The sequence below is a fragment of the Melioribacteraceae bacterium 4301-Me genome (assembly GCA_041538185.1).
In the GTDB taxonomy this organism is placed as follows: domain Bacteria; phylum Bacteroidota; class Ignavibacteria; order Ignavibacteriales; family Melioribacteraceae; genus Pyranulibacter; species Pyranulibacter aquaticus.
On sequence record JBGORM010000002.1, the window covers coordinates 519,045 to 576,715 of the forward strand.

Below are 57,671 nucleotides of genomic sequence, written 5' to 3' on the forward strand. Positions count from 1 at the left end.
GGACTTAATCTACATTTTAGTTTTATTTAACAGTAGTTTTTGTTCTACTATTATTCGTTAAACAGCAGAATTTATGATGCTTATAAATGAGTCAGCCTTAAGGCATGCCCCGCCAACGAGAGCACCGTCGATATCAGGCATAGACATTAATTGTTTTGAATTTTCTGGCTTCACACTTCCGCCGTATTGAATGATTAATTTTTCAGCAGTCAAGCTATCATACATTGCAGAGATTTGTTTTCTAATATAATTATGAATCTCTTGTGCTTGCTCTGGTGTTGCATTTTTGCCAGTTCCAATTGCCCACACAGGTTCATAAGCAATTATTATATTTTTTATATCTTCGTTGGAAACTTGGTAGAGTCCTTTTTTTAATTGATCATCTACAACTTCAAAGGCTTCGCCTCTTTCGCGCTGTTCTAAAGTTTCACCAATACAAAAAATTGGCTTTAGTCCTGCTTGAATGGCAGATTTAATTTTCTTGTTTATTAATTCATCTGTCTCACCAAAAATAGTTCTTCTTTCAGAGTGACCCAAAATAACGAATTCACATCCAACGCTTAATAACATACCAGCCGATATTTCTCCAGTATAAGCACCGTTTTTTTCGTAATACATATTTTGTGCGCCCAGCTTGATAGTTGTATTTTTTATTAAGGCATATGCAGTTTCTAAAGAAGTAAAAGGCGGACAAATAATTACATCTACGTTAGTATTATTTTCATTAATTCCCTTTTTAATTGCTGATATTAGATTAATTGATTCATTTAGATCGTTGTTCATTTTCCAATTGCCGGCAACAATTTTTTTACGCATAGATTATCCTTTAGTTTCTTATGAGTTTATATTTTTATACAAGGAAAAAACTAACTTACAGCTTCAACTCTTCTTACTCCAGGCACTTCGCGTATAAGAGCTCTTTCAACTCCAGCGCGGAGAGTCATTTGAGACATAGGGCAATCTGTACAAGCACCAGTTAATCTAACTTCAACAATTCCATCATCATCAACTTTTACAAGTTCTACATCCCCACCATCAGCTTTTAAGTATGGCCTAATTGTTTCAAGGGCTTGTTTTACTTTTTTCTCAAGTGCATCGTTCATTGCGGTTCCCTTTAATTATCCTGATCTATTAGAATTTCTACCTTTGATAAAGCAGAATTTATATTGTTTATGCTGATTTGCGCTGCTAAATTTTTACTAATGTTCATAATTATTTCTGATTCTTTAGCTTGCGGCATATCAACAACAATTGGTTTTCCTTTATCGCTACCCTCTCGTATTCTTGGGTCGATTGGTATGCTGCCTAATAAAGGTACTCCCATTTCTTTGGCTAATCTTTCACCCCCACCCTGACCAAATATATCATATCTTTTACCGGTATCTGGCGCAATGAAGTAGCTCATATTTTCTATTACACCTAATACTGGGACGTTCACTCTCATAAACATTTTAATGGCTTTCCTAACATCTATTAATGATACATCTTGTGGAGTAGTTACCACTACAGCTCCGCTTAAAGGAATAGTTTGAACAAGTGTTAATTGTATATCTCCTGTTCCAGGGGGCAAATCAAATAATAGGTAATCTAATTCTTCCCAAAGGACGTCGGACATAAACTGTTTTATTGCTCCACTTGCCATTGGACCTCGCCAAATTACCGGTGCGTCATCATCAATTAAAAAGCCGATTGACATTAATTTTATCCCATAATTTTCTAATGGGACCATCTTTGCAGTCTTGGTATCCTGGTATATCTTTGGCTTTTGTTGTATACCAAGCATCATAGGAATACTAGGACCATAAATATCAGCATCTATTAATCCTACTTTTGCACCTTGCTTTGCCAGAGCTAAAGCGAGATTTGCTGCTACAGTACTTTTGCCTACTCCTCCCTTACCACTTGCAACTGCTATTGTATTTTTTACACCGGGTAAGATACTGTTTTTTACTGATGCTGAACTTGCTCTTACTTTTGATGTCATTTCTACTTGGATATCTTTAACAGCAGGATAATTTTTCTTAATGATATTTATGCAATCTTCCTTTATCTTATCTTTTAAAGGGCAAGCCGGTGTGGTAAGTTCAACTGTAAAAGAAACACTGCTGTCATCAACTTTTAAGTTCTTTACCATATTTAATGTTACAATATCTTTGCGAAGATCCGGGTCAATTACTTGTCTTAGCAAGTTTAAAATCCCTTCCGAAGAAATATTAGCCATTTTTAATCTCCTTTCTTATATACAAAATTAGAAAAATAATTGTCCTTTTTCATAGGTAAAACTTAATTCTTAGTGAGTTTATTTTGTTTTTATTTTTAGGCAAATCAATATCACAGTAAGATTTTATAAAGTTTTTTAATGTATAATGATATTTAGGTATTTCCTCTCTAATTGCTTATTAAAGTTGTCGTGAAATTTACAAAAGCTTTTCATTGTGTAAATTAAAGTTTTACTACAATTATTAGATGCTGCTTATACCAAAAAGATAAACTGTTATTGGGAATAATTTTTTAGTAAAGACAGCTTCAAAATATTTCTAAATAATATTGACATATTTTTTAAGTATGCTTAAATTTGTAGTCAAAAAATAGAGATAAATGCCGACAATATCAAAAGAAAATTATTTGAAAGCCATTTATCAAAGTATAGCACTTGGTGAAACAGCTACTACTTCTAAGCTATCGCGTGAGTTGAATGTTTCAGATGCAGCTATAAGTGACATGGCTAAGAAACTTTCTAAGGAAGGGTTAATTTCCTATGAAAAATACAAAGGAGTGGTGTTAACGAAAGAAGGTCAAAAAATTGCTTTAAAAGTAATTAGGAGGCACAGACTTTGGGAATTATTTTTAACGAAAGTACTGGGTATACCTTGGGGCGAAGTTCACAATGAAGCTGAAAGATTAGAGCATCATTCTTCAGAAGAACTTATTAATAAAATAGATGAGTACTTGGGGTATCCAACTTTCGACCCACACGGTGACCCAATTCCCAAAAGCAATGGTGATTTACCGTCTATGCCTAAATTCTTTCCTTTGACTAAGACAAAAGTTGGTACAACTTATAAAGTGGTAAGAGTTGATGATAAAAATACAGAGCTTATTAAATATTTCTCTAAGATTGGACTGGCTATAAATGGGAAGATAAAAATATTAGAACGACTATCTTTTGATAATTCTATAAATATCGAGATGAACAATAAATTTTTTACTTTCAGCGAAAAGGTAGCTTCAAGCATTTATGTAAATGAATTTATTAACGAGAAAGAAAAATGAATCCATTGATATCACTTATAATAGGATTATCAGTATTGCTAATTTTTGGGTTTATAGTCTGGCCTGATACTGGTCTTATTGCAAGAAAAAGAAAATTAAAAATCGATGCTAAAAGAGTATTAATAGAAGATGCTCTTAAGCATTTGTATGATTGTGAGTATAAGAATACCATTTGCACTCTTAATAGTATTTCAGATACTTTAGCTATTTCTTATGAGAAGGCTGTTGAACTTGTTAATATGCTCGGCGATATGAAACTTGTCAACGTACTGGAGAATTCGCTTCAGTTAACCCAAGAAGGCAGATCGTATGCTTTAAGAATAATAAGGATACATAGATTGTGGGAAAAATATTTAGCCGATCACACAGGTTTAGATTCAACCGAATGGCATAAAGAAGCTGAACTTAAAGAGCACTCTATAACCGATTCGCAGCTGAATGATTTAGCAGCTCAATTGGGTAATCCTTTGAGAGATCCTCATGGTGACCCTATTCCATCACGTGATTTGACTATGCCAGAAAAAAAAGGCATCCCAATATCCATGTTGAAAAAGGGAGAGTTTGCAACAATAGTTCATCTTGAAGATGAACCAAGAGAAGTTTACTCTCAACTTGTAGCTATAGGTTTATACCCTGGTATGCAGGTAAGGATGTTAGAGCAAAATGCGTTAAGAATTGTTTTTGAAGCTGATGGCGAAGAGTGTGTAATAGCGCCAGTATTTGCATCAAACATTACTGTATTGCCAATAGAACAAAAGGAAAACATTAAAGAGTCATTTAATACATTATCATCACTTAAACAGGGTCAATCTGCAACAATCGTTGGGATATCGAATGCGATTAGAGGCATGCAGCGTCGCCGTTTGCTTGATTTTGGCTTGGTGCCTGGAACTAAAATTACCGCGTTGTTGAACAGCTACGGAAAAGACCCAGTAGCTTATGAGGTACGTAGTACTATAATAGCATTAAGAAAAAGCCAAACTGATTTTATTTATGTAAAAGATATTAGAGAGGAGAAATAAAATGTTCGACCAAAGCGTATGTGAAACTTGTCCAGCTCATAATGTGAATAACCTTGTGAAGCTTGGAATCGATATGAAAGATTTCGATTATGTTATTGCTTTGTGTGGCAACCCTAATACTGGTAAAAGTACGGTTTTTAATGCTTTGACAGGACTTAAACAACATACAGGCAATTGGCCTGGTAAAACAGTTACACGTGCTGAGGGAGGATTCAAATACGGGAATAAAAAATATAAAATTGTAGATTTACCAGGCACTTATTCTCTATTATCTACAAGTGTAGATGAAGAAATTGCGCGAGATTTTATTTTATTTGGTCAACCTGATGTTACTGTAGTTGTGGCTGACTCAACAAGATTGGAGAGAAATCTTAATCTCGTACTTCAAGTTCTTGAAATTACAGATAGAGCAGTGCTGTGTTTAAACTTGATTGATGAAGCTGAAAGACATAATATTAAAATAGATAGTAGAAACCTCTCTAAAGAATTGGGAATCCCTGTAGTACCAACCGCTGCAAGACAAAAGTTAGGTATTCCAGAACTTCTTCAAGCCATTGACGAGGTAGCTACAGGGAAATATGTATGCCGTCCTTACAGAACCACAAGTGAATTTAGAAATGTTTCCCATGCTGTAAATGAGCTTCAAAAGATGCTCTCAAAGGAATTTCCAAATTTACCTAACACACGGTGGATAGCGCTCAGATTGTTAGAAGGTGATCAAAAAATTATTGATGCCCTTAAAAATGGAGAACTGCAAAATCTAACTCAACTTAGTTCTAAAGAGGGAAAAAATGAATGGATTAATAAATAATTCTAAAGAATTAATATTAGCTACTGCTAACAAAATTCGTTGGGAAATTGGTGAAAACTTACACGATGTAATTACTGAGGCTATTTATAAGGACGCAGAAAAAATTGCCTCAAAGGTGATTACTAAAAACCAATCTAAACGTAAACTTGATTGGGATACTCGAATTGATAAACTTGTTACAAGCAGAATTTTTGGCTTACCAATTATGATGCTTTTACTTGCAATTGTTTTTTATATTACTATAGTTGGAGCTAATTATCCTTCAGATTTAATTTCTGATGTGTTAATTGGTAAAATTTATCCGTGGCTTAAGTTAGTTGCTCTAAAATTTTCAGTTCCTCATTGGATTTCTGGAATGTTTATAGATGGAGCTTATTTGGCTATGGCTTGGGTTGTTAGTGTTATGTTACCACCAATGGCTATTTTTTTCCCATTGTTTACGCTTTTGGAAGATTTTGGTTACTTGCCAAGAGTTGCATTTAACTTAGATGGTATTTACAAAAAGATAGGTGCACACGGTAAACAGGCATTAACAATGAGCATGGGTTTTGGGTGCAACGCCGCAGGTGTAATTGCTACAAGAATTATTGATAGCCCACGTGAAAGATTAATAGCAATAATTACAAATAATTTTTCTCTTTGCAATGGCCGCTGGCCCACACAAATATTAATTGCAACTATTTTTATTGGCGGCGCAGTCCCGGCTTACTTGGCAGGTATAGTGTCTGCAGCTGCAGTAGTCTTTGTTGCATTATTAGGAGTAATTTTTAGCTTTGTAGTTTCATGGGGTTTGTCTAAAACTATTCTTAAAGGCGAAGCCTCTACCTTTTCACTTGAACTGCCGCCATATAGACCCCCGCGTATTCTTCAAACTCTTTATACTTCTTTAATTGATAGAACAATATTTGTTCTATGGCGCGCAGTAGTTTTTGCATTTCCTGCAGGTATAGTTATTTGGCTTGTTGCTAATGTTAAGTTTAGCGGGATTAGTATTGCAGAATACTTTATTGATTGGGTAAATCCATTTGCATTTTTGTTCGGATTAAACGGCGTAATTTTGCTTGCTTACATTATAGCAATACCTGCTAACGAAATTGTTATACCAACTATTTTAATGTTGACTGTATTAATAACAAAATTACATGGACTTGGTGCTGGTGCTGGCGTTATGTTTGAAACAAGTTCTATATCTGATACTGCACTAATATTAAATGCTGGAGGATGGACATTATTAACAGGAATAAATTTGATGCTTTTTAGTCTGCTGCATAATCCATGCTCAACTACAATTTATACTATCTATAAAGAAACAAAAAGTGTTAAATGGGCCGTGATTTCTACTATTCTGCCAATTATATTAGGTTTTACAGTTACTTTTTTTGTTACACAAATCTGGAGATTAATTAATCAATAAAATTTGTAGCCTTGTAAAAATTTTTGTGAACTAATAAACGGGAAATATATGATAGATTCATCAACTAAAAAGATGTGGCAGAAACACTTGCAAGGTGAAATTGATTCAGCTTACTTATACAGAGTGCTTGCAAGTTTAATAGATGATGAAAAGAAAAAAAATATTTATTTACAAATAGCCGAAATAGAAGACAAGCACGTTAATGCATGGAAAAATCAATTTAGTAAATCTGGCATTAAAAATTCACTTACAGAGCCGTCAACCAAGGCAAAGATTTTTGCATGGTACTCAAAAAAATTCAACACTTATTTATTAGAACAGTATATGCTTAAGAATGAGGCTTCAGAAGTAAAAAGTTATTTTGACTTATATAACAATGCATCTGAAATTTCAACAAAAACAATAGCGCTCCAACTTGCAAGAGATTCCGCTGAACATGCTAACAGTCTTATGCAGACTGGCGGTGTTAACGAAGAACCGTGGCACAGCAGTGAATCTGGTGGCCTGTTAAGAAATGTAGTTTATGGTTTTAATGATGGTCTTACTGCAAATTTTGGTCTTATAGCAGGTATGATTGGCGCTGCCGCTCATCCACAAATTATTTTAATTTCTGGAATGGCAGGCATGATTGCAGATGCACTTTCAATGGGCTCTTCAGGCTATTTGGCAGCTGTAAGTGAAAAAGAAGTTTATGATTATGAAAGGAAAATGGAAGCTGAAGAAATAAAGCTAATGCCCGAGTTAGAAACTGAAGAGTTGGCTCTGATTTATGAGGCAAAAGGATTAAACTCTGCAGAAGCTCGTAGACGAGCAGTTGAGGCTATGAAAAATCCACAACAAGTTCTGGAAGATAAAGTAAAAGAAGAACTTGGAATTGTAAAACGATCTTTGAGCCCATTTAAAGAAGGATGGGTTACTGGTGTAGCAACAGCAATTGGTGCCTTTATTCCAGTTTTCCCTTTTTTCTTTTTTTCAGGGGGTCTGGGTATTTGGACTTCGTTCATAATTTCAATGGTTGCTCATTTTGCTGTAGGAGCAGCGAGAAGCTTTTTTACGGGAAGAGGAATTTTTAGAAGCGGCTTTGATATGTTTGTAGTGGGATTCGGTGTAGCTGCAGTCGGTTATATCCTTGGAGAATTGATTCTAAAATTTTTATAAGAAAAAAATTGTCATTGCTTGAAATTAATCAAACAAAGTCATTCTTACTGTTTATCCTGATAATTGAGGCATTGTTTAATCTAATAGTGTATTCTCAGCAAAATGTGCCTCAGTTAAATACGGATAGACCAGATAAAACAGATTCGCCTGTAGCACTAAGTTCTGGATTTGTTCAGCTTGAATCAGGATTTAGTTATGAATTTTCTGAATTGGAGAAAACTAATTATAAGTCAGAAACCTTTTTTATCCCAAGTTCCTTGCTGAGAGTTGGTTTAATAAAGAATTTGGAGTTGAGAATAGCGGGTCTTTATCAGGTAAACAAACCTACAGTGAGTGGACAAAAGTTAAATATTAATGGGTTTTCAGACATTAACATTGGTGCTAAAATTCAGTTCTTAACAGAATCTTACCCCATTCCAGCTTCAGCATTTATTATTGGATTAAAATTGCCAATCGGTAGTCCCGAGTTAAAACCAAATACAGTTGAACCAGAAATAATTTTTGCTATTGCACGTTCTATAGGAAAAAATGCGTCTTCAAGTATAAACATAGGTGTCAATTGGAGTAATAATTTTGATTTGTTAAGTTATGCTTTCAGCTATAGTTTTAACTATAGTTTATTTTCTGATTTGGTATTTTTCGTAGAATATTATGGTAATTGGGTGCATAAGTTCAACCCCTTGCATAATGTAGATGGGGGAATATATTATCTTATCTTACAAAATTTTCAGTTAGATATTTCCGCTGGAGGTAAAGTGAATAGAGATGAGAATTACTGGTTTGTTTCGTCTGGCTTTACTGTACGTCTGCCTAATTAAGTTTTGTTTTCATTGTGGAGTATACTTATAGTCTGTTTTGTCCAATGCCTTATTAACCACTCTTGGTAATTGACATTTTGTTCATAAAATACTTTATGGTTGAACACATATTTCCCGGTAGGGAGTAGAACCCGGGCTTTTTGGTTATCTTCTAAGGCTTTCAATAAAACATTTTCGATGATTATTTTTTTATACTCTGTGTTTTCAATAGGAAAAGCAGCCTCAACCCTTCTATCTAAATTTCTTTGCATAAAGTCAGCACTGCCGGCATAAAGAATTTCTTTGCCGTTATTGTAGAAATAATATAAGCGGTTGTGCTCTAATAAACGTCCAACAATGCTAATTACACGAATATTTTCACTTAGTCCTTGAATTTGAGGAATTAAGCAACATATCCCTCTTACAATAAGTTCTATTTTAACACCTTCTTGAGAAGCTTTATAAAGAGCTGCAATAATTAACGGATCTACAAGGGCATTTAGTTTTAATATTATGTGTGCCTTTTTTCCTTGTCGAGCATATTTAATTTCATTTTCAATAAATTCTATAATTTTTTCTCGGGTATTTATTGGTGAAACAATAAGTTTATTGAATTGTTTTAGTTCAGAGTATCCAGTAAGAAAATTAAATATTTCTGATACATCAGAGCATATTTTTTCATCGGCAGTAAAAATTCCAATATCGGTATATAGTTTTGCTGTTTCTGGGTTGTAGTTTCCCGTACTTATATGTGCATATCTTTGCACACCATCAATTTCTTTTCTAACAACGAGGGTCATTTTTGCGTGAGTTTTTAAGCCGACAAGTCCATATACAACATGGACGCCTGCTTTTTCAAGTTCTTTTGCCCAGTAAATATTATTTTCTTCATCAAAGCGAGCTTTTAGTTCAACTAATACAGCTACTTGTTTTTTTCTTTCAGCAGCTTCAATTAGGTATTTTACAATGGGCGAATCTTGTCCAATTCTGTAAAGAGTTTGTTTAATTGCAAGCACATCAGGGTCTACAGATGCTTCTTTGATAAATTCTATAACGGGTGTAAAAGAATCGTAAGGGTGATGAAGCATAATATCTTTTTTCTTAATGAGAGAAAAAATATTTTCTTCTCTGTCCACTATGTAGGGTATTGATGGGTGGAATGATTTTTCTTTAAGAGAGGGAATTGGCAAGTCGTATAGTTGTATTACATCGCTTAATCCCAAATTACCATCGATGATATGGACATCGTTTCGAGTAATTTCTAAATTTTCTATTAATGTGTCAATCATAAAATCAGGCATAGTGTTTTGGACTTCAAGACGAACGACAGAACCAAATTTTCTTTGTTTGATATTTTCCTCGATTACTTCCAATAAATCATCAGCCTCATCCTCTTGGATTTCTAAGTCTGTATTGCGAGTAATTCTAAATCTATGGGCTTCTAGTATTTTATTGCCTGGGAAAAGTTTGGGAAGATTTTCTTTAATTAAATCGCCCAGCCAAATAAACTTAGCGGTAAAATTTGTATTGCCGTTTCGCTGTTCCAGTTTAACTATGTGATCAATTCTAAGTAAACGTGGTAAGATGGTAGGTACTTTTATTCGTGCAAAATGCTTTTCACCTTTTGAGTTTTCCACGAGAATTGCAAAGCTTAAGCTTAAATTAGAGATGTAGGGGAAGGGCCTGCCGGGGTCAAAAGCTAACGGAGTCAAAACAGGGAAAATTTCTTTAGTAAAATATTGATTTAAAGCTTCTTTTTCCCTTGCTTCAAGTTCATCCATGTTACAAATAAAAATTCTGTTCTCTCTTAATTCCTGCAATATTACTTTATTCCAATACTCATAAATTTCATTAAGCATTGGTTGAACTGTTTTCTCAATTATTTTTAACTGTTCTATTGGTGTTAATCCATCTATAGTTAATTCGAAAATGTTAGCTCTGACTTGTTCTTTAAGTCCGGAGACCCTAATCATGTAAAATTCATCAAGGTTAGAAAAGAAGATAGAAATAAATTTTATTCTATCTAAGAGTGGTAGATTTGTATTAGTAGCTTCTTGAAGAACACGCCTGTTAAATTCTAACCAGCTGGTTTCTCTGTTGAAGAAGTTTTTTGGATTGAAATATTGTGATAAATATTCTTTAGTAAGTTCCATTATTAGAAATCATTTATTATTTACAAAATTAGTTTGCTGTATTAAAATAGCTAATAAACTTGTTTATTAGTCTACGATTATTTTAGCTTACGAGCAGAAACGAAATTATCTATGTCGTAATCAATGTATTTTTCAGGCATAGGCATTCGTCTAATTTTTACATTTGCTTTTGCAAAAAAATGCTCCGCTAATGTATCATGATATTCGGAAAAAATAACAATTTCTTTAATGCCTGCAGTAATTAAGGCCTTTGAACAATTTGTGCAGGGCATGTTTGTAATATAAGCTGTAGCACCTTGCGTGCTGATTCCATGTGAAGAACATTGTAAAATTGCGTTCATTTCTGCGTGTATAGTTCTTACACAATGATTGTCAACAATCATACACCCAACATCTTCACAATGTTCATCGCCGGGTATAGAACCATTGTAGCCGGTAGATAGTATCTGCTTATCTTTAACAAGCACACAGCCGCAATGCATTCTTGGGCATGTAGCTCTTTCAGATACTAACATTGCTAATTTGAGAAAGTATTCATCCCACGATGGTCTTTTTGGTTTCATTTAATATGCTCGTTAAAATTATTAATAAATATAAGTAATTAAAATGAGTCCTCGTATAAAATTACAACATCATCGCTTGCAGGGTGACCAACACAAGTTAAACAATAGCCAAGTTTTATTTCATCTTCAGAGAGTGCAGTTTGTTCAATTAATTTTAATTTGCCTGAGAGTAGTTTTGCACGACAAGTTCCACATTCGCCTATTTGACAGGAGTTTGGTAATTCAAGCCCAAGTGATAAAGCTTTTTGTAAAATTGTCTCGTCAGGTTTAATTTTTATTTTATGTGCTTTGTCCTTAAATATTATAGTGATATCGCGTTCTACCTCTTCGGTTTGATCGGCTTCATTTAGGATAGAAATGGTAAAATTTTCTCTATGTATTTTTTTCTTTGTAATTTTTAATTCAACTAATGCATCTAATACATTTTTCATCATGCCTTCAGGTCCACATAAATAGTATTCAGCTTTTTCTAAAATATCAAAGTTAAATTTTGATAGGTATTCAATAGCTTTTTCTTTTGTTATTCTCCCGGTATCGCCTTTCCAATCGTCAGACGGTTGTGTAAGTGTATGCTTAAGAATAAAATTATTTGGAAATCTTAGTTGCAGCTCCTCAAGTTCTTCTTTGAAGATGATATCTTTTTCTGTTTTATTAGAGTAATATAAATAAACTTGAGGTTTTTCCTTTTCAAGCAGAGCAGTTTTTAAAATAGAGTAGAGCGGAGTTATTCCGCTTCCTGCACCAAACAAAAAAATTTTTTTTCCGTTGCCATTGGTAGAGTAAACAAAATTACCAAGTGGAGGCAATGAGTATAATATATCTCCTTTTTTAATTTCATCTAGTAACTTATGTGAAGCGAAGCCATTTTTTACTTTTTTTATGGTTATGCGGATAGTGGGTAAATCGTATGGTGAGGAAGAAATTGAATAGCCCCTTCTAATTTCTTCGCCGTCTATGTTAAACAAAAGGGTCAAAAATTGACCGGCAAGGAAGTCTACCTTTAAGCCATTTTTTTCAGTTAAAATAAAGCTGACAGTATCATGGGTTTCTCTAATTATGTTTTTTACCTCAAGATGTAGAAGTTTTTCCATTAATAAAAATCTTTATTAAAATTTGAACTTACAAAAATAAAAAACCGTTATGGTGAGGGCAAACCATAACGGCTTTAATAGTGAGATAAGGAGGGTAATTCACTAATTTAAGGGCGCTGATTTTGTTTTTGTCAATAATTGTACCATTATTATAAGAATAAAATATGCTCGTTTCTTTATTTTTTAAAACGCCTTTTATGTCAAAGGAAAATATTACATGAAATAGTTACTTTTTACCGATTGTGTTAATTCTAAGTTTTCTAATGAAAGACTTGCTTTTCGGGTTGATAAGTCATAATCAATTTTAAATAAATCATTCGTCAAACGGGAATAATTATACTAGTCATTTAATCTGAAAAGAGAATTGATAAAAAGAGTTTCACTGTTATTAATGATGGTTAGATTACAGTATAATTTTAAATTGCTCTGAGCAGAATCTTGAAGGTAGTTCCTTCATTTGGGATGGTTTGTTTTACGAAAATCTTGCCGTTATGGTAGTCTTCAATTATTCTTTTGGATAAACTTAATCCTAAGCCCCATCCTCTGCGTTTAGTGCTAAAACCTGGCCTAAAAATATCTTTTTTGTTTTTGTGCTCTATCCCTTTGCCATTGTCTTTTACTTCAATTTCTACGAATTTTTTATTTCCTTTAATTTCCAAATCAATTCTACCTTCTTTATGTTCAATTGCATCAAGTGAATTTTTAATCAAGTTTTCAATGACCCATTCAAATAATTCGGCATTCATCCTAGCTTTTATGTTTTTGTCTCCTGTAAGATTTATGGTTACATTTTTGCCTAATTGCGGTAGTCTTCTCTGAAAATAATTTATAACGTTTTCAATAACCTCATATGGAGAATCTTCAACTAGTTCTGGTTTTGAACCGATCTTTGAAAATCGTTTGGCAATTTTATAAAGTCTTGTTATATCGTTCGAAATTTCCTCTGATGCATCGAGCACTTTATCTGGATTGTTATAGTTCATTTTAAGAATTTCATTCCAGCCCATAAGACTTGAAATAGGGGTTCCCAGTTGGTGAGCTGTTTCTTTTGACATACCAACCCATATATTACTTTGCTCGCTTTTTTTCAGGTAGTTAAATCCTGTATAAGCAATTAGTATGAAAAATATAGCAAATATTATTTGAAGGTAAGGATAGTAACGAAGGCGTTGTACTAAATCAGAATCTCCATAATATATTTTTGAAAGTGTTACATCTTTGTATTTTACATTTATAGGCGGGTGTATTTTTGCCAGTTCTCGAACTTTTTCTTGCAAGAATTTTATTTTTTGTTGTTGAGTAAGTTTAGGGTCAATTTCTATGTTGTTATATCCGCTTCCTTTAATTTCAGAAGTAACTTTTCCTTCTGAATTAGTTAGTATTACAGGGAAATCTATTTTTTGGATAATATTTTGGAAAATAAATGTAATGTCACTGTTTTGAGTTTCCGAGTTTGCAATAAATTCTAGACTTTGGGCATAAAGTTGAACAATTTCTTTTTCCCTTTCTTGTAATCGCTTTATTAAGCCTTGAGTGTAAAACAATGTGCCTGCAGCAATTGCAACCGCAATTATCAAAAGCGAGATTTTAATATTAACGGAGTTATATATTTTTTTCATTTTTTATGCCCGGTGGATTTAGAAAAAGACAAATCTCGTAAATAACAAAAGTATAAAAAGAACGAAAAAGCCGAAAAATTCCACCAATAAGCAGTGCGTGAATTATAATTCAATTGTTTGATCTCTTCTTGCTCCGACAGATATAATACTAATTTCAAAGCCGGCTTGTTGAGAAATGAAGGACAAATAATCTTTAGTCTCCGACGGTAAATCATCGTAATACTTAATGTTGGATATATCAACTTTCCACCCGGGTAATGTTTCGTAAATTGGGGTAACTCTCTCTAAAAGATTGACATTATTCGGATACGATTTTAATCTTTTACCATTAATTTCATAGCCAATGCAGACTTTAATTTCGTCGAGATAACTAAGCACATCAAGTTTTGTAATAGCAGCTCTTTCGATTCCATTAATCATTCTTGAATAATTTACCAAGAAAGCATCGAACCAACCGCAACGTCTTGGTCTACCAGTAGTGGCACCAAATTCATTACCTACTTTTCTAAGTTTATCGCCCTCTTCACCTGTAAGTTCAGTAGGAAAAGGGCCTAATCCTACTCGAGTTGTGTAAGCTTTCACTATTCCAAAGACTGAACTAATTTTAGTAGGTGGAATCCCGGTTCCAGTGCATGCACCGCCAGCAGTAGGATTTGATGAAGTTACAAAAGGATATGTGCCAAAATCAACATCTAACATAGTACCTTGAGCGCCTTCTAACAAGATAGCTTTTTCATTATCGATTGCTTTATTTAAAAAAGTGGGTACATCAGTAATGTATTTGTCTATTAACTTATCGAACTCAATGTATTCTTTAATTATTTCATTAACGTCTAGTTCTTTTTGATTATAAACTTTTTTTAAAATATTATTTTTTTCTTCGATATTAATTTTAATTTTTTCCTCAAGAACTCTACGGTCTAATAAATCAACTATTTTAATTCCTTTACGAGCATATTTATCTATATAGCATGGTCCAATTCCACGACCGGTAGTACCAATTTTAGTTGCACTGCTTTCATTAATTGAGTCCAAAAGTTTATGATAGGGCATAATTAAATGAGCATTTTGACTGATAAATAATCTACCTTCGCTAGAAATCCCGTTTTCCTCTAAAAATTTAATTTCATCCAGCAAAGCTTTTGGGTCAATCACTACGCCGTTACCTATAACACATTGAACATTTTCTCTTAAAATTCCTGATGGAATTAAATGAAGTATAAACTGCTTTTCGCCAATTAAAACTGTATGACCAGCATTAGCCCCGCCTTGATAACGCACAACTATATTGTATCTTTCGCTTAATATGTCAACAATTTTTCCTTTGCCCTCATCGCCCCATTGACTGCCTACTAATACCGTTATGTTCATATCAATCCATAATTTAATTTTAGTTCATTTTTACTCGCTAAATTTCAAAGAAAATTTTTTGTTATCTTCTTAGAGTAGCTGAAAGATAAATGGAGAAGTGTGATAATTTATTTAAAACTTTCCACTGCTTTATCCACTGAATCATAATGTTCGAATATTGTAATTAATTTAGTTATCACGAGTAAGCTTTCAATTTTTTCTGTAGCATTTGCCAGCTTCATATTACCACCGCCGTTTTTCAGTGTAGTATAACCACTAATTAACATTCCTAAGCCAGAACTGTTCATAAACTTTGTTTCTGAAAGATCAATAACTACATTTTTTTTGTTTTGTTTAATGAGATCGTGAAGAAGGTCGCTAAATTCTTGAGCTTCAGGGCCTCCCATTACATTACCTTTTAGCTCAATAACTACAGCATTGTACTTCTCATATGTTTTTATTTTCATAAAGGTCTCCAGATTTTTTTGGTGTTAAAATTTTTGAGAAAGATTTATTTATTAACTCACCGAAAGGTATTGGATATAATCAATAATAAATATTTATATTGGTAATTAAGTTATTGAATATTACAGTAAAAATAAAGCTTTATCTAATGTTTTTAGTTGTTTACTCTTTTGGTCTCAACTTAATATGCACTAATTAGGAACAAACTTCAAAAGGCTACGTCTAATAAATGGATTTTTCAGATAATAAAAAAGTACTTGGTAATAATTCAACAAAACTTTTCGAATTAGATGACTTTGAACTAATTAAACGTTTTATAAATGGTGACCAAAGTGTGTTTAGAGTATTGGTAGGTAAGCACAAGGATAAGGTAAGAAATCTTGTCTATTTAACTATGAGTGATGCAGATTTTGTAGATGATATTTCTCAGGATGTATTTATTAGTGTTTTTCATAAACTCAAAGATTTTCGCTTCGAGTCAAAATTTACAACTTGGCTTTACAGAATTACTGTTAACAAGTGCAAAGATTATTTAAGGAAAAAACAAGTAAGAAGTATTTTTTTGCCAATTGAAGATACTGATACTAAATACGGTGTACGAACAGTTGCAGAAAATATTGATATTCCAGGATTAGTAAGGAAAGCAATTGATAAGTTACCAGAGAAGCTGAAAGTGCCTTTAATTCTTAGAGATATCGAAGGATTTTCTTACAAAGAAATAGCTGACCAGCTGGGCTGTGAAGTGGGTACTATTAAATCGAGGATTTTTAGAGCAAGAGAAACATTGAAAATAATTTTAGAGCCTTTTCAAAAAGAGTTTTTTTAACAATGCTTGAAAATCAAAAAGTAAAAAAATCTATTCCATTTGATTCCTTAAAGCGAACCCTTCCTCTTGTTACTATATTTATTCTTACCGCTGCCTTAATGTTTTACTTTCGTTACCATAAGAAAAACTTTAATAGCTTTATTGAATCTGATAAGAAAAGTTTGATTTCTCTTTATACTGAGAACTTAAAACCACTTTTCTTTAAATCAGAAATTACAAATGAAGACATCTTTAATTTTGCGGTAAGTCGACAATTACCACTTATAAAAGAAAATAACAAAGAATTTATACTTGCTAATAGTGATTCAGCAGGGTATCAAGTTTACGAGCTAAAACATGAGCATCAGATTTCTACTGTTAATAACTATGCTAACTTTAAAAATTACTTTCATTTAAACGATAAAGAAAGCACTGAGCTGGATTCTATTTTGAATTCGTACAAGAGAAATATTTACAAATACGTTTGGCTTAATGATAAAAACACAGTTGCAGTAAATCCATTGTTGCTAACATTACAAAAGGAAATTTTAGGTTCTTTAATTTCTTTTGTTAGTAAAAAGGATAAAAATAAAATTCTGAAATTATCCTCTAAAGAATTTTATGATAAAATACAAACTAATATTCCTAATCTAACTAATTTTTCCCAGTCAGATACAAGTAAAGATTTTATAATTCTAGCGCCCGATACCATGTTAATAGCAAAAGTTAAATTTAATCCCGAAAGTTTTGATACTATTTATAGTCGGTGGGAAGTTAATTTGCAAAAAATTAAAAGCCAGTTAAAGAATTTTCAAAAGGGTGAGACTAGGTTAGCCACACAATTAAAGGACATTAAAATAGATGTTCCAGATTTAATAATTGCTGAATTATTCCCAAACAAGGCTGATAAATCTGTAAAATCTAGCATTGATAAATTGAGATTCAAAATACCTAAAACGCAAAATCAATTTATGCAAGATTCTCTAATTGATAGTTTAAGAGAAATCATTTTTTTAGCTTCTAAACTTTCATTGAATAATTTACAGAACGAACCTTTTCAGGTATTTAAGGGCGATAAAATTCAGAAAAGAATAATACCATCTAGAGTAAAGGAAGTGGAGAAAGTTGAACTTGGCAATATTGATAAAATAGTTAATGAGGTTGTTAAAGAATTTTCTAAGGGTGATAAAGCTGACTGGGAAAAATTTGGTCAAAAAATTGACTCTCTTACTAAAAATATTTCAGAAAAAGAAAAAAATTCTGTAAATAAGAAAATAAATAAGTAAAAACATATTTTATGATTGGTATTCTTAGTGTTTAATTGTATGGGTGAGTTTAACATTGAATTTTAGTTTTAGTATGATTGTCACAAAATTATTAATAAGTCATGCAAATGAATTTTTACAAAATAACACGAACAAGAAAATTAGAATACACAATTCTATTTTCTATTTTGCTTTTTTTGTTTGATGTTATTTTTTCTTCGCACGATTCAATTATTATCCACATTGCTCACGAAATTATTGTCTTTTTGGTTATTACTTCTCTTTACATTTATCTAAAAGATTTCTTAGCCATTAGAACAAATTCACCTTTTACTTTAGTGGTTAATTCATTAATACTGGCAGCATTAATATTTTTTATTCTTACTCTAACCAACACTTTCTTTAATTATTCTGAAATTAATAGTAATAAAATTAGTTTTCCTGGTTCTTTTTCCTTGCTCTTGATTATCTTTATTCTTATTGGAGCTGCTACATTTATTTTTTCAGGTTTTCGTGAGTTATTTTACTTTCGTCAGAAGAAAAATCTGCAGATGTACTTTAACACAATGCTTGTTTTTTTAGCATTAGCATATTTTTCTAATTTGCTAATAAAATTTGATGACACTTTTGATTATCCAAAAGATGCTTTTTTTGTTGTATCTATAATATTAATTTCTATTAACTCGCTTAGAGTTGCATGGATTGCATTTTTAAGTAAAAAACAAAAAATATATTTGCTCATTATATCAATAATACTCACAACTTTATTTGGGGTAAATTTTGGGCTTTTGATAGATAGTAATGCTGTAAAGTCGGTTATTTATAACTTCTCGCCTGGTCTTTTCTCAATTTTTATTTTAACTATGATTTATGGGATGATTTACTCCAGTGTAATATTCTTTACTACACTTTTTCATTTACCAACGGCTGAAGAGTTTGATAGAAAAGCAGAAGAGGTAAGTTCATTATTTGATTTAACCAAACTTATTACTCAAGTTTTTGACTTAAGTGAATTAGCTGATACTATAACTGCGCTGACAACAAAAGTTTGCAACTCGGATTTTGCTTGGCTTGTTACTGCTAAAAATGAAAAATTTGTTTTAAATTCAGTTAACAATATAGAATATAACGACGCTGAAAAAGTCACAGAGTTTTTGTTAGACGAATATTCTTATGATATTGTAAATGTATTAACAATAAAGAAAAGTACTATAAAAATAAGGGATAAAGATGAAAGCAAGACTCTAAGTTTTGGCGCAATAGCCATAGCCCCATTACGAGTTCATGGAAAATTAAATGGCTATTTATTCACAGCAAGAAAGCATGAATATAATTTTGATGAAGAAGATATAAAAGCAGTAGGAGCGTTTGCCGATTATGCTTCAGTAGCTGTTGAAAATGCAAAGCATATAAAAGAATCATTGGAAAAAGAAAGACTGGAAAAGGAACTTGATGTTGCAAGGGAGATTCAATATAAAATATTACCGCGCAAGATTCCTAATTTTAAAAACTTGACAATTTCAACAGTATTTGTCCCGGCTTTTGAGGTGGGAGGCGACTATTACGATTTTTTCGAACTGAATGATGATTGTCTGGGATTCGTTGTTGCAGATGTATCTGGTAAAGGTATTTCAGCTGCTTTTATTATGTCAGAATTAAAAGGTATTTTTGAATCGTTAGCAAATATAATCGTTACACCTAAAAAACTATTGACAAAAGCCAATGAACTATTGAAAAATACCTTAGATAAAAAAAATTTTGTAACTGCCATTTATGGGATTATTGACTTTAAAAAAGAACAACTTAAATTTGCAAGAGCAGGTCATACCCCCGTTCTTTATTTTTCTGAAAATAAACTTACAAAGTTGAAACCACAGGGTATAGGCTTGGGTTTGGATTATGGACATAGTTTTGAAAATACATTATCTGAAGTAACGATAGAGTTAAAAGATAATGATATTATAACGTTTTATTCTGATGGTATTCCTGAAGCAAAAAATTCAAAATTAGAAGATTTTGGGTATGATAGATTTGTTGAAATATTACGTGAAAACTGTAATGAAAGTCCGGATTATATTTCAAGCGAATTGATGAAACAAATTAGTATGTTCTCTAAAGATAAATCTCAGCACGATGATATTACTTTAGTCCTATTTAAATGGAAATCAAATAACAAATTAAATGGAGATAGTTAATGGCGGATTTTATAGTCAACTTAAGAGGAGTTGGCAACGTGAGCGTAATTGACCTTAAAGGTTACTTGGATGCTCATACCGCACCCGAACTGGAAAATATTTTTAATAAACTTGTTGACGAAAAGAAATTTCAAGTTGTTGTGAACTTTCATGATCTCCAGTATATAAGTAGCGCCGGCTTGGGTGTATTTATGGCTTATGTTGAAACAATGCGGAACAATAGGGGAGATATAAAATTCTCCAATATGAAAGAAAATGTTTACAACATTTTTGATTTGCTCGGCTTTCCTGTTCTTTATGAATTTTATAAAGATGAAAGGGAAGCTATCAATAAGTTTAATGAACAGGAAAAATCTTGAACATTAATAACAAAAATTTTATAAGAAACTTAGTTGTAAAAAGTACAACTGAAAATCTTTCGTTAGTTAGAAAGTTCACGAAAGATGCTGCATTGTATTGCGGTTTTGACGAAGATACTGCTTCTAAAATTGTTCTTGCAGTCGATGAGGCTTGTACTAACATAATTAAACATGCTTATAAATATTCCCCTCAAGGTGAAATTTTTATTTCCATTAACTTTGTTTCCCCTAAATTTACCGTTACAATTACTGATAAAGGCAATCATTTTAATCCTGAACTTGTTCCGGTGCCAAATATTAAAGAATATTATAAACTAAAAAAAGTTGGCGGCTTGGGTATTTTTTTAATGAAAAAGTTAATGGACGAAGTTAGCTACTCTTCAATTGAAAACACTAATAAAGTTGTTTTGACTAAATATTTGTCTTAACCAAATGAATAATACCGATAAATCTCTTGCTCTGAGAAATTTAACAGCTTTAGTAGATTTTAGTAATCTTATTAATTCGAGTTTGGATTTAAACTTCATATTAAATAATTTGTTATTGACCTGCCTCACTAAATTTCAAACGAGTAAAGCCTTAATTGCTATTGCAGATGAAAATGGTCAACTAATAGTTCATGCTTACAAAGGCATTCCCAAAGTAGAAATAGATAAGTTCCCCAAGTTATACGCTGATACATATTATGAAAACAATGAATTTAAAAATTTTGCTGCAAGAAACAGTTTTTTAATTCATAGAGCTTTTAATTCCGCTGCTAAAACAAAAGGGGTAATTTTACTGGGTGCAAGGTTAATAAAAAAAGATTATTCTGAGGATGATATTGATTTTTTAGATACACTGCTAAATGTAGGTGTTACTGCTATTGAAAATTCAATAATTATGCGGCAATTAAAACAACTTAACCGTGCTTTGGGTGCTAAGGTAAATCAATTAAGCTCTTTGTTTGATTTAAGTAAAGAGTTTAGCGGGATACTCGATATAAAAAAAATTGGCAAGGTTTTAGTGTTTTCTGTAATAGGACAAATGCTGGTTGCAAAATATGCTGTTGTTACTCACTATAATGGAGTGTTACAATTAATAGAAAATAATTTTGATGAAACTGAATTAAAGAAAGTTTTACAAGATGTATTCATAGAGGAAATTAAGGAACCTCTTAACAAAGATGAAATTGCCGAGAAATTTCTATCATTAAGAAAATTGGGCGCTGAATTGATTGTCCCAATGAAAATTAAAAACATAACAAAAGGACTTATTTTATTAGGCAAAAGAAAAAATGAACTTGGGTATACACGCTCTGATGTTGAATTTATTTCTTCTATAGGAAGCCTTGCTATAATTTCTATTGATAATGCAATGCTGTTTCAAGAAACACTCGAAAAGGAAAGATTGGAAAAGGATATCGAAATTGCACGTAATATTCAAAAAAACTTATTTCCTAAGACTATCCCATCGTTTTCAAATATTAAACTATCAGCTTATAATTCTCCTGCTAGAACGGTAGGCGGTGATTATTATGATATAATAAAATTAGATGAAGAAAGATTGTTAGTTGCAATTGCTGATGTTTCCGGGAAAGGTGTTCCAGCTGCATTAATTATGGCAAACTTACAGGCGTTCTTAAAATCAATATGTAAGCAAGAATTTTTTCTTCCGCAAGCAACGAATGTTTTAAATGACTTAGTCTCTGAAAATACAATGATGGGGAATTTTATAACTTTCTTTTGGGCAGTTTTCAACAATAATACTAAAGAGTTAATTTATGTTAATGCGGGTCATAACCCACCTCTTCTTATTAGAAATGGGCAAATTACTAAACTTAAAAAGGGAGGAATGATATTAGGTTTTCTTCCCACATCAACACCTTATTTATACGAAGTTGTACAAATGCAAACTAATGATACTTTAGTTCTTTTTACTGATGGAGTTACCGAAGCTATGAACTCACAAGGTCAAGAATTTACCGACGAAAGGTTAGAGGAATTGCTTAAAAATGTCTATGTTAACAACGCCAATGAAATTCTTGAGTCAATTAAAACCGAATTAAAAAAATTTACGAATAATGCTGAACAGTCCGATGATATAACATGTATAGTAATCAAAATTCAATAATATGCTTAAAACAATAAAAGATATTGTAATTAAAAATAGAAGAAATTCTGTAATTCTTTTAACAACACTTTTGGTAATTGTAGGTCTTATAAATTTCTATTTTATTTTTGAGGTAACTACACAATCTAACGATGAATGCCTGTGGGTACAAAAGAAAATTAATAAAGACAGTACAGAAGTTTTTATTGATAAAGTAAAAGAAGGTGGGGTAACCTGGATTGCTGGAATAAGAAATGGGGATAGACTCATTAAAATTAATGGAGTAACAATTGATAATCTTATTACAGCCACGAAAGTGTTGGATAGTGTTCCCAAAGGAGATTATGCTACATACCTTATTGGCAGGAATAACACTACATTTGAAACTAAAGTTTTGGTAAAAAAACTTATTAATCTTTTTGGATTTAGCTATGCTTTATTAGGATTTATATGGATAATTGTTGGCTTTATAGTTGTAATGGCAAAATTAGATGGTAAAACGCAAAATGCTTTTTATAACATTGGTTTTTTTGCTACACTTTTTGCACTAAGTAATTTGTTTTACAGAGGACCTTCCGTACAAAATCCTATTTTTTCAAACATTTTTGTTTTCAGTATTGTTGTTATTGCTTTTTTAATTGGGGCTACTTACTTGCCGTTTCAAATAGTCAAATTTTTTAATCTCTTCCCTGTAAGAAATAAAATTAATGATAAAAAATGGTATAAGAATACTTTAAAATATGCACCGCTGACAATTTTAGGTTTATCATTCGTTATTTTTTTTGTTGTATTCTTCCTTAAATTAAATTTCCTTAAACCTGAATATGTTGTTATTGTAGGGAATAACCTCTTCTTAATACTTAATGTTGGAGGCTATATTATAGGATTAGTGCTTTTATTTATAAGTTATTCGAGGATGGATACTAAACAAGAAAGGAATTCTATTTTTGTAATTTTGATAGCCTACGTTGTTGGTGTTGCTGCATTGCTGTTTACTTATACCTTAGCAGGTGTTATTGCTGGAACTATATTTAACAACCCAATTTATTTTACTCCTATTATTTTAATTTCACTTCTACCTGTAGCTTTTGGCTATTCGATATTTAAATATTCATTAATGGATGTTAGTGATGTTTTAAAAAACGCAATCTTTTATGGAACAGCAACTTTATCTATTGCCGCAGTTTATTTCTTGTTAATTTATGTAATTGGACAAGGTGTTAGTTCTGCAATTGGAACGGAATATCAAGGACTTATAGCCGGGTTAATTTTTATAATATTTGCAATTATTTTCCAGTCGGCTAAGGACAAATTTCAAAATTTGATTACAATTAAGTTCTATCCAGAACAGTTTGCTTTTCACAACATACTTTTGAAATTTAGCAACGATATTACTACTGTTGTCGGCTTTGATAATATTTTAGACACCACAGAAGAAATTTTTGTCAATTTACTCAAGCTTAAACACTTTGGTATATTTTTGAAAAATGAAAAGAAACAAGTGTTTGAATTGGTACGCAGTGAGGGTATCTTTTTGTCGAACATGAAGTTACATAATAATCAACACAAACTAGACAATTATTTTCAGAATAAAGCTGCTACAAACAAAAAGTTGGTTATTTATCGTGAAGAGTTTAAGGAACTATTTGGAGAAGAAGCTGATTTACTTATAGAAGAGCATATATATACTATAATTCCCCTTTTAATTAAATCAAGGTTGATTGGGTTGCTAGTATTTGGTTTGAAATTTTCCGGCTCTCAGTTTGCTGATAAGGAAATTGAACTGTTAAATGCTGCTGCTAATCAAACAGCAATTTCAATAGAAAATGCAAGATTATATGAATCTGAAGCCGAAAAAATTAAATTAGAAAAAGAGTTTGACAACGCAAGAAAAATCCAGGAAAGCTTACTTCCTAAAACTGTTCCACATATTCCAGGAATTGACATTTGTGGGAAAATGATACCTGCAATGCAAATTGGCGGTGATTATTATGATTTTATTCAAGTGAGTCAAAATGAATTTTTTATTGTAATTGCTGATGTTTCCGGTAAAGGATTATCGGCATCATTTTACATGTCTAAAATTCAAACAATGGTGAGATTGTATTGCGCGCAATTAAAGTCGCCAAAAGAAATACTGTGTGAAATTAACAGTCAGCTTTTTAATAATATTGAACGAAATAATTTTATCACACTTAGCTTAGCACTTTTTGATACTGAAAAAAAGAAGATTCAAATTTGTAGGGCCGGCCATACCCCTATGATTTTATTTAGGGAAGGACAACATTTTGTTGTTCAGCCCAGTGGAATAGGACTTGGACTTGAAAAAGGGAATATTTTTGAAGCCACATTAGAAGAAGAGTTAATGGATATGAAAAGGGGAGACCTTTATTGCTTTTTTTCCGATGGTGTAACTGAAAATATGAATAATCAAAAAGAACTTTACGGAATTAAAAACCTGCAGAATATTATTCTACAAAATTACTCATTGAGTTCTGCTGCCATTACAAACCGTGTAATCCAAAACTTGGAAAATTTTAGAGGAACAACAACACAGTTCGACGATATAACACTAATTGTGGTTAAGTATACCTAAAAGACTTGATTAAAAGTGTAAACTTGTTTTCTTGGCATTGGTGCATAAAATATAAATAAACTAAAACTGCACTTTCTTATTTGTTCTGTTAGCATACTCTAAAACAAAAGCACTTGCAACAAAAATTGAAGAATAGGTACCCGTAATAATTCCTATAAATAAAGCAAAAGCAAAACCCTTTAAGACCTCGCCGCCAAAAATCAATAGGACAATTACGCTAATTAAAGTAGTAAAGCCTGTTATTATGGTTCTGCTCATTGTTTTATTTATAGCGTTGTTCATATTTTCTTCTAAGGGAAGTGTTTTGTGAATTTTTAGATTTTCCCTTACTCTATCGAAAACAACTACAGTATCGTTAATTGAATATCCAACTAAAGTCAAAAATGCTGCAACAACGCTTATAGAAATTTCTAAATTGAGACCGGGGAACACACCATAAAGAATTGAAAAAAGACCTAAAGTAATAAGCACATCATGGAATAAAGCGGCTACAGCTCCAATAGCAAATGTGAACTTAAATCGGAAACCTAAATAAATTAGAATAACTATTAATGAAATTAATACTGCCAATAGTGCATCAGTTTTTAGTTCTTGTCCAATTTTCGGGCCCACTTTATCTTCTTTAAGTACATTAAATGGATTATCATGAAATCTTTCACTTAAATTTTCTTTAATCCAATCAGCTATTCCAACTCTTACAATTACTGCAGTGTTAGTGGCTTCTTCAGAAGCTTTGGTTGTTTGAAAGCCAGCTTCGAATAATTTATTGTTCATAAAATTGGCGGTTTCTGGATCCGGGAATGAAAAAGTGATAGAATTAATGGTTGAGTCTGTAACGGTGACTTTTGTGCCTGGTTTAGATTTTTCTATCAGTTCTCTAATTTTTTGAGTTACTTTTGGGAAAATATTAGCAGGTATTTCTTGAATTTCAGTTCTTAACAAGATGCCGGTACTACCGCCAAATGTTTTAACTTCTACGTTACCCAGTCCAATTTTGTCTACTTCTTTTCTTACGTCAGAAATTTGAATTGGTTTCTCGAATTGAATGGCAACTTCGGTGCCTCCCTTAAAGTCGATTCCAAATTGTAATCCACGAAATATAATACTAATAATTCCTAAGAATAGAAGAGTAGCAGAAAGAAAATAGAAAAATTTTCTTTTTGCCATGAAATTAACGTTTAAATTTTCGAATACTCTCATTTATTGAAAATCTCCTGCTTACTTTAATTAACCTACATTAATTTTGTAGCCCTTTGCTACCATGAAATCAAAAATTACTCGTGTTACAACTAATGCTGAAAATAAACTTGCTACTATACCAATCATTAAAGTAAGTGCAAAACCTTGAACAGGTCCGCTCCCAAATTGATAAAGTATAATTCCTGTGAAGAAGGTAGTAATATTTGAATCAAAAATTGCAGAAAAGGAATTTGCAAAACCACTATCTACTGCTGCCTTAGCAGTTTTGCCGGTTGCCAGTTCCTCTCTAATTCTTTCATAAATTAGAACGTTAGCGTCTACGGCCATGCCAATTGTTAAGATAATACCAGCTATGCCGGGTAAGGTTAATGTGGCGCTAAAACCAGCTAGTACCCCTAAGATTAATAAAATAGTGTTGATTAAACCTACTACAGCAACAGAGCCAGCTTTTTTGTAATAAAAGATCATAAAAATTGATACTAATGAGAAGCCTATAACAAAAGAATTAAATCCTTGGCTTATAGAATCCTGTCCAAGTGAAGGCCCAACAGTTCTTTCTTCGATTATATCCACTGGTGCAGGTAGTGCTCCAGCCTTTAATACAATTTCAAGTAGTTTTGCTTCGTCTAAGCTTGATATGCCTGTAATTTGTGAATTGCCGGTAGGAATTTTATTTATAATTGTAGGTGCGGAATAAACTACGCCGTCTAAAACAATAGCGCATCTTTTATTGATATTTGCACCAGTAATTCTTGCCCATTCCCTTGCGCCTTCACTGTTCATTGACATTGTAACTTCCGGTGCTGAAGTATTTGGGTCAATACTTGCTTGAGCATCTACAATTACTCCACCTGTTAATTCTGGTTGTTTATTGACCATATACATTCGATAATACTTTTGTCCATCTTGACCGATTTCTGGTTTTGCATCAAAAAGGAATTCAACGTTGTCAGGCATAACCTTTTTAACTTCTGGTAATTGCAAGTAATCTAATAATTTTTGACGGTCACTTTCTTTAACAAAAGCATCTGCAATTCTTCCTTTTGAATCAATTAGCCTGGCAATGTAAAAGAATGGATGCTCAATTTTAAATTGTTTTTCTGTTAGCTTTGTGTTAGTTGTATCTTTAGCTGATTTTAACGAATCAATTTTTGAACTGTCAGTTAATGCTTTTGCCAGAACTTCATCAATTTTGTTCATTATTGGGATGGCAAAGTCGGCATCTTTTACAAGTTTGAACTCTAATAGTGCTCGCCCTTGCAATAATCTTTTGGCTTCTTCTTCTCTTGCTATTCCTGGCAATTCTACAATTAACCTTCTTGAACCTTGCTTTTGTATATTAGGTTCGGAAACGCCGTACTGATTAACTCTATTACTAATAATTTCCTGAGCTCTTGTAACAGCGTCTGATTCTTGCTGCTGAAGTTTATTTATGATTTGTTGGTCATCTTCTCTTATAGTTCCAAAGTATCTACTTAACCTAATGCCTCTTTGCTGAAGTTTCTTAGCAAGTACAGTAACAATATTTTCGTCAGTGTTCTTCGTCTCATTTTCTGCCTCTTTCAAGACTTTATTGAAAGTTTCGTCTGGATCTTTAGCAAGGCGTTCAAGAAGCTTGGCAGTGTTGACTTCCATTACAAGGTACATACCACCTTGTAAATCTAACCCTAGTTTAATTCTTTTTTCTCTTGCTTTGCGATAAGCTGGGTTATTAGCAAGTATACTATCCTTTTTGTTTGTTAAAATATCTCTTAAAACTGATTTGGAAATTTGAGGGTCTGCGTTTTTTATACTATCACCTATAACAGCAATTTTTTTAGAAACCTCTTTGTTGTTTTGATAATCTTGGTAGGTGGGATATAATAAATATAATGAAAGTGCTGCCGCTGCAATTATAATGATGAATCTAAATCGTAGTTCTTTCATTCGTGAGTACAACCATTATTTAGTTAATTTTATTGTTTATTAGAATGCGAAATATAGATTGTACCCTCTAAAAAGTCAATTAATATTGCTTGAAAACAAGTTGTTTGTTCTATCACCATTATGCTTAATGTTGCATGTTTTTGTTACAAAACTTATTGTAAATAGTGCAGCAGAGATATAACTCAATGCTTGTATAAATAGTTTGTGTTATTCATAATTGTTGCTTATAAGATGTGTATTTTGTGAGTATAATCTTAAAAGGAATAATAGATATGGAGTTAAACTGTTGTCACTAAAATTAAGGCTGTCCCAAACTAACTTTTTAATCTTTATTTTACTTTTATTTTTTTGAGACAGCCCTACTTGCAAGAAACTATTCTCTTACTACCCAAGTTTTAACGGTTGCTGAAACAGAAGGGTGAAGTTTTATATTGACACTGTAAATTCCCAAAGCTTTAATAGGTTCTGCGATTTCAATTTTACGTTTATCAACTTCGTATCCTTTTTCTTTGAGTGAATCTGCAATCATTTGGTTGGTTACCGAGCCAAAGATTTTATCTTCTTCACCGACTTTAACTGGAATGGTAATAGAGATTTTTTCTAATTCAGCTGCTAATTTTTGAGCAGCTTCAAGTTCTTTAGCTTCTCTTTTAAGGATTTGTTTTTTTTCTTCTTCGAAGCTTAAAATGTTTCCTTTTGTTGCTTGATAAGCAATTTGTCTTGGTATCAAAAAGTTTCTTGCGAATCCATCTTTTACTTCTACCACTTCGCCCACTTTTCCAAGTTTGTCGTAATTTTTTCTTAAAATCACTTTCATTAGATACTCCTTATTTTACTGCTTCAGAGACGTAAGGTAAAATAGCTAAGTGACGTGCGCGTTTAATAGCGCGCACCAACTCTCTGTGTTGTTTCGCACTTAGACCTGTAATTCTTCTTGGTATTATTTTACCTTGGTCAGTTAAGAATTTTTGGAGCTGCTTTGAATCCTTGTAATCGATATATCCAGTAATTACTCTTTTTATTTTTTTCACTGTTTTCATTAAAAACCCCTTATTGCTTATCGTTTTTCATAAGGTCGGATTCTTCATCAGTCAAAAATTTATCGAATGAATTATCCTCAAAATTACTGTCATCTTCAACAGCATCAACAGTATCTTCGGCTGTGCCGTTTCCAGATTTATTGAACTTATTAAGGAATTGAATTCTTTTTGCTTTAATTTCTACAATTGTTCTGTTCTTCCCGTCTTCTGTTTTGAAAGTACGGCTTTGCATTTCCCCGTCAATTAAAACAGCGCTACCTTTTTTAAGACGGTCTCGGCAGCTATCTGCTAACTTATTCCAAGCAACAACTCCAACATAGCAAACATCTTCCTGCCATTGATTGCTGCTGTCTTTATACCTTCTGTTAGCAGCAATGTGAAAGTTGACAACAGGTGTGTTATTAGAAGTTTGTCTAAAAACAGGATCCTTTGTTAAGTTTCCTGCTACTATAACACTGTTAATTTCTGGCATCTTCAAATCAGCCATCGTTACCTCCAAGCTACTTTTGTTATTAATCAGTTACGTTTTACAATTAGTTTTTTGTTAATTCAGGTATTAGTTCTTCATCTTCAGCAGTGACTGAAATTTGTTTTTGTTTTTCAATTGCTTCAAGTGCACGCTTATCTAATGTAATAGTTAGGTATCTTACAATGTTTTCGTCCAATCTAAAATTCCTTTCGATAGTGGTTATGGAAGAGGGAATTGTGAGGTGTCTAATTATAAGATAATAACCAGTTTTAGATTTTTTTATTGGATATGCGAGACGTTTGCGTCCCCATTTATCTACATCGATTATTTCACCACCATTAGTAGTTATTAATTCTTGTATTCTTGATATTGTTTGTTCAATCTGCTCATCTTCTAAAGCAGCGTTAATAATAATCACACTTTCATAGTGTCTTTTGTTCATTTTTTATCCTCCCTTTGGACTTTAAGGCCTTCATTAAAATATAAAAATGAAAGCAGGGTTTTATAAAATTTAATGCGCTAAAATATATTTATTTAATCAATGGTGCAATAACTAATGACACAACCGACATTAATTTAATTAAAATATTAAGTGATGGACCTGAAGTATCCTTAAATGGATCACCTACTGTATCTCCAACAACAGCTGCTTTGTGAGCATCAGAGCCTTTAGTATAAGTAAGCCCGCTTGAGGTAAAGCCCGCTTCAATTAATTTTTTTGCATTATCCCAAGCTCCACCTGCATTTGCTTGAAAAATAGCCATTAACACGCCACTTGCGGTGACACCTGCGAGTAATCCTGCTAGCATTTCCTTGCTGATAAAACCAATGATTACAGGTATAACAACTGCCATTACGCCTGGGACAATCATTTTTTTAATAGCTGCCTTTGTTGAAATTTCAACGCATCTTGAAAAGTCGGCTTTAGCTGTTCCTTCTCGTAATCCCTTAATCTCTCTAAATTGCCTTCCAACTTCAATAATCATTTCCTTGGCAGCTTTTCCAACAGCATTTATGGATAAAGAAGAAAAGAGAAATGGCAGCATGGCACCAATAAATAAACCACCCATAATTATTGGTTTTGAAATATCTATTACTGAAATATCTGCTTGGTGCATATATGCACTGAACAAAGCAAGAGCTGTTAAAGCAGCTGAACCAATTGCAAACCCTTTTCCAATTGCAGCTGTAGTATTTCCTACTGCATCAAGTTTATCCGTTCTTTCTCTTACTTCTTTCGGGAGTTCTGACATTTCAGCAATTCCACCTGCGTTATCTGAAATTGGACCATAAGCATCAACAGCTAATTGAATGCCAGTAGTAGATAACATTCCTAAAGCAGCAATTGCAATACCATAAAGGTTAGCAAACTGATAAGCACCAATTATACCAATTGCAATAATAATTATGGGAATTGCGGTGGACATCATTCCCACACCTAATCCGGCTATAATATTTGTTGCAGCTCCGGTGATTGATTGATTCGCAATTGTGTGGACTGGACTATTTTCTGTGCTGGTATAATATTCTGTAAGCATTCCAATTATTACGCCAGCAGCTAAGCCAATTATTGTTGAATAGAAAACTCCTATATTTGAATAAGTGAAGTTATTGTAGATCCATTTATCAGGAAGCATTTTCATAATGATAAAGTATGATGCGATAATCATTAATCCAGCCGCAGTAAATTCACCAAAATTAAGAGCTTTCTGAGGATTTCCTCCTTCTTTAACTTTAACAAAGAAAGCACCAAAAATTGATAACAAAATTCCAGTCCCTGCTAGTATTAACGGTAGAATAACAGCTTCTAGACCAATTTCTGGGACTGACGGGTCGGCAAAGACAGCACCTAAAACCATTGTTCCAATTATTGCTCCCACGTATGATTCAAAAAGGTCAGCTCCCATTCCTGCAACATCACCAACGTTATCACCAACGTTGTCTGCTATTGTTGCAGGATTTCTCGGATCATCTTCTGGTATGCCCTCGTAAACTTTACCAGCTAAGTCAGCCCCTACATCAGCAGCTTTTGTATAAATTCCGCCACCCACTCTTGCAAAAAGAGCAATCGATGAGGCGCCTAAGGAAAAACCTGAAATTACATTTATAATTTTTGACAAATCCCAAGATAAATTTTGATATATAATAAAAAGTACGCTTAAGCCAATTACCCCCAAACCAACTACATTCATTCCCATTATTGAGCCGCCGGAAAAGGCTATTTGAAGTGCTTCACCTAAACCCGTTCTTGCAGCGTTAGCTGTTTTAACATTTGCTCTAGTTGCAGCAATCATTCCTAAAAAGCCTGCAAAAGCCGAGCAAAAAGCCCCAACAATAAATGATACCGCTATTAGCCAAGAAGAATCAGTCCTGCCAAAATTTGATATACCTAATAAGAATGCTACCGAAACAACGAATATAGCTAAAACTTTATATTCGGTTTTGAGGAATGCGATTGCACCTTCTCTAATGTGATTAGAAATTTCTATCATTATTTCGGTGCCAGAATTTTGTTTCTTAATCCAATTGTATTTTAGATATGAGTAAAGTAAAGCAGATAAACCGATTAGAGGAATAATGTAAATTAATGGTGACATAGAAATCTCCTAATTTGCATCGGGTTTGTTTAATGAGTAAATATCTTTTGAATATTTACTGTAGTAGTCTAACATTTTGTTAATGTCTTTTTTAATGAACTCTTCAATAAGTTCAACAGAAAAGGAGATGTATTTTTTTATTAAGTTCAACTCACTATGACTAAATTTACTTAAAACATAATTAGCTAATTTGCTCTCAGAGTAATCATTACCAATTCCAAATCTTAATCTATGAAAGTTATTTGTTTGTAAATGGTAGATAATTGATTTGAGTCCGTTGTGACCGCCATCTGACCCAGATTTTCGTATTCTAATTTTACCAAGTTCGAGATGGATATCATCCACTACCACAAGTAAGTCACTAATCTTTATATTAAAATTTTCAATAACTTCTAAAGCTGCAATACCACTTTGATTAACATAAGTTGTTGGTTTTACTAATAAAAAATTAGCAGCATTTAAATTACCACTTGCAAAATAAAAATTGTTTTTAGATGGTTTAAAAAAAAGCTTATGTTTTTCAGCAAAATAATCTAAAATTATAAAGCCTATATTATGTCTTGTTAATTCATATTTTTTACCTAAGTTACCAATTCCAATAACAGCTTTCAAGAAGTCTATTCTTCCTCTTTTTCTGCTTTGCCTTTACTTATCACTTCAGGTTCCGAAGGTTCAGCTGTTGTTGTTTGTGCAGTTGTTGCAGTCTCAACAGCAGCAGCTCTTGGGATATTAATTGATACTACTATGACTTCAGGAGGATTAAGTACTTTTACATTTTCTATTTGTATGTCCTTAACGTGGATAGAATCACCAATACCCAAGTTAGAAATATCTATTGTGATATGTTCAGGTATATATTTTGGCAGACAAGCCACTAATAGTTTATGCAGCTGGTGTTGAACGACACCACCTTCTTTAATACCTTTTGCTTGTCCCTCTAAGACTACAGGAACTTCAAGCTCTAATTCTTGTCCCACTTGAATACCTAATAAATCAAAATGAATTATCTTGTCAGTTACGGGATCAAAGTCAACATCTTTAAGAATAGACTTAATTTCCTCTCCCTCATCAATTTTAAGATTTACTATGTGAGTCTCTGAGGTGTAAATTAGAGGTTTTAGCGAACCTTCTGAAGCATAGATAGGTATTGGTTCCATTCCTTTGCTATAAAAGATACCAGGCACAAAACCTCTTTTTCGTAATTTATTATTTGCACCTTTTGTAAAAAGCTCTCTTTTTTTTACTGTTAAATTAATTTCAGACATTTTTTATCGCTCTCCTTACTAACTTTTATCAATTTCAAATAAAGAACTAATGGATTCGTTTCTAAATGAACGAATTATTGCTTCTGCTAATAGTTCAGAAGCGGTTCTGACAAAAATTTTTTTTGTATTAATTGATTCTTTAAGAGGTATGCTATCAGTTACATATAATTCTTTAATTTCAGCATTATTTATTTTTTCTATTGCGTTACCCGATAAAAGGGGATGTGTTACAGCGCCGTAAATATCTTTAGCACCATTGGCTTTAAGTGCATTAATTGCGGAGACAAAAGTACCTGCAGTGTCTATCATATCATCTACTATAAGAACGTTTTTATCTTTGACATCGCCAATTATTGTCATTACCTCTGCAACGTTGTGAGTGGGTCTTCGTTTATCAATTAAGACTAAGCTTGCATTAAGTCTTTTTGCATAAGCTCTTGCTAATTTAATACCTCCAATATCAGGCGAAACAACCACTAAGTCTTTTAATTTATCTTTAAATATTACCGTAAAAATAGGAGATGCATACAAATGGTCAAAGGGAATATCAAAAAAACCTTGTATTTGGGCAGCATGTAAATCCATTGTTATAACCCTATCGGCTCCTGCAACTGTTATAAGATTTGCAGTAAGTTTTGCTGAAATTGAGACACGAGGTTGGTCTTTCCTATCCTGTCGTGCATAGCCAAAATAGGGGATAACAGCTGTAACTCTTTTTGCTGAAGCCCTTTTAGCGGCATCAATCATAATAAGTAATTCCATAAGATTTTCAGCCGGGGGATGAGTAGATTGAACAACAAAAACATCCCTTCCACGTATATTTTCAAGGTATTTTACCCAAATTTCACCATCACTAAATCTCTTAAGGTCAGCCTTCCCTAATTCTAATCCTAAGTACTCACAAATTTTTTTTGTTAAAGTTGGGTTAGAACTCCCAGAAAATATTAAAGGTGCGGTTTCCACTTAAAAAGCAAATTTTTTTTATTAAATAGTCGCCAAATATAATTAAAAGCTTAAGGCATGTCAAACTTTGCATCCACTGTTATTTAGTTCTTTTGCTGAATAAATAAAAAATTACAACTATTATTACAAAGAGGGCACTGTAGTAAATCCAAACTGGTGTCTCTTTTAGTTTAAAGGGACGATAAGTAGCTGTAATGTATTTGCCCGTACCAATTTCATCTAAAGTGTATTTCCAAGTCAATTTATTATTTGAAACTGAAGTGGCATTATTGCTTAATATTTGTCCTGGTAAATAATAAATGTATGTTATTGAGAAGTCCTTACTTTCAAAACCAAAGCCAGTTGCAATTGGCTGTATGAACTGAGAGAAAATTTTTGTGTTTTCAGGTCCGTCTTTAATTGATAATTCGGCACCTTTGAACGCACGTGTTTTATTTAAATTTTCAAGACTGCTGAATTCCAATTCGACCTTTGTATGAGCGGTACTGTCGGAATAGTCTTTATAAACTTCTACATTAGTCAATTTCACAAAATCTGAAAGGAATTCTTTTTTTACAGAGTCTTGATTAAAAATTCCTAAGTTCTCTATTAATAATGAGTCCCGCGAATTTTTCCATTTCATCCAATAGTGGATGAACATATTTCCGGAACCATCGACTTTTATTGTTGTTACTTGGGTGTAGTTTAAGCAGCTGGATAAGTAAACACTTATAATAAGGAAAGTGAAAAATAAACTTAGCTTTTTCATAAATGATTATTTTGTGTAATGAAAATATGCGAAAATTTTGACTAATAAATGAGTATAATTATAATTTGTTTTATCATAAGGAGTCTATATTTTTGCAAGTCAAGTTTTTATTGGGAGAATTTTTTATGCCTACTTATGATTATAAATGTACCAGTTGTGGTTATACTTTTGAAGTGTTTCAAAAAATTTCTGATGAACCAATTGGTTTTTGTCCCAAGTGCAATGGAAAAGTAAAAAGACTTATAGGAGCTGGTGCCGGCACAATTTTTAAAGGAAGCGGCTTTTATCAAACAGATTATAAAAATAAATCAAATAAACCCACTGAGGTAAAAAAAACAGAGGGTGATAAACACTCGGGCGACAAAGATAGAAAGTAGCCAAAGTTACTTTTGGTAAGAATTGCTGTGTATTCTTATAAAGTTAATTAAAAATCTAAACCTAACGAAAGATAATATCTGGGTGATGTATAAGAATGCCAGTTAAATGCCCAAGCCACGTCAAATCTCCATAGGAAAAACAAGTAAGCTCTGAATCCAACACCCATTCCAATTAATAAATCTTTGGTAATTAAGTTGCCGGCTTCATCTTTTGTGAATAGCTGTAATTTATTTGTGTTATTCCAAGCTGAGCCAGCATCTACGAAAGCGACGCCAAGTATATTTTGGAAAAATAGTGGTATTGGACCAGTTAAAAGGTATCTGATTAAAGGCATCCTTAATTCGAGGTTTAACAAGGAATATTTTGTACCAATTTGTTGTGCGTAATCGTATCCTCTTAGGGGTAAACCTGGAGTTAAAAAAGCAAAATCAGCTGCTGATCTTACAGGTATATCACCAGTGGCAAAAGAACGATTAATCCAATTTTCTGTGCCACCAATGAAAAATCGTTGAGGATTAGCCCCACCTGAATAGCCACCAGATATTCGAAAAGCAAAACTGTTATCAAACCAAAATCTAAAATAATTGCGATAATCCCATACAAATGAAAAGAAACTTTGAGTTTTGTTAGTAAGACCAGGATTTCCAAATAATGTAAAGTTATAGCGGGTTCCTTCAATTGGAGATGTGTAACCCCATAATACATTATCTTGAATATAACTTATAGCAGGTATTATGTAAGTTGCATTATCAGATGGTACGGCAATATTATCTAGATTTTCAGAAGAAACGCTCAGAACACTAAGACTGCCATCAATTCTATGAAATCGGTCAAAGGGATAGCTTGCTGATATTATTCCGCCAAAATTTGTAAACCTATATAAGTTAGTACCAAAAAACGTATTTAGGTACACAAAACGTGCTGTATGAAAAAGTTCAACACCCCAATTTGTTCTGTTTTTCAAGTAATAGTAGGCTAAGCCGTAATCGCTGTTTTTTATATCTATTTGAAGGCTGGTCACACCTATTAATCTATGATTACCTAATACATCACTAAAGGCTAATTGTGTTGTTCCAAGTAATCCATAAAGTGTGCTGTAACCTGCGTTGGCATAAATTAAGTCGGGTGAAAAATTAATTTTGTATTTGTTTACAAGATAATTACCATCGGAGTCTAATTTTTCTTTAAATAATTCTTTCCTCATTTTTGCTCTAATACTATCCTCTTTGGTAGTTGTACCGAAGACATATTTGCTGTAATCTACATTGGATGAATCTTGGTAGCCGCTGCTTTTTGCGGTATACTGACCTGTAAATATTCTTCTTTTTCTATGTGTCGAAAGTGTATCAGCGGTATTATTATTGGTTGATATAGTTGCAGAATCTTTTTTTTCAGCTGAAGCGAATGAATGTTCTACAATTGGTAATGGATTAATTCCTTTTCTTAATTGTTTCATAAATTCAGTGGTTTGTAATTCCTTTTTGCCAATGTCTATATTAAACGGGTCATTTAGTATGAAAATATTATAGCCAAGTTTATATAGAGCAGTAAAAGTTAGTTTTTTACCGTCATAAGAAATAGAAGGCTGACTAATAGGAGAGATTGAATTAGTAATAGGAATAGCTTTGTTTGCTAATACGCTGCTACTGTCATTTTGTGGGATAATACTTTTCTTATATAAGTTGCTAATGCCGTTATAGTCAGAAACAAAAATTATTTCTTTACCATCTGGTGATACTACGGGATAGACTTCATCACTTAATTCCCAATCTGTTAAACGTGTTATTTTTTTTGTATTGATATCAATTGAATAGAGGTCTAAGTTATGGTAATTAAAATTGTGCATTGCAAAATCGTCGGGTAAGTTAGCGCCGTTTAAGTACTTGCCTCTGTCAGAAGAAAAAATAATTTGCTTGCCATCAGGTGTCCAAGTTGGATTAAAATCACTAAAAATATCATTTGTAATATTAGTTACCTTTTGGGTATTGAAATCGTAGATGTAAATATCGGATTGTGATGAATTTTGTGCATCAAATGCTATTTTAGTTCCATCATGTGACCAGCTAACAGATTCAATTCCATCCATCTTAAAAGGTAGTTCGTAATAATCATCTGTTTCAACATTTATAACAGCAATTGCATCATACCCGCCGCTTTTTAACGATAAAGCAATTCTTTGATTATCGGGTGCCCAAGAAAGTGAAGGATGCAGTATGTTTAATTCTTCAAAGTCATTTGTTTTTCCGCTTGAAACTACTTTTTTTATAATTTTTCCATCTTGACTGTTCATAAGGTAAACGTTAAGATAAATATCCCTATCTGAAATAAAAGCAATTTTATCACCCTGAGGAGATATTGCCGGACTTGTGTTATAAAAACCCCCACTTTCTTTATTATCTGTAAGTCTTTTAGCATATTCATCGGGGTCTGAGTAAACAGCTATTTCAGGCCAGTAAATTTTCTTTAAGCTTTTTTTCCATCTTTCGTTTAATTCCTTTAAGTCGATGCCTATTGATGCTTTAAGGCCAGGTTCAAGTCCGTTTAAATTTTGAATCTTGCCTACCAATTCTCCAATTTTTTGTTGACCGTAAGTATCAGCAATATACTTAAAAACAGATTGACCACCACGATAGCCTAAGTAGCCGTTTAATCTATCAATATCAGGTAATGATTCAGTGCTAATAGCATCTCTAATGAACATATCGGTATTTGTTTCCCAGCCTTGAGAAATGTATTCAGCTATTCCTTCCATAAACCATTGTGGAAGCTGAAGTGTAATTCCTCTAGAAATAATATTTTGTATACTACCGCCATAGAGCATATCTAACATAACAGCATGTACCAGTTCGTGATGTATTACATGCTGAAATTTTTGATATGAGCCTTCGAAAGGGAACACCACTCTATTTTTAAATGGTTCTGTGAATCCACCCGTGCCAGGGTCTATATATTCATCACTAACATTTGTCTCTTGAAAATCATCGTGGGAATTATAGATTATAATTGAAATTCTGTCGGTTATCTTAAAGTTCAGCATATTTTCTATTTGTGTCAACGAAGATTCTGCAACTGCCGCTGCGAACTCTGTTATTTTTTCACCGCCTTTTGAGAAATAAATATCGAAATGTTTTGTTTGTATGTAAAACCATTCTAAGTTTTTGTATTGCACTTTGTTCTGGCCAAATTGAGCTACCACATTGCAAACATTCACAAAGAGCATTAACACAAAGAATATTATTAGCTTTTTCATTTTTATTACCATTGTTTTAAGTTTAGTTTTACACTAATGCAAAATCAATTTCTCTTTTAGTTTCGTTTACTCTAATTAGTTTAACATTAACCTTATCACCTAATCGAATTCTTTTGCCGGTTCTCTTTCCATAAACCGCATAGTTTTTTTCATCGAACACATAGAAGTCATCATTAATATCTTTAAGCCTGACTAATCCTTCTGCTAAAGTATGACTTAATTCAACAAAAATTCCAAAATTTGTTATGCCAGATACAATAGCGTTAAATTCTTCACCAATTTTGTTTTTGAGAAACTCAATTTGCTTCAGTTTAATTGATAATCTTTCTGCTTCTGTAGCAGAGCGTTCTTTTTCAGACGAATGATTGCAAATTTTTTCTAACTCTTCAAGAGAGAAATTCTTCTCTTTGACATTTTCAACGTAATTATAGATTAACTTGTGAACCATTAAGTCCGGGAACCGTCTGATTGGCGATGTAAAATGTGTGTAATATTTAAAACCAAGTCCGTAATGACCAATGTTTTTTGTTGAGTAAATAGCCTTTGCCATAGACCTGATTGCAATTTCATTAATCACACCCTCTTCTTCAGTTCCCTTTACTTGGTCTAACAATATTTGAAACTGTTTTGAATTGTTCACGGCTTTAGGGTCAAATGAGTAGCCTAATGATTTTACAAAACGGGAAAATTCTTCAATCTTTTCTTTATCGGGTTGATCATGAACACGATAAATAAACGGCGAACGATTTTTTTTATCTAAGTTAATATGAGTTGCAATAATCTGATTTGCTAATAGCATAAACTCTTCAATCAAATTGTGGCTTTCTTTTATTTCTTTAATTTTTACATCAATTGGTACACCATTTTTATCTAATTTAAATTCTACCTCAGGAGTATGAAAATTAATACTGCCTTTTTTTATTCTTTTTTGTCTAAGAGTTTTTGCCAATTTGTTTAGAAGGTTAATTTCTTTAGCAAACTCACCTTCGCCCTTGTCGATAATTTCTTGGACCTCATTGTAAGTAAATCTTCTTTTACTATTTATTATTGATTTTTTTATTTGATATGAGACAACCTTTCCTCGTGGAGTAATTTCAGAAATTACTGAGTAAGTAAGACGGTCTTTGCCTGGCAGAAGAGAGCAGATGTTAGTAGATAATTCTTCCGGTAACATTGGGATTACCTTTCCAACAAGATAAACACTAGTGGCTCTTTGCTGTGCTTCTTTAAAAATAGGTGAGTTATATTTTACATAATAACTTACATCTGCAATGTGCACTCCAACCAAAAAATTACCGTTCTCAAGTTTTTTAATTGAAACTGCGTCGTCGAAATCTTTTGCGTCGTCAGGATCAATTGTGAAAATTATTTCATTTCTTAAGTCTAATCTTTTTTCTATCTCAGTTTTTGGTATTATCTCAGTAAGAGTTTTTGATTGGGCAGTTACTTCTTTTGGGAACTTATATTCTAAATCAAATTCTCTTGCTATAGCTGCTATTTCAGCGTCATAAGAACCAGCTTTACCTAATATTTCCAGAACAGTTCCCTCTAAACCAAATTGTTGCGATTTCCATTCTAATTTTCCAACAACAACCTTATCACCAATTTTAGCACCGTTTAAGTTCTTTTTAGAAATATAAATGCTTTTGGGGAGTTTTTCGTCAACCGGTTCAACAAAATAAAAGGATTTTGTTTTTTTTAACGTTCCAATAATTTTTTTATGTGCTCTTTCTATTATGCTTACAATTTGTCCCTCAATATTTTTGCCGTATTGTTTGGTCAACAACTTAACTTCAACTTTATCACCATCCATTGCTGAGTTTAAGTACTTTCCGGGAATAAATATGTCTTTAATGTGATGATTTTTTAGGGTAACGAAACCATAGCCTCGTTCATTAATTATTTTTAGTTTGCCTATTAATCGTTCATCAGTTTTTTTATTAAGCGAATATCGTTTACCCAGTTTCACGATGAATTCTTCCTGCTGAAGTTTATGCAGATAAAATTTTAATTCTGCATACTCGTGGTCATTTTTTAAGTTTAGTTCTTTTGCTAACTCTTTTGCTTTAATTTTAGACTGGGGATGTTTACTAAAAAAAGATTTTATTTTGTTTTTCATTAGAACTCGAATCTATATTTAAATCCTAATTCGTTAATTTTTTCGTCGAATGTATAAGTTTGTCCTATAGGGTCTCTTCTTTCCACTCTTATAAGAAAGTGGGGATTGAAGAGGTATTCAATTTTTAGGTTTGCTTTTGCAAAGTTTTGAAACAGCTCTGTGGTGCCCCCAAAACTGTATCTTAAATTTTGTATTCTGCCTGATAAAGAAAATCTTGTGTATTCGCCCGACTGAGAAAAAGAGATGTTATTTACCAAATCTCCAACAGCTGAATTAACGAAATTAGTCAATACAGAACCAAGAAACGAAGTGGCTGTATTGCCAAGTGTGTTTGTTTGAGCAGCTACTTGACCTTTATCTTGTGCAGTTAAATCATCCTTAAACTTACCTATTAAAATAAATGAAAACGCGTCCGCATAATCATACTGCGGGTCCCTAATGTCGTGCTGAATGTTATTACTGCCCACATAAACTCCAATGCTTTCCGGGTTGTTTGCGAGATTTTTACCTAAATCTTCTAATGTACCTTTTATTTTTATTTTGACAGCAACTTCTTCAGCTGGTGCATTAGGGTCCCTAGGATTTACATAGTCACTTGTATAAGTAGCTATTACATCTAAGTAAGGGTTGTAAATATTACTTTCAAAACGAAGGTAGCCTTTAGCATCGAAAGTTTTAAAAAATTCCAATTTGGAGCCAGGTAGTAATTCAAATGAACCCTGGGCTCGTTTAATCCCGCTTATACTTTGCAGTTCGAGCTCCCCAGCAATTTCTACCGCTAATCTTTGGTTAACAGCCTGCGAGAGTATAAAAATAATTTTTGCTGAGTTTTCCACCTTAACCTTAATATTGTAATCAAATAAACTTTCTGCAGTGCTTACGATTTTTTTGTTTTTTCTAAGAATTTTTTCGGTCTTCAACAAATTTTGAAAGCGTAATAATTCTTTATCAATTTTTGTTGTATCTTCAATAATTCTTACATCAAAGTTAGAGTTATTTTTGTAATAGGTCTCATCGGTGGTGGTATAAACAAGGTCGGTTTGTTTAAGTAAAATGTTGCCTGTAAAATAAGCACGATTATTTAATAGCTGAAATTTCCAGTCTCCGCTTGTTCCAATTAATAAATCTCCATACAGTAAAGGACTGACGGTCTTTGACCTTTGTCCTAGTACAGCTAAAAGTCCTCTTAAACTTACATCTACTTTATCCAAACTAAAACCTTTAAAACGAATTTCGCCAGTTCCATTAATTTCTCCATTATATTTAGAGCCGCCGGAATTAGCAATTTTAAGACTGTCAATAGTTAAGGTTTGTTTATGGAATTTCAATCTTGTTGAAAAAGAATAATCTAAGTAATTAATTAAGGAACGAAAAGACCCATCTTGAATGCCTAATATGCCTGAGTAATCTGGATTGTAGAATGTACCTCCAATTTTAACATCAGCTATTAATTTTCCTTTTTGGCTGATAACATAAGGTATAACGTTTCCGAATGTGCTTATATCAAAGTTTTCTGACTTTATTGAAAGATTTATTTGGTCGGTCTCAGAAAATCTATTTTTAACATTTATAAAACTAAGATTAATGGGGATAGTGCCAATTATACTAAGTTTTGGGTTGTTGTAATTATATGTTGTGTCAATAAACCTAAGGTCGGTTGAAACGGTCTTATCTTTATAAATAAATTGGCCTATTAAATTGCCAAATTTAACATTGCTATATGATATATCCTTTAGCACCAAACGAAGGTCAATTTCAGGCTTTTCAAAATTTCCGTTTAGCGAAGCAGTTAAATTGCCATTAGTCGAAAGTTCATTTTGGTTGCTGTTCATTAAGTAATTATTTAAAATGCTACCGGTTATACTATCTACTGCAAGTGTTAAGTCTTGAAAATTATCGCCAACTATTTTCCCATTGATATTCACAGTAGTAACGCCATTACGTAAAGTAAAATTTTCAAATCTCATGTGGTCGGAGGAAAAAAATATTTTTGGTGTGTTCTTGTTCACCCAGCTTACATTGTTAAAGTCTATTAAAATTTTGTCAAAGTTAATTGATTGTTCAATAGGGGAAATAAGAAGTGTACCTTCAGCAGCTATGTTGTTTGTACTATCTATGTTTGCTGAAACGTTAAAAAACAATTTACTTTGATTGAAGACGAAATCAGCTTCAATTTCTCTTATGTTAGTATTTGAATAAAATCTTTTAGCTGTTAATGAAATAGACCCGAAAATGTTATCGAATGTAGAGAACCTATTGTCTCTCGTAAAATTAAAATCAGCGTCTAAGCCGGATATATAAATAGTTTTTTGTTTGTTAAGAAAAATAAGATAATTTAGGGAGAGCTGTGTATTAATGGAAAAATTATTGTTTAAATTTTCAATTGAACCACTGCCCGAACCCTCTACATCCAATTTATCGTTATTTAAAAGTTTGGCAATAAGTTTAAAATCCTTGAACTTGAAATCGAAATTAAATTTTAAATCTTCTTGAATTGCTGCGGCGTCATTTTGGATACTAACTGTATCTTTAATAGTATCATTTCTTAAATGAATTGGGTTCATCTCCTCAAGTTTTTTTGAAACAATGTTTGATATTGAATTCGCTTCGAATTGCAGCAGTGAAATTGCTTTTTTAGTAGAGAAATTACCGTATATATCGAAATCGAGAAAGTCGGATACAAATTTAATTTGTTTATTAGTTGAATCTGTATTTACAACCAGCCTGATTTTCGAATAGTCAATATTTGTGTTTTCAAAGTAAGATGAATCAATTCCAGCTTCGAATGTGATATTTATCTTATCTGGGTCAAAGCTTCTGCCCTTGGCATTAAAAAAGAAGTTTAGATTGCTTAAGTATCTTGTGTCGTTCAAGTAAGAAGCGAGATTTAAATTTCTTATATCACCAGAAAAATTATATGTTGCCGAGGTATCTTTATCAAATTGCAGATTCCCGTTTATATTCGCAATATTTTTTTCAGATTTGCCACTCAATTTAATGTTTATCATTTTATTTTTAGCTGTCGACGATATTGCAATATAATCAATTTTGTGGGAGTTGATAGATGAATTTTCGGCGAAAAATTCTAAAGTCGAGTTTAGATTTAGTGGGCTTATGCCTTTACCAATAATTTTGCCTTTAGAGTTAATTTTTGATTTAATACCAAGAATTGGCATTAGATTAAAATCTTCCGTTTCAAAGCTGATATTGTATGCAGTCAGTTTATTTTTAAAGTTGAGTTGAGCAGTTGAACTAATTTTTCCCTCAGAAGAATTTGCAGTGAACTTAGTACTGAAGTTTAGCGGTTCACCATTAAATTCAACATTTATATTTTGTAACGTTAGTTCATCAAAACGAGGTAATTTCAATGATGGTAGAAGCAGATTAATATCTTTGTAATCAATATTAGAATTTTTAATTGACGAGGTTAAGAAGAGTTTTTCGGGCTCATTGAGATTTTGGATATTACCGGTCATCTGCACATGAGTATTGCGAAAATCAACTTTTAGGTCTTCTATGTTAAAATTGCCAAACTCACCCTTGGCTTTAAGTTGCAAGTCAACATTTCCTTTTAGTAGCTCTGTGCTTTCAATAAATGACGATAAATCATCAAAACTAAACGGAGATGCTGTAAGATTTATAGAAATAGGATATTTTTGAAAATCTTTTAGTTCTACATTACTAAACAAATTTAGGCTGTCTAACCGCGCTGTAATGAAAATAGAGCTTTTATCGGAGATAACTTTAAGTCTGTTTACCAAAATATATTCATGCGTGAGTGCTATTTGTCCAGACAATTCCTTCACATTGAATTTTTCTAAATTGGGGGAGAATGAGAGTTCTCTTAAATCAACTAAATAATTTGAATTGCTTATATCCAAATATATCTCTGCAGATAAAAAGAGATTTTTTATCTGCAAGTCATCTAAGTTAATTAGCTTATAAATTTTCTTGCTATATTTATTTTGAAATGTTTGTCGTACAAAATTAACATTTCGTAGCTGGAGGTTACTTGCTTGTATAGCAAAATTAAACTGGCTTTTAGTTGTGTCAGCTGCTTTTGATTTTAAAAGCTTATCAAAGTTCCAAGTGCCTGTACTGTCTTGAAGTAAGTTTATATTTGCATCTTCAAGAAGTATTTTTCTGAAGAATATTTTTTTAAGTAATAATTGGAGGGGGCTGGTTTTAATCTCTATTTTTTTAGCGTAAAGTAGAGTGTCCTTGCTTACGGTAACAGAGACCTTTCTTAGGTAAAATGAAGTAAATATAGTACCGTCAATTTTTTCGATGTTGATTTGGCCGTTTAATGAGGAATTAGCAGCAGCAATTATTTTTTCTCTTAGAAATTCACGGAAGGAGTTTGTTTGAGAATAACCTAAGAACAATATTATTAACAGGCAGATAAAAGCAAATAACCCGATAAAGGTGTTAACAATCTTTCTAAATAAACTTCGCTTTGGTTTTTTCTTCTGCTCAATTTTTGACATTACTTCTTAAATTTTTCCAATATCGTGTTTATTATATTAGTAGTTGATTGTTGATGAACAAACTTGATGGTTTCAACTTTACCGCCATTAGCTTCAACAATTTCTTTCCCCACAATTTTATCTTTAGACCAATCAGCTCCTTTCACTAAAATATCCGGTACTAATTTTTCTATAATTTTCAATGGAGTATCTTCTTCAAAGACAATCACATAATCTACTGGTCTTAAATTAGCTAAAACAAAAGTCCTTTCTTTTTGGTTTGTTATAGGTCTATTGCTGCCTTTAATTCTTTTAACTGATTTATCAGAATTTACAGCCACAATTAATACATCGCCGAGTAACTTTGCCTTGCAAAGATAATCTACATGTCCAGCATGTATTAAATCGAATACGCCATTAGTAAATACAACTTTTTTATTTTCTTTTTTTAATTGATTTCTAATTTTGATTAGTTTTTCTATGGTTACAACAATATTTGTCATTTTAATTCCGATTTAACAGCATTAAATAAAGCATCTAATTCAATTGGCACAATACCAACTTCTTGGCATACAATACCAGCTGCAAAATTGGCCAAGTAGGAAGCTTGGTATATATCTGCTCCAGCGGCCAAAGCAACTGTAAGTGTGGAAATAACTGTGTCACCGGCACCGGAAACATCTGCAACTTTCCTTGCTTTAGTGGAAATTTTCCTCTCAGATTTCCCGTTTTCAAATATTGCCAATCCTTTTTCGCCTAATGTTAAAATAACATATTTTGATTTTAGTATTTCAAGAATTCTTTTCCCGGCATTAGTTATGTCTTCATTTGTTACTATTCGTATTCCAAAAGCGTCTTCTGTTTCCTTCCTATTAGGCTTGAAGACTGTAACATTTTTATACTCAAAGAAGTTATCAAATTTGGGGTCGACAGTTATAATAATGTTTTTTTGATTAGCCAATTTAATTACACTTTGTATTAAACTTTTTGTCAGCACGCCTTTGTTATAATCTTCTAAAATAATAGCATCTAAATCATTTATAATGTCTGTTAAGAAGTTCATAATTTTCTTTTCAGTAGCCAATTTTATTGGGTGTGTTTTTTCTTTGTCAATTCTTACGATGTGCTGGTTATCGGCTATAACTCTTGTCTTAGTTGTAGTTGGTCTACCTTTTTCTGTTATTATTGCGTCAGGAATTATATTTTTTTCTTTAAGCAGTTGTTTAAAAATTTTGCCGTCGTTGTCATCACCAATTAATCCAATTGGTATTGGTGTAGCCCCAAGTGATAAGATATTATTTGCTACGTTCATAGCTCCGCCAAAACGAAAGATTTCATTGTCTATTTCTACAATAGGAACTGGAGCTTCAGGTGAAATTCTTTTTACGCCGCCCCAGAAATACCCATCTAACATCATATCTCCAACTACGGCAATTTTTTTCCCAATAAATTTTTTTTTAAGCTGTTCTAGTTTTTTGATTGAAATGTTTAGCATCATTTATCCTTATAATTCCATGTGGCAAATTTATTTTTTAATTCGATTTTTACAAGATTAGATTCAGTTCCAATCCACATATTTGTTCCGTCGAAAAAAAGGCAATTTACCATAGATGGTATTTGTTCGTCTCTTATTGGCATAACTCGATTTGTTAATCTGTTAATTAAAACAATACCTCTTCCAAAAGCTTCTTTAGATGAAGAACCGAATTGATATAACGCTGCCCAGATATAATTACCAGTTCTACATAATGCGTTAACACCATTACCGGGCAGACCGTTGGTAATGTCAAACTTATGCCATTCATTTTTTCTGTTGAATTTATAAATTCCGCCTATGTTAAATTCCGGTCTCTCTTTAGTTAAGAACTCATCAGTGCCAATCCAAATATTGTTCCCTTCGAAAACAATGGAGGAAATAGAAACTTGTTCGCCCTCGCCGTTAAAAAAATTTAGTTTGTTGTCGTAAAATACTCTTGAGCTTGGGTCGCTTAAATCTTTATTTGCATAATACTTATGCAAACCCGCCTCAGTGCCAAACCAAATTAGACTATCGCCGTCAATAGCTATTGTTTTTATTGTGTTAGTTTTCTCGTTGCCATTGATGGTCATATCGTAGTCAAAGAATCGTTTAGTGTTGAGATCATATTTAGAAAGATATTGAAATCTTCCAATCCATAATACATTTCGGTATTTGTCATAAGCAAGTGCGCGAATCCAATTACCTAATTGTCCGCCCAAACCAAATTTTCTTTTTGTCCAATAATTTTTTTGCTTATCGTAAATAAATAAACCATCTGTTGAGCCAGCCCAAACAAATTTATCATTAGCAGCAATAGAATAAAATATATCTTGTTGAATGTTGCTGTTTTCTGTAGAAAAATTTATAAACTTATTAGAGGCAGGTGAATATTTGTAAATTCCTTTGCCATTAGTAGCAATCCAAATTGATTGTTCATCACTGCAAATAGCTGTTACGTTGCTACCCTTCAAAAAAAAATTTATAAAGTCAGCATTTTGAGCAGCTAAATTATAGACAAGCAAAAAGAAAAGAATAAAAGAAGTATGTTTAATCATTGGTAGAAAAGCATTTAATTAATAACTTTCTTTAGCGGTTGGAAATTTTCCATTTTTTACATCATCGATATATTTTTTCACTGCTATATCAATTTCTTCGGCGAGATTAGCATAATATCTTACAAATCTTGGATGGAAATCAACATTGAGCCCAAGCATATCAGGCGTAACAAGAATCTGACCATCGCAAAAAGCTCCAGCACCTATACCAATTGTCGGTATTTTCAGTTTACTTGAAATTGATTTAGCCAGTTTAGCCGGCACTTTTTCCAGCACTACTGCAAAAGCTCCGGCCTGTTCGAGTGCAATTGCGTCTTCGGTGATTGCTTTTGCTTCTTTAACACTTTTTCCGCGCGCCTCATAGCTTCCATAGGAATGAATGCTTTGCGGAAGCAGACCAACGTGACCCATAACAGGAATTCCAACCTCAGTAATTTTTTTAACTGTTTCAGCTATGCGTTTACCACCCTCAAGTTTTACTGCGCTTGCCGGCGTTTCTTTCATTATTCGTCCTGCATTTCTAAATGCCTCATCTGGATTGGTCTGGTATGACATAAACGGCATATCAACTACAATCATTGCCCTTTCAACTCCTTTGGCAACAGCTTTGGTATGATAAATCATTTCATCCATTGTAACAGGTAAGGTCGTATCGTTGCCTTGAAAAACGTTGCTTAGTGAATCCCCGACAAGAATTATATCTATGCCAGCCTTATCCAGAATTTTTGCTGTTATAAAATCATAGGCCGTTAATGCAGTTATTTTTATTTTTTGTTCTTTTAGCAGCTGAAGAGACTTAGTAGTAATTCTTTTAAAATCTTTTTGAATACTCATATTGTACTCTTTATTGTTGTATCAATAAAATCAATTTTGAATTCATTTTCAAATCCTATAATTATGCACTCAGATAATCTTTCGTAGTCGACTCTTTTATTCACTATTGATTCAATTTCTATTGTTTTTTCTGATAATTCTTTTTTCAAGTTTTCTTTTTGTTGTTGATTAAGAGCTAAATAATCAGGTAATTTTTTATGGAAGTCACCGCATAAAATTGACCCATGTTGTAAGACTGTATTTTGCATTTTTCGTTGTGCACTTCCAATTAATTTTCTACCATGGAATTTTACTTCATTTTTTGCTGTTGATGCAAAACAAATTAAACCAGTTGGAGAATTAACCACAGAAGGGAAGTAGGGCTGAGAAGGTTCCAGTTCGGCTTTAGATAAAGCTGGGTTATATAAAGATAATCCTTTTATTAAGGCTATAGAAGTTTTATAGTAAATTTCTTTAGGAGTTAATGAATAACTTAATGGAATTATGACAGAGTATGTTAATTCTTCGGCATGTAAGATTGCGCGACCGCCTGTTGGTCTTTTAACCACATCAATTCCATCTTCTTCAGCTTTGATTAAATTGACATCTGAAAAATTTTGGTTAGCTCCTATCGAAATACAAAAAGGTTTCCAACGATATAATCTAAAATAAGCATCGTCCTCTTTACAATTTAAAGCTAATTGATAGTCGAATTCCATATTAAATTGACCTGTGGAAAAACCGCTTTGTATTAAATGCCAGTTCATTTTCGTATGATACTTCTTGTGCTGTTATCTAAAAATTTTACAATATTTTGTACCAGCGGGTTATCTGAGTATTCATTTCGGAGTTTTTCTTTTGCATCTGAGAACAGCAGTCCTGAATCGTATAGAATCTGATAAGCTTTTTTTAAGGTGTTTATATCCTCGGTGGTAAAGCCTCTTCTTTTTAGACCAACAATGTTAAGTCCCTCATAACGAAGCGGTTCTCTTCCGGCAAGCACATAAGGTGGAACGTCAGATGAAACTTTGTATCCGCCGCCGACCATTGCATGTTGACCAACTTTGCAAAATTGATGCACTGGGGTCGACCCTCCTATAATTGCCCAATCCTCAATGGTTACATGTCCACCTATCTGTACACTGTTTACAATAATACAGTTATTGCCTATGTAACAATCATGTGCAACATGTGCATAAGCCATAATTAAAGTATTTTTTCCAATTGAAGATTTACCTGTTGCGTTAGTACCACGATGTAAAGTAGCAAATTCTCTAATGATAGTGTCATCACCAATGTAAAAGTAAGTCATTTGGTCGCCCTTGAATTTTAGGTCCTGTGGTATGTTTGCAATTGAAGCTCCTTGAAATATTTTCACTCGATTTCCAATTCTGGCGCCATCATAAATTACAGCGTGTGGACCAATCTTGCAATCATTGCCAATTACCACATCATCATAGATTACTGCATATGGTCCTATGGTAACATTTTCACCTAAAATTGCATGGGGACTTACAATTGCGGTAGGGTGAATATCAGTCATTTGTTATTATTGTTTTGTGATTTATTTTCATTGTCAACTACAGCGGCCATAAATTCTGCTTCGGCAACGAGGTTGTTTTCGACAAAAGCACTGCCTTTAATAGAATAATACTTGCTTTTTTTACTTATAATCTCTGCTTCCAAGATAAGCTGATCACCAGGTGTAACGGGTTTTCTAAATTTGGCATTGTTGATGCTCATGAAGTAAACGAGTTTATTTTCTAAATTAAAATAAGTATTAAGCAATAAAATTCCGCCAACTTGCGCCATGGCTTCTAAAATTAAAACGCCAGGCATCACCGGTTGAGTAGGGAAATGCCCCTGGAAAAAAGGTTCATTTATTGTAACAGATTTAATTCCTACAACTTTTTTTTCAAGTTCGAGCTCAACAATTTTGTCCACCATTAAGAACGGATAACGGTGAGGAAGAATTCTCTGAATAGCATTAGCGTCGAATACGACACCTTCTTTTTTTACGAATTGGTATTTTCTTACTAACTTTTTTTGTTGATAAAGTGCTCTTATCTTTTTAGCAAATTCTACGTTGGCTTTGTGACCTGGTCTTGCAGCAAGAACCTGTGCTTTAATAGGCACACCAATTAAAGCTAAGTCGCCAAGCATATCTAATAGTTTGTGACGGGCTGGTTCGTTTTTAAATCGAAGGGGTGTATCATTTAATATACCTGTTGAGCCAACTTTTGGCAGTTCTTTGAGATTTAATTTTTTTTGAAGTTTTTTAAGTCTTTCTTCTTCATAAGAATGGTCAACAATTACAACAGCATTATCTAAAGTGCCGCCTTTTATTAAACCTTTTTCTGCAAGCATCTCTACTTCGCTTAAAAAGCAAAATGTTCTTGCAGGTGCGAAATCTTTAACAAACTCTTTTTCCAGGTCAAATAAACCAGTATGCTGGCTTCCTAAAGCCGGGTTTTGATAGTCGACCATAAGTGTAATTCTGTAGCCGTCTAAAGGCAGAGCTGCAATATCAATTATAGTGTGGTCCTCTTCACTATGGTAAATTACTGTTTGGTCAATATAAAGATAATCTTTTGGTGCATCTTGAGTAACAAAACCAGCTTCTAATAACTTTTCAACGAAAGGCATTGCGCTTCCATCGCCGACTGGTGGTTCAATGCCGTCAAGTTCAATTATGATATTATCTATTTGAAGCCCAACAATTGCAGCGAGAACGTGTTCTACTGTATGAACCTTGGCATCTCCAAGTCCTAAAGTAGTTCCTCTTGATATATCAATTACATAATCTACATTTGCTGGTATTTCAGGTCTGCCGCCCAAGTCTACTCTAACAAATCTAATCCCGTAATTTTCTGGTGCTGGTTTAAAGGTGAGGGTGCATTGTGTACCTGTATGCAAGCCAATCCCAGATATTGAAACAGCTTTACCAATAGTTCGTTGTAGTTCTAACATTAATTTTTTTCCCTTCTTGCTAATTCTGAAATTTTTGCTTCTAAAAATGCAATTTTTTCTTCTAATTTTTTAATCTTTTCGGAATAGAAGGGCAAATTTCTTATATGTGCTTCATATTTTAGTTGAGAGTTTAATTCTTCTATTGGGGTACCTCTGTATTTCCCAGCTTTGGTTATTGATTTTGAAACTCCTGATTGTGCACCAATTAATACGTTATCTGCTATTTCTATGTGGCCCACAAATCCGGCTTGACCTGCAATAACGCATTGATTGCCAATTTTTGTACTTCCAGAAATTCCAACCTGAGCAGAAATTACAGTGTTTTCACCAATCAATACATTATGTGCTACTTGGACTAAGTTGTCAATCTTAGTGCCTCTTTTTATTATTGTTGAACCTAAGGTAGCTCTATCAATTGATACATTCGAGCCAAGTTCAACATCATCTTCTAAAATTACATTGCCAATTTGTGGAACTTTATTATATTTTTTTCCCTCGTCTTGAATATAACCAAAGCCGTCAGACCCAATAACAGTTCCCGAATGAACAATAACATTATTACCCAATATGCAATTTTCTCTTATAGTTACATTTGGGTAGATTATGCAGTTTTCACCAATTTTAACATTTTCCATTAATACACTATTGTGCAGAATAATAGTGTTATCATTTACTATGCAATTTTCGCTTATAACCACATTTTTACCAATTTTTACATTTCTACCAATTTTAGCAGATTTATCGATATAAGCGGATGGGTCGATGCCTGAAATTTTTAATTCCGGCTTGAAGTAAGTAACTATAATTTTTTGAAGGGCAGCGTTAGGGTTATCGACCTCAATATAATTAGTGTTTTTATTTGATTTGTTAAAATCCGGTTTAATTAGAACAGCGCTTGCCTTAGTTGTGGGTAAATATTTTTCATATTTGGATAGGTATAGGAAAGTGAGGTCGCCTTTTTTTGCTTCTTCAATTTTGGCGACGTTAGTTATCTCTAAGTTTGGGTCGCCAATAAGATTGCCGCCGACTAAATCGGCGGCTTCTTTTAATGTTATTTTCATATAATTTCATTTTAATTTTTCAAGAACGAGATTGGTAACATCGTATTGTTCTTTTGCATATAAGAACATTATATCACCACTTCTGTCAAATATAAAGTCGTAGTCGCCTTCTTTGGCTACTTCTTGAATTGCATTAAAAATTCTGTTTTGAATGGGTTTCATTAGTTCTTCTTGTTTCTGGAAAAGTTCACCTTTAACACCAAACTTATCTTGTCTAAATTTATTTATTTGGTCTTCCATATTTACAAGTTCCTTTTCAATTTCTGCTCTTTTTTGTTCGCTTAGGACAAGTTTTCTTCTTTGGTAATCATCATATTTAGTTTTCCAGTCTTTTTCCATTTTATTAAGTTCTTCCTGCCACTCTTTAATAATAGCATCTAATTTTCGTTGTGTGTCTTGAGCATCGGGTAATTGTTTCATTATAGTGTCGGAATCGACATAACCGATTTTTAGTTGTGCTAAGCCTGTTGCAGAACAAAAAATTAATATAAAGATAGTTAAAAATATGGTTTTGGTTTTCATTTTGATCTTTCCAAAAATTTTTTATTTGCCTCTCTTTAGCCTGTCCAGCACTTTGTATGTAATATCATATTGAGGGTCAGCATAAAGAAGTACAACATCACCAGCCTTATCAAAAACAAATTGCATACCCTCTTCTTTAGCAATTTGGTTAATTACATCAAATATTTTCTTTTTTACGGGAGCCATAATTTTATCCTGTTGAGTAAAATATTCTCCATTTGGTTGACTAAACTTCTGGTCCCTAAAATTCTGAATTTTCTGTTCCTTTTCAAGAATTTTCTGTTGAGCTTCTCTTTGTTTTTCAGGTGTCATTGTGTTAGATTGTTTTTGATAGTTGGCAATTTCATTTTGATAATCGGTTGCCATACTGTCTAAAGTTGCCCTCCATTTTGCTACCAGCGCGTCCAAGTCGCTTTTAGCTTTAACTGCTTCTGAGTATTGTGATAAAATTATTTCAGAATCAATATACCCAATTTTTAGCGCTGAATTTGTTTGGGCATAAAAATTTGATACAAATAAAAAAGCGAGAAAAAGCATTATGATTTTTTTCACGATAACCTCTAAAGTTTGTTGTTAAAATCCTTTACCAAATTGAAAATGGAAAATCCATTGTGGTTTTTGACCGTCAACACTAAATCGGTCGAAGCCATAGCCGTAATCAAAACCAAGCAGTCCAATTGGATTAATTAAAATTCTAGCACCAATACCGGCAGACCTTTTCAAATCAAATGGATCTGTCTGTTTCAAATTTAGGAAAACATTACCTGCTTCTGCAAATGCTAATATATATATTGGTATAGGTTCTCTTGCAAGTGAAGCTCTAAGTTCAACTGTTATTTTTTCCATAACTCTGGAACCTATTACATCGCCAGCTGAATTTCTGGGTCCTATGCTTCTATCTTCATATCCTCTCAAAGGTGTTGTTGCAATTATTAGTCCATTACCCCCCATGTAAAAATAGTCGAATGGTTGAATAGGCGTGCCAGCTTCTAATTCTTTTATATATCCTAAGTTAAAACCAGTATAAAGTACAATTTTGTTTGTATTGAACATCGGTTTGTAGAATTCAGTATTAAATAGAATTTTATAATAATTAACATTACCTGGCAAAAAAGGACCGCCTGAAATTTCACTGTTAAGAGAAACCCTGGAGCCTTGAGATGGGAAAACTGGATCATCAATATTTGTACGTGAGATAGTTACTCCTACTGTATATTGTCTGCTAAGCCCTTCAGCGTAATAGTTAGCTCCATCGATTACGTCATTGTATTGGAATCTTCCCTCCCCTTGAACATAAAAATAGTCATCAGGCCATTTTAGTCTTCTTCCAACCTGAAAACTAACACCTGATTGTCGAAGGTCAAAAACATATCTTTGTCTAGTGTCAAACATATTAAAACCGACTGAAGTAGGAGTATCCATAAACCAAGGTTCGGTAAAACCGAGGGAGAAAGTTCTGTAATAGTTCCCAACGCCAAATTGCCAGTTAAAGTTAAGTATTTGTCCTGCCCCCATACTAAATGGATGCTGCAAAGAAAAATTTGTTAAAGTAAATCCAATTGAGCCACTAAAACCAAAAGCGCCGCTGTAACCTACCGAAGCATTTAAGTAATCACTCGATTTTTCCTCAACTTTGTAAGAGATGTTTACTGTACTATCGTTTACTGGGTTGTAATTGACTCCTTTGTAAAGAGCTTCGGCATTAAAATATTGTAAATTGGCAAGTTGTTGAATGCTTCTTATAATCATAGCTCGACTGAAATAATCGCCTGGTACTGTGTATAGTTCTCGTCTAATTACTTTGTCCATAGTTTTGCTGTTGCCGGAGATTTCCACTTTGCCAATTTTGAATCGGTTGTTTTCAGTAATCTTTATATCAATATCTATGGAATCAGGTTCTATACGTGTTTCTTTTGTGTCTATATTGAATAGCAGAAAACCATTATCTTGGTACATAGAGGAAATGTCAGATTGCTTTTCGTTAAAGTGGAGGTTGTTATTAAATTTTTCTAAGTCAAAAACGTCACCTTTTTTGAAATCTAACCTTTCTAAAATCGCTTGGTCTGAATAAACAGTATTACCTTCAATGTTGATGTTTCTTACTTTATATTGAGGACCTTCGTAGACTTTTACAATAATATCAAGTTTAGTTTTGTCTGGAGAATATGCAATACTATCGCCAAGAATTAAAAAGTCGATATAGCCGTTTTTTCTATAAAACTTTTCTAAGAGTTTTTCGTCTTCCTTAAACTTATCCTTGTTGAATTTTGGCTTTGACCAAAATTTCCACCATTTAGGTTCTTGAGTATCGTCGAATTGGCTTTTTAATTTATCATCGTCAAAAGCTTTATTTCCCACAAAAATAATTTTGTTAATTGTAACTTGATTTCCTTCTTTTATGTCATATAGCAAAACTACTCTGTCTTTAATTCTGTCAATAGAATTGATTGAAGTTAAATCTCCTTTTTCATACTCTGTTTCGTAATGGTCGGTACTATCTTTTTCGTTTGTCCATGTAATAATTATTTTCTCGCCGCTTGTATCTGCGTTAGCAAAAACAAATTCTTTAGGTGTAATAACCGCGTTTAAAAAGCCGTCGTCTATGTATAAGTTTTTTATATCATTTTTAATTTTGTAGATATCACTCGGCTTAATTGATTGTCCTCTTACGATTGTAATTTTTTTATTAATATCATCTGTGCTTAGTTCATCGTTGCCACGAATTATTATTTTCTCTAAGCGCGGGTATTCTTTTACTTTTATAAGTAAGAAAATTCCCGTGTCAATTTTTTTGTCGATTAGTATTTGGATATCATCAAAAATGCCAAGCTTCCATAGTCTTTTTATGGCATTAACAGTTTGATCACTTGGTATTTCGATTTCATCACCAACTTTTAGCCCTGAATTTGCAATAATTGTTGAAGGGTCAGTTGATTTATTCCCTTGCACAGAAATGCCTAGAATTCTGTAACTCACCCTTTGTTGTTGGGATAAAATATTAAGGTGAAAAATTAATATTAAAATAAGGCTAAATTTTAACTGCGTGCGAAAAGAATTTTGCGTTGTCAATATTGTTATTCTTCTTTTGTGATAATTGTTCACTTACAAGACCAAATCTTCTTTCTCTTTTTTGAAAATCTTTAACTGCCTGCAGCAGATGTTTGCACCTGAAATCTGGCCATAGTACTTCCGATATGAAAATTTCTGAATAAGCAATTTGCCATAATAAAAAATTGCTAATCCGAAACTCACCACCGCTTCTTATTAACAAGTCGGGATCTGGTAAACCCGCTGTAGAAAGGGAATTCGAAATTATGTTTTCGTCAATATCTTCAGGTTTTAATTTCCCTTCTTTGACTTGCCGAGTTATATTCCTTACAGCTTGAGTTAGTTCCCATCTGCCGCTGTAGCTTAATGCTAAATTCAAAATCATTTTTGTGTTATGGGCTGTTTTAGCTATTGCAAAATTTAATTCGTTTTGAACAACAGCTGGCAAGGAATTTTCATCGCCAATTGAAGTTAATCTGATGTTATTAGAGTTTAGTTCATCAGTTTCATTTTGTAAACTTTTAACTATCAAACGCATTAAAGTCGATACTTCTTCGTTTGGGCGCTTCCAATTTTCAGTTGAAAAGGTGTAAAGGGTTAGAACTTTAACCCCAAGTCCCACGCAAGTTTCAACTGCTTCTCGTACAGAATCAACTCCTCTTTGATGGCCTGCAACTCTTGGCAGCCCTCTTTTTTTTGCCCATCTACCATTCCCATCCATAATAATTGCAATATGTTTGGGAATATTGCCTCTTTGCTTTACCTCTAATATTAACTTTTCGTCTGATTTAGATAACCGACGAGCCAATGCATAACCTTAATTTAATTTTAGACTAGAAAAAATAGTTTCCAATGCTATAAATGTCAAGAAAACCTAAGGTCATATTATTTTCATAATGATTTTAATTGTAGTTAATCCCAAATTTTCCACCAGCTTGCTGGCAGGCCAGACTGCTACCGAGTTAGGAAAATGGGAATCCATCCACGAAGTGGTGGATTCCCACACTTCGTGAAAAGTGAATTAAACAAATTATATGAATAGTAGTAATAACTATGATGATATACCACTAAGTGGTCACTTCTCATGAATTTTTTGGGTTAATTATAAATTCCTTCCTGCGCCAGAACTACAACTCCCATATATAGTTCTACAATACAAACAACGTTAGTGGGTTTTGCAAGTGTAACAAAAAATATTTTTTCAGAAGTTCCTATTTATTTATAACAACAACTTT

At 32.8% G+C, this 57,671-nt stretch carries 50 protein-coding genes (1 of these 50 only partly in view); 14 read left to right on the plus strand and 36 right to left on the minus strand.

Annotation, left to right across the window (positions count from 1 at the left end; genetic code table 11):
* Positions 1 to 57 precede the first annotated feature (57 nt).
* The 3 genes from tpiA to apbC are packed head-to-tail and all read right to left on the minus strand — an operon-like array spanning position 58 to position 2,221.
* Positions 58 to 816 (minus strand): triose-phosphate isomerase, encoded by a 759-nt coding sequence (gene tpiA, locus ABRY23_05660; protein ID MFA3782536.1) that lies wholly within the window; start codon positions 814 to 816, stop codon positions 58 to 60.
* 50 nt (positions 817 to 866) lie between these two features.
* Positions 867 to 1,103: a NifU family protein gene (locus ABRY23_05665; protein MFA3782537.1), complete on the minus strand. Its 237-nt coding sequence runs from the start codon at positions 1,101 to 1,103 to the stop codon at positions 867 to 869.
* 11 nt (positions 1,104 to 1,114) lie between these two features.
* Positions 1,115 to 2,221, minus strand: a complete 1,107-nt coding sequence (apbC, locus tag ABRY23_05670; protein MFA3782538.1) for an iron-sulfur cluster carrier protein ApbC — start codon at positions 2,219 to 2,221, stop codon at positions 1,115 to 1,117.
* A 377-nt stretch (positions 2,222 to 2,598) separates the two neighbouring features.
* Here apbC and ABRY23_05675 point away from each other — a divergent pair, with 377 nt between their 5' ends.
* The 6 genes from ABRY23_05675 (at position 2,599) to ABRY23_05700 (ending at position 8,496) form a co-directional block, all read left to right on the plus strand.
* Complete coding sequence (locus ABRY23_05675; GenBank protein MFA3782539.1) at positions 2,599 to 3,273, plus strand: metal-dependent transcriptional regulator; 675 nt, start codon at positions 2,599 to 2,601, stop codon at positions 3,271 to 3,273.
* Positions 3,270 to 4,295: a FeoA domain-containing protein gene (locus tag ABRY23_05680; protein MFA3782540.1), complete on the plus strand. Its 1,026-nt coding sequence runs from the start codon at positions 3,270 to 3,272 to the stop codon at positions 4,293 to 4,295. The genes ABRY23_05675 and ABRY23_05680 overlap by 4 nt, the downstream gene beginning before the upstream one ends.
* 1 nt (position 4,296) lies before the next feature.
* The gene (locus tag ABRY23_05685; GenBank protein MFA3782541.1) at positions 4,297 to 5,106 is read left to right on the plus strand and encodes a FeoB small GTPase domain-containing protein; all 810 of its coding nucleotides are present in this window, start codon (positions 4,297 to 4,299) and stop codon (positions 5,104 to 5,106) included.
* Positions 5,087 to 6,520 (plus strand): nucleoside recognition domain-containing protein, encoded by a 1,434-nt coding sequence (locus ABRY23_05690; GenBank protein ID MFA3782542.1) that lies wholly within the window; start codon positions 5,087 to 5,089, stop codon positions 6,518 to 6,520. The genes ABRY23_05685 and ABRY23_05690 overlap by 20 nt, the downstream gene beginning before the upstream one ends.
* Positions 6,521 to 6,568: 48 nt before the next feature.
* Complete coding sequence (locus tag ABRY23_05695; GenBank protein MFA3782543.1) at positions 6,569 to 7,678, plus strand: VIT1/CCC1 transporter family protein; 1,110 nt, start codon at positions 6,569 to 6,571, stop codon at positions 7,676 to 7,678.
* Positions 7,679 to 7,749: 71 nt separating this feature from the next.
* On the plus strand, positions 7,750 to 8,496 hold the full coding sequence (locus ABRY23_05700) for a transporter (GenBank protein ID MFA3782544.1): 747 nt from the start codon (positions 7,750 to 7,752) through the stop codon (positions 8,494 to 8,496).
* Here the strand turns inward: ABRY23_05700 and ppk1 are convergent.
* The 6 genes from ppk1 to ABRY23_05730 form a co-directional block, all read right to left on the minus strand.
* The gene (gene ppk1, locus ABRY23_05705; protein ID MFA3782545.1) at positions 8,493 to 10,628 is read right to left on the minus strand and encodes a polyphosphate kinase 1; all 2,136 of its coding nucleotides are present in this window, start codon (positions 10,626 to 10,628) and stop codon (positions 8,493 to 8,495) included. The two genes, ABRY23_05700 and ppk1, sit on opposite strands and share 4 nt — an antisense overlap.
* A gap of 77 nt (positions 10,629 to 10,705) precedes the next feature.
* On the minus strand, positions 10,706 to 11,191 hold the full coding sequence (locus ABRY23_05710; protein MFA3782546.1) for a cytidine/deoxycytidylate deaminase family protein: 486 nt from the start codon (positions 11,189 to 11,191) through the stop codon (positions 10,706 to 10,708).
* 38 nt (positions 11,192 to 11,229) lie between these two features.
* Positions 11,230 to 12,282 (minus strand): 2Fe-2S iron-sulfur cluster-binding protein, encoded by a 1,053-nt coding sequence (locus tag ABRY23_05715; GenBank protein MFA3782547.1) that lies wholly within the window; start codon positions 12,280 to 12,282, stop codon positions 11,230 to 11,232.
* 416 nt (positions 12,283 to 12,698) lie between these two features.
* A complete protein-coding gene (locus ABRY23_05720) occupies positions 12,699 to 13,901 on the minus strand; it encodes a PAS domain-containing sensor histidine kinase (GenBank protein MFA3782548.1) in 1,203 nt (400 codons plus the stop codon).
* A gap of 102 nt (positions 13,902 to 14,003) precedes the next feature.
* Positions 14,004 to 15,272: an adenylosuccinate synthase gene (locus ABRY23_05725; GenBank protein MFA3782549.1), complete on the minus strand. Its 1,269-nt coding sequence runs from the start codon at positions 15,270 to 15,272 to the stop codon at positions 14,004 to 14,006.
* Positions 15,273 to 15,379: 107 nt separating this feature from the next.
* Positions 15,380 to 15,718, minus strand: coding sequence for an STAS domain-containing protein (locus tag ABRY23_05730; protein MFA3782550.1), 339 nt, complete (start codon positions 15,716 to 15,718; stop codon positions 15,380 to 15,382).
* Positions 15,719 to 15,945: 227 nt separating this feature from the next.
* On the opposite strand from ABRY23_05730, the gene ABRY23_05735 reads away from it, so the two are divergent.
* The 7 genes from ABRY23_05735 (at position 15,946) to ABRY23_05765 (ending at position 25,027) form a co-directional block, all read left to right on the plus strand.
* The gene (locus ABRY23_05735) at positions 15,946 to 16,542 is read left to right on the plus strand and encodes an RNA polymerase sigma factor (GenBank protein ID MFA3782551.1); all 597 of its coding nucleotides are present in this window, start codon (positions 15,946 to 15,948) and stop codon (positions 16,540 to 16,542) included.
* A 2-nt stretch (positions 16,543 to 16,544) separates the two neighbouring features.
* Positions 16,545 to 17,807: a hypothetical protein gene (locus tag ABRY23_05740; protein MFA3782552.1), complete on the plus strand. Its 1,263-nt coding sequence runs from the start codon at positions 16,545 to 16,547 to the stop codon at positions 17,805 to 17,807.
* A gap of 107 nt (positions 17,808 to 17,914) precedes the next feature.
* The gene (locus ABRY23_05745) at positions 17,915 to 19,981 is read left to right on the plus strand and encodes a SpoIIE family protein phosphatase (protein MFA3782553.1); all 2,067 of its coding nucleotides are present in this window, start codon (positions 17,915 to 17,917) and stop codon (positions 19,979 to 19,981) included.
* Positions 19,981 to 20,340: an STAS domain-containing protein gene (locus tag ABRY23_05750; protein ID MFA3782554.1), complete on the plus strand. Its 360-nt coding sequence runs from the start codon at positions 19,981 to 19,983 to the stop codon at positions 20,338 to 20,340. The genes ABRY23_05745 and ABRY23_05750 overlap by 1 nt, the downstream gene beginning before the upstream one ends.
* Positions 20,337 to 20,768, plus strand: a complete 432-nt coding sequence (locus ABRY23_05755) for an ATP-binding protein (GenBank protein ID MFA3782555.1) — start codon at positions 20,337 to 20,339, stop codon at positions 20,766 to 20,768. Before ABRY23_05750 ends, ABRY23_05755 begins: the two co-directional genes overlap by 4 nt.
* A gap of 4 nt (positions 20,769 to 20,772) precedes the next feature.
* Positions 20,773 to 22,452: a GAF domain-containing SpoIIE family protein phosphatase gene (locus ABRY23_05760; protein MFA3782556.1), complete on the plus strand. Its 1,680-nt coding sequence runs from the start codon at positions 20,773 to 20,775 to the stop codon at positions 22,450 to 22,452.
* 1 nt (position 22,453) lies between these two features.
* The gene (locus ABRY23_05765; GenBank protein ID MFA3782557.1) at positions 22,454 to 25,027 is read left to right on the plus strand and encodes a SpoIIE family protein phosphatase; all 2,574 of its coding nucleotides are present in this window, start codon (positions 22,454 to 22,456) and stop codon (positions 25,025 to 25,027) included.
* 60 nt (positions 25,028 to 25,087) lie between these two features.
* On the opposite strand, the gene secF is transcribed toward ABRY23_05765, so the two are convergent.
* The 11 genes from secF to ABRY23_05820 form a co-directional block, all read right to left on the minus strand.
* Positions 25,088 to 26,227, minus strand: coding sequence for a protein translocase subunit SecF (gene secF, locus ABRY23_05770; protein MFA3782558.1), 1,140 nt, complete (start codon positions 26,225 to 26,227; stop codon positions 25,088 to 25,090).
* A 27-nt stretch (positions 26,228 to 26,254) separates the two neighbouring features.
* Entirely contained in the window at positions 26,255 to 28,153 is a 1,899-nt protein-coding gene (gene secD, locus ABRY23_05775; GenBank protein ID MFA3782559.1) for a protein translocase subunit SecD, read from the minus strand.
* A 373-nt stretch (positions 28,154 to 28,526) separates the two neighbouring features.
* A complete protein-coding gene (rplI, locus tag ABRY23_05780) occupies positions 28,527 to 28,970 on the minus strand; it encodes a 50S ribosomal protein L9 (GenBank protein MFA3782560.1) in 444 nt (147 codons plus the stop codon).
* A gap of 10 nt (positions 28,971 to 28,980) precedes the next feature.
* Positions 28,981 to 29,193 carry a 30S ribosomal protein S18 gene (gene rpsR, locus ABRY23_05785; protein ID MFA3782561.1) on the minus strand — a complete coding sequence of 71 codons (213 nt, stop codon included), beginning with the start codon at positions 29,191 to 29,193 and terminating at the stop codon, positions 28,981 to 28,983.
* Between the two features lie 10 nt (positions 29,194 to 29,203).
* Complete coding sequence (locus tag ABRY23_05790) at positions 29,204 to 29,680, minus strand: single-stranded DNA-binding protein (GenBank protein MFA3782562.1); 477 nt, start codon at positions 29,678 to 29,680, stop codon at positions 29,204 to 29,206.
* A gap of 46 nt (positions 29,681 to 29,726) precedes the next feature.
* Complete coding sequence (rpsF, locus tag ABRY23_05795) at positions 29,727 to 30,104, minus strand: 30S ribosomal protein S6 (protein MFA3782563.1); 378 nt, start codon at positions 30,102 to 30,104, stop codon at positions 29,727 to 29,729.
* Between the two features lie 88 nt (positions 30,105 to 30,192).
* Positions 30,193 to 32,259: a sodium-translocating pyrophosphatase gene (locus ABRY23_05800; protein ID MFA3782564.1), complete on the minus strand. Its 2,067-nt coding sequence runs from the start codon at positions 32,257 to 32,259 to the stop codon at positions 30,193 to 30,195.
* A gap of 9 nt (positions 32,260 to 32,268) precedes the next feature.
* A complete protein-coding gene (gene pth, locus ABRY23_05805) occupies positions 32,269 to 32,871 on the minus strand; it encodes an aminoacyl-tRNA hydrolase (protein ID MFA3782565.1) in 603 nt (200 codons plus the stop codon).
* Between the two features lie 5 nt (positions 32,872 to 32,876).
* Positions 32,877 to 33,524 carry a 50S ribosomal protein L25 gene (locus tag ABRY23_05810; GenBank protein ID MFA3782566.1) on the minus strand — a complete coding sequence of 216 codons (648 nt, stop codon included), beginning with the start codon at positions 33,522 to 33,524 and terminating at the stop codon, positions 32,877 to 32,879.
* 18 nt (positions 33,525 to 33,542) lie between these two features.
* Positions 33,543 to 34,487: a ribose-phosphate diphosphokinase gene (locus ABRY23_05815; GenBank protein MFA3782567.1), complete on the minus strand. Its 945-nt coding sequence runs from the start codon at positions 34,485 to 34,487 to the stop codon at positions 33,543 to 33,545.
* A gap of 79 nt (positions 34,488 to 34,566) precedes the next feature.
* Positions 34,567 to 35,235 carry a hypothetical protein gene (locus ABRY23_05820; GenBank protein ID MFA3782568.1) on the minus strand — a complete coding sequence of 223 codons (669 nt, stop codon included), beginning with the start codon at positions 35,233 to 35,235 and terminating at the stop codon, positions 34,567 to 34,569.
* 125 nt (positions 35,236 to 35,360) lie between these two features.
* Here ABRY23_05820 and ABRY23_05825 point away from each other — a divergent pair, with 125 nt between their 5' ends.
* Positions 35,361 to 35,612, plus strand: a complete 252-nt coding sequence (locus tag ABRY23_05825) for an FmdB family zinc ribbon protein (GenBank protein ID MFA3782569.1) — start codon at positions 35,361 to 35,363, stop codon at positions 35,610 to 35,612.
* A 47-nt stretch (positions 35,613 to 35,659) separates the two neighbouring features.
* Here the strand turns inward: ABRY23_05825 and ABRY23_05830 are convergent, their stop codons facing one another.
* The 16 genes from ABRY23_05830 to ABRY23_05905 form a co-directional block, all read right to left on the minus strand.
* Positions 35,660 to 38,863 (minus strand): peptidase MA family metallohydrolase, encoded by a 3,204-nt coding sequence (locus ABRY23_05830; GenBank protein MFA3782570.1) that lies wholly within the window; start codon positions 38,861 to 38,863, stop codon positions 35,660 to 35,662.
* A gap of 28 nt (positions 38,864 to 38,891) precedes the next feature.
* Positions 38,892 to 40,982, minus strand: coding sequence for a ribonuclease R (gene rnr / locus ABRY23_05835; GenBank protein ID MFA3782571.1), 2,091 nt, complete (start codon positions 40,980 to 40,982; stop codon positions 38,892 to 38,894).
* Positions 40,982 to 45,469, minus strand: coding sequence for a hypothetical protein (locus ABRY23_05840; protein ID MFA3782572.1), 4,488 nt, complete (start codon positions 45,467 to 45,469; stop codon positions 40,982 to 40,984). The genes rnr and ABRY23_05840 overlap by 1 nt, the downstream gene beginning before the upstream one ends.
* Complete coding sequence (rfaE2, locus tag ABRY23_05845; protein MFA3782573.1) at positions 45,469 to 45,951, minus strand: D-glycero-beta-D-manno-heptose 1-phosphate adenylyltransferase; 483 nt, start codon at positions 45,949 to 45,951, stop codon at positions 45,469 to 45,471. The genes ABRY23_05840 and rfaE2 overlap by 1 nt, the downstream gene beginning before the upstream one ends.
* Entirely contained in the window at positions 45,948 to 46,946 is a 999-nt protein-coding gene (gene rfaE1, locus ABRY23_05850) for a D-glycero-beta-D-manno-heptose-7-phosphate kinase (GenBank protein MFA3782574.1), read from the minus strand. Before rfaE1 ends, rfaE2 begins: the two co-directional genes overlap by 4 nt.
* A complete protein-coding gene (locus tag ABRY23_05855; GenBank protein MFA3782575.1) occupies positions 46,943 to 48,022 on the minus strand; it encodes a hypothetical protein in 1,080 nt (359 codons plus the stop codon). The genes rfaE1 and ABRY23_05855 overlap by 4 nt, the downstream gene beginning before the upstream one ends.
* An 18-nt stretch (positions 48,023 to 48,040) precedes the next feature.
* The gene (gene panB / locus ABRY23_05860) at positions 48,041 to 48,856 is read right to left on the minus strand and encodes a 3-methyl-2-oxobutanoate hydroxymethyltransferase (protein MFA3782576.1); all 816 of its coding nucleotides are present in this window, start codon (positions 48,854 to 48,856) and stop codon (positions 48,041 to 48,043) included.
* On the minus strand, positions 48,853 to 49,602 hold the full coding sequence (locus ABRY23_05865; GenBank protein ID MFA3782577.1) for a biotin/lipoate A/B protein ligase family protein: 750 nt from the start codon (positions 49,600 to 49,602) through the stop codon (positions 48,853 to 48,855). Before ABRY23_05865 ends, panB begins: the two co-directional genes overlap by 4 nt.
* Positions 49,599 to 50,378, minus strand: a complete 780-nt coding sequence (lpxA, locus tag ABRY23_05870) for an acyl-ACP--UDP-N-acetylglucosamine O-acyltransferase (protein ID MFA3782578.1) — start codon at positions 50,376 to 50,378, stop codon at positions 49,599 to 49,601. The genes ABRY23_05865 and lpxA overlap by 4 nt, the downstream gene beginning before the upstream one ends.
* A complete protein-coding gene (locus ABRY23_05875) occupies positions 50,375 to 51,805 on the minus strand; it encodes a bifunctional UDP-3-O-[3-hydroxymyristoyl] N-acetylglucosamine deacetylase/3-hydroxyacyl-ACP dehydratase (GenBank protein ID MFA3782579.1) in 1,431 nt (476 codons plus the stop codon). Before ABRY23_05875 ends, lpxA begins: the two co-directional genes overlap by 4 nt.
* On the minus strand, positions 51,805 to 52,866 hold the full coding sequence (lpxD, locus tag ABRY23_05880; protein MFA3782580.1) for a UDP-3-O-(3-hydroxymyristoyl)glucosamine N-acyltransferase: 1,062 nt from the start codon (positions 52,864 to 52,866) through the stop codon (positions 51,805 to 51,807). Before lpxD ends, ABRY23_05875 begins: the two co-directional genes overlap by 1 nt.
* Positions 52,867 to 52,872: 6 nt before the next feature.
* Positions 52,873 to 53,388 (minus strand): OmpH family outer membrane protein, encoded by a 516-nt coding sequence (locus ABRY23_05885; protein MFA3782581.1) that lies wholly within the window; start codon positions 53,386 to 53,388, stop codon positions 52,873 to 52,875.
* A gap of 21 nt (positions 53,389 to 53,409) precedes the next feature.
* The gene (locus tag ABRY23_05890; GenBank protein MFA3782582.1) at positions 53,410 to 53,940 is read right to left on the minus strand and encodes an OmpH family outer membrane protein; all 531 of its coding nucleotides are present in this window, start codon (positions 53,938 to 53,940) and stop codon (positions 53,410 to 53,412) included.
* A gap of 21 nt (positions 53,941 to 53,961) precedes the next feature.
* Positions 53,962 to 56,364 carry an outer membrane protein assembly factor BamA gene (gene bamA, locus ABRY23_05895; GenBank protein ID MFA3782583.1) on the minus strand — a complete coding sequence of 801 codons (2,403 nt, stop codon included), beginning with the start codon at positions 56,362 to 56,364 and terminating at the stop codon, positions 53,962 to 53,964.
* 52 nt (positions 56,365 to 56,416) lie between these two features.
* Positions 56,417 to 57,244 (minus strand): isoprenyl transferase, encoded by an 828-nt coding sequence (locus ABRY23_05900; GenBank protein MFA3782584.1) that lies wholly within the window; start codon positions 57,242 to 57,244, stop codon positions 56,417 to 56,419.
* Positions 57,245 to 57,647: 403 nt separating this feature from the next.
* A protein-coding gene (locus ABRY23_05905; GenBank protein ID MFA3782585.1) for a hypothetical protein crosses the window boundary here: on the minus strand, positions 57,648 to 57,671 show its final stretch. Its footprint extends 348 nt past the window's final position; only the last 24 of its 372 coding nucleotides appear in the window; the start codon falls outside the window, past its right edge; its stop codon occupies positions 57,648 to 57,650.

Coding starts and splice junctions, on each gene's coding strand:
- lpxA (MFA3782578.1), bottom strand. CDS start 50,378: ATGACTGATATTCACCCTACCGCAATTGTAAGTCCCCATGCAATTTTA.
- panB (MFA3782576.1), bottom strand. CDS start 48,856: ATGAGTATTCAAAAAGATTTTAAAAGAATTACTACTAAGTCTCTTCAG.
- ABRY23_05760 (MFA3782556.1), top strand. CDS start 20,773: ATGAATAATACCGATAAATCTCTTGCTCTGAGAAATTTAACAGCTTTA.
- ABRY23_05665 (MFA3782537.1), bottom strand. CDS start 1,103: ATGAACGATGCACTTGAGAAAAAAGTAAAACAAGCCCTTGAAACAATT.
- rfaE1 (MFA3782574.1), bottom strand. CDS start 46,946: ATGATGCTAAACATTTCAATCAAAAAACTAGAACAGCTTAAAAAAAAA.
- ABRY23_05695 (MFA3782543.1), top strand. CDS start 6,569: ATGATAGATTCATCAACTAAAAAGATGTGGCAGAAACACTTGCAAGGT.
- ABRY23_05710 (MFA3782546.1), bottom strand. CDS start 11,191: ATGAAACCAAAAAGACCATCGTGGGATGAATACTTTCTCAAATTAGCA.
- ABRY23_05865 (MFA3782577.1), bottom strand. CDS start 49,602: ATGAACTGGCATTTAATACAAAGCGGTTTTTCCACAGGTCAATTTAAT.
- ABRY23_05740 (MFA3782552.1), top strand. CDS start 16,545: ATGCTTGAAAATCAAAAAGTAAAAAAATCTATTCCATTTGATTCCTTA.
- rnr (MFA3782571.1), bottom strand. CDS start 40,982: ATGAAAAACAAAATAAAATCTTTTTTTAGTAAACATCCCCAGTCTAAA.
- ABRY23_05825 (MFA3782569.1), top strand. CDS start 35,361: ATGCCTACTTATGATTATAAATGTACCAGTTGTGGTTATACTTTTGAA.
- ABRY23_05885 (MFA3782581.1), bottom strand. CDS start 53,388: ATGAAAACCAAAACCATATTTTTAACTATCTTTATATTAATTTTTTGT.
- rfaE2 (MFA3782573.1), bottom strand. CDS start 45,951: ATGACAAATATTGTTGTAACCATAGAAAAACTAATCAAAATTAGAAAT.
- ppk1 (MFA3782545.1), bottom strand. CDS start 10,628: ATGGAACTTACTAAAGAATATTTATCACAATATTTCAATCCAAAAAAC.
- ABRY23_05875 (MFA3782579.1), bottom strand. CDS start 51,805: ATGTTAGAACTACAACGAACTATTGGTAAAGCTGTTTCAATATCTGGG.
- ABRY23_05745 (MFA3782553.1), top strand. CDS start 17,915: ATGAATTTTTACAAAATAACACGAACAAGAAAATTAGAATACACAATT.
- ABRY23_05830 (MFA3782570.1), bottom strand. CDS start 38,863: ATGAAAAAGCTAATAATATTCTTTGTGTTAATGCTCTTTGTGAATGTT.
- rpsR (MFA3782561.1), bottom strand. CDS start 29,193: ATGAAAACAGTGAAAAAAATAAAAAGAGTAATTACTGGATATATCGAT.
- lpxD (MFA3782580.1), bottom strand. CDS start 52,866: ATGAAAATAACATTAAAAGAAGCCGCCGATTTAGTCGGCGGCAATCTT.
- ABRY23_05750 (MFA3782554.1), top strand. CDS start 19,981: ATGGCGGATTTTATAGTCAACTTAAGAGGAGTTGGCAACGTGAGCGTA.
- rplI (MFA3782560.1), bottom strand. CDS start 28,970: ATGAAAGTGATTTTAAGAAAAAATTACGACAAACTTGGAAAAGTGGGC.
- ABRY23_05685 (MFA3782541.1), top strand. CDS start 4,297: ATGTTCGACCAAAGCGTATGTGAAACTTGTCCAGCTCATAATGTGAAT.
- ABRY23_05690 (MFA3782542.1), top strand. CDS start 5,087: ATGAATGGATTAATAAATAATTCTAAAGAATTAATATTAGCTACTGCT.
- ABRY23_05765 (MFA3782557.1), top strand. CDS start 22,454: ATGCTTAAAACAATAAAAGATATTGTAATTAAAAATAGAAGAAATTCT.
- ABRY23_05800 (MFA3782564.1), bottom strand. CDS start 32,259: ATGTCACCATTAATTTACATTATTCCTCTAATCGGTTTATCTGCTTTA.
- ABRY23_05730 (MFA3782550.1), bottom strand. CDS start 15,718: ATGAAAATAAAAACATATGAGAAGTACAATGCTGTAGTTATTGAGCTA.
- ABRY23_05675 (MFA3782539.1), top strand. CDS start 2,599: ATGCCGACAATATCAAAAGAAAATTATTTGAAAGCCATTTATCAAAGT.
- secD (MFA3782559.1), bottom strand. CDS start 28,153: ATGAAAGAACTACGATTTAGATTCATCATTATAATTGCAGCGGCAGCA.
- ABRY23_05810 (MFA3782566.1), bottom strand. CDS start 33,524: ATGTCTGAAATTAATTTAACAGTAAAAAAAAGAGAGCTTTTTACAAAA.
- ABRY23_05840 (MFA3782572.1), bottom strand. CDS start 45,469: ATGTCAAAAATTGAGCAGAAGAAAAAACCAAAGCGAAGTTTATTTAGA.
- ABRY23_05715 (MFA3782547.1), bottom strand. CDS start 12,282: ATGGAAAAACTTCTACATCTTGAGGTAAAAAACATAATTAGAGAAACC.
- ABRY23_05855 (MFA3782575.1), bottom strand. CDS start 48,022: ATGATTAAACATACTTCTTTTATTCTTTTCTTTTTGCTTGTCTATAAT.
- ABRY23_05735 (MFA3782551.1), top strand. CDS start 15,946: ATGGATTTTTCAGATAATAAAAAAGTACTTGGTAATAATTCAACAAAA.
- tpiA (MFA3782536.1), bottom strand. CDS start 816: ATGCGTAAAAAAATTGTTGCCGGCAATTGGAAAATGAACAACGATCTA.
- apbC (MFA3782538.1), bottom strand. CDS start 2,221: ATGGCTAATATTTCTTCGGAAGGGATTTTAAACTTGCTAAGACAAGTA.
- ABRY23_05790 (MFA3782562.1), bottom strand. CDS start 29,680: ATGGCTGATTTGAAGATGCCAGAAATTAACAGTGTTATAGTAGCAGGA.
- ABRY23_05680 (MFA3782540.1), top strand. CDS start 3,270: ATGAATCCATTGATATCACTTATAATAGGATTATCAGTATTGCTAATT.
- secF (MFA3782558.1), bottom strand. CDS start 26,227: ATGAGAGTATTCGAAAATTTAAACGTTAATTTCATGGCAAAAAGAAAA.
- ABRY23_05725 (MFA3782549.1), bottom strand. CDS start 15,272: ATGAACATAACGGTATTAGTAGGCAGTCAATGGGGCGATGAGGGCAAA.
- ABRY23_05720 (MFA3782548.1), bottom strand. CDS start 13,901: ATGAAAAAAATATATAACTCCGTTAATATTAAAATCTCGCTTTTGATA.
- rpsF (MFA3782563.1), bottom strand. CDS start 30,104: ATGAACAAAAGACACTATGAAAGTGTGATTATTATTAACGCTGCTTTA.
- ABRY23_05820 (MFA3782568.1), bottom strand. CDS start 35,235: ATGAAAAAGCTAAGTTTATTTTTCACTTTCCTTATTATAAGTGTTTAC.